50 protein-coding genes (1 of these 50 running past the window's edge) are annotated in these 56,609 nt (G+C 72.3%); 26 read left to right on the forward strand and 24 right to left on the reverse strand.

What is annotated here, in order from left to right; translation table 11 throughout:
- Positions 1-210: 210 nt before the first annotated feature.
- On the forward strand, positions 211-2,703 hold the full coding sequence (locus AB0L00_RS22540; protein WP_364437351.1) for a discoidin domain-containing protein: 2,493 nt from the start codon (positions 211-213) through the stop codon (positions 2,701-2,703).
- Positions 2,704-2,706: 3 nt separating this feature from the next.
- Here AB0L00_RS22540 and AB0L00_RS22545 read toward each other — a convergent pair whose 3' ends face one another.
- Positions 2,707-2,979 carry a winged helix-turn-helix domain-containing protein gene (locus tag AB0L00_RS22545; protein ID WP_364390883.1) on the reverse strand — a complete coding sequence of 91 codons (273 nt, stop codon included), beginning with the start codon at positions 2,977-2,979 and terminating at the stop codon, positions 2,707-2,709.
- A gap of 227 nt (positions 2,980-3,206) precedes the next feature.
- Between AB0L00_RS22545 and AB0L00_RS22550 the strand changes: the two genes are divergently transcribed.
- The 5 genes from AB0L00_RS22550 (at position 3,207) to AB0L00_RS22570 (ending at position 8,341) form a co-directional block, all read left to right on the forward strand.
- Positions 3,207-3,395: a hypothetical protein gene (locus tag AB0L00_RS22550; protein ID WP_364437354.1), complete on the forward strand. Its 189-nt coding sequence runs from the start codon at positions 3,207-3,209 to the stop codon at positions 3,393-3,395.
- Between the two features lie 211 nt (positions 3,396-3,606).
- Positions 3,607-5,496 (forward strand): Na+/H+ antiporter NhaA, encoded by a 1,890-nt coding sequence (gene nhaA / locus AB0L00_RS22555; protein WP_364437357.1) that lies wholly within the window; start codon positions 3,607-3,609, stop codon positions 5,494-5,496.
- A gap of 82 nt (positions 5,497-5,578) precedes the next feature.
- The gene (locus AB0L00_RS22560) at positions 5,579-5,845 is read left to right on the forward strand and encodes a hypothetical protein (protein WP_364390844.1); all 267 of its coding nucleotides are present in this window, start codon (positions 5,579-5,581) and stop codon (positions 5,843-5,845) included.
- Positions 5,846-5,948: 103 nt separating this feature from the next.
- Positions 5,949-6,755 (forward strand): TetR/AcrR family transcriptional regulator, encoded by an 807-nt coding sequence (locus AB0L00_RS22565; RefSeq protein ID WP_364437360.1) that lies wholly within the window; start codon positions 5,949-5,951, stop codon positions 6,753-6,755.
- Between the two features lie 122 nt (positions 6,756-6,877).
- Positions 6,878-8,341, forward strand: a complete 1,464-nt coding sequence (locus AB0L00_RS22570; RefSeq protein WP_364437363.1) for an AMP-binding protein — start codon at positions 6,878-6,880, stop codon at positions 8,339-8,341.
- Between the two features lie 38 nt (positions 8,342-8,379).
- Here AB0L00_RS22570 and AB0L00_RS22575 read toward each other — a convergent pair whose 3' ends face one another.
- The 7 genes from AB0L00_RS22575 to AB0L00_RS22605 all read right to left on the reverse strand — a co-directional run bounded on the left by AB0L00_RS22575 (position 8,380) and on the right by AB0L00_RS22605 (position 15,409).
- Positions 8,380-8,634 carry a hypothetical protein gene (locus AB0L00_RS22575; protein WP_364437366.1) on the reverse strand — a complete coding sequence of 85 codons (255 nt, stop codon included), beginning with the start codon at positions 8,632-8,634 and terminating at the stop codon, positions 8,380-8,382.
- Positions 8,635-8,730: 96 nt separating this feature from the next.
- On the reverse strand, positions 8,731-9,198 hold the full coding sequence (locus AB0L00_RS22580; protein WP_364437369.1) for a GNAT family N-acetyltransferase: 468 nt from the start codon (positions 9,196-9,198) through the stop codon (positions 8,731-8,733).
- A gap of 14 nt (positions 9,199-9,212) precedes the next feature.
- Positions 9,213-12,281, reverse strand: coding sequence for a hypothetical protein (locus AB0L00_RS22585; RefSeq protein WP_364437372.1), 3,069 nt, complete (start codon positions 12,279-12,281; stop codon positions 9,213-9,215).
- The gene (locus AB0L00_RS22590; RefSeq protein ID WP_364437375.1) at positions 12,278-12,919 is read right to left on the reverse strand and encodes a hypothetical protein; all 642 of its coding nucleotides are present in this window, start codon (positions 12,917-12,919) and stop codon (positions 12,278-12,280) included. Before AB0L00_RS22590 ends, AB0L00_RS22585 begins: the two co-directional genes overlap by 4 nt.
- A complete protein-coding gene (locus AB0L00_RS22595) occupies positions 12,912-13,463 on the reverse strand; it encodes a hypothetical protein (protein WP_364437378.1) in 552 nt (183 codons plus the stop codon). The genes AB0L00_RS22590 and AB0L00_RS22595 overlap by 8 nt, the downstream gene beginning before the upstream one ends.
- A complete protein-coding gene (locus tag AB0L00_RS22600) occupies positions 13,456-14,715 on the reverse strand; it encodes a hypothetical protein (protein WP_364437381.1) in 1,260 nt (419 codons plus the stop codon). The genes AB0L00_RS22595 and AB0L00_RS22600 overlap by 8 nt, the downstream gene beginning before the upstream one ends.
- Positions 14,716-14,794: 79 nt before the next feature.
- Positions 14,795-15,409 carry a class I SAM-dependent methyltransferase gene (locus AB0L00_RS22605; RefSeq protein WP_364437384.1) on the reverse strand — a complete coding sequence of 205 codons (615 nt, stop codon included), beginning with the start codon at positions 15,407-15,409 and terminating at the stop codon, positions 14,795-14,797.
- Positions 15,410-15,542: 133 nt separating this feature from the next.
- On the opposite strand from AB0L00_RS22605, the gene AB0L00_RS22610 reads away from it, so the two are divergent.
- Positions 15,543-16,004, forward strand: a complete 462-nt coding sequence (locus AB0L00_RS22610; RefSeq protein WP_364437387.1) for an SRPBCC family protein — start codon at positions 15,543-15,545, stop codon at positions 16,002-16,004.
- A gap of 204 nt (positions 16,005-16,208) precedes the next feature.
- Complete coding sequence (locus tag AB0L00_RS22615) at positions 16,209-19,751, forward strand: FG-GAP-like repeat-containing protein (RefSeq protein ID WP_364437390.1); 3,543 nt, start codon at positions 16,209-16,211, stop codon at positions 19,749-19,751.
- A 67-nt stretch (positions 19,752-19,818) separates the two neighbouring features.
- On the opposite strand, the gene AB0L00_RS22620 is transcribed toward AB0L00_RS22615, so the two are convergent.
- Complete coding sequence (locus tag AB0L00_RS22620) at positions 19,819-20,208, reverse strand: Lsr2 family protein (protein WP_364437393.1); 390 nt, start codon at positions 20,206-20,208, stop codon at positions 19,819-19,821.
- Between the two features lie 427 nt (positions 20,209-20,635).
- On the opposite strand from AB0L00_RS22620, the gene AB0L00_RS22625 reads away from it, so the two are divergent.
- Both AB0L00_RS22625 and AB0L00_RS22630 read left to right on the forward strand, forming a co-directional pair.
- A complete protein-coding gene (locus AB0L00_RS22625; RefSeq protein WP_364437396.1) occupies positions 20,636-21,670 on the forward strand; it encodes a PP2C family protein-serine/threonine phosphatase in 1,035 nt (344 codons plus the stop codon).
- A 44-nt stretch (positions 21,671-21,714) separates the two neighbouring features.
- Entirely contained in the window at positions 21,715-22,341 is a 627-nt protein-coding gene (locus AB0L00_RS22630; protein WP_364437399.1) for a hypothetical protein, read from the forward strand.
- Between the two features lie 37 nt (positions 22,342-22,378).
- On the opposite strand, the gene AB0L00_RS22635 is transcribed toward AB0L00_RS22630, so the two are convergent.
- Complete coding sequence (locus AB0L00_RS22635; protein ID WP_364437402.1) at positions 22,379-23,512, reverse strand: hypothetical protein; 1,134 nt, start codon at positions 23,510-23,512, stop codon at positions 22,379-22,381.
- A 264-nt stretch (positions 23,513-23,776) separates the two neighbouring features.
- Positions 23,777-24,112 (reverse strand): helix-turn-helix domain-containing protein, encoded by a 336-nt coding sequence (locus AB0L00_RS22640; protein ID WP_364437405.1) that lies wholly within the window; start codon positions 24,110-24,112, stop codon positions 23,777-23,779.
- Between AB0L00_RS22640 and AB0L00_RS22645 the strand changes: the two genes are divergently transcribed.
- Entirely contained in the window at positions 24,099-24,614 is a 516-nt protein-coding gene (locus AB0L00_RS22645; RefSeq protein ID WP_364437408.1) for an STAS domain-containing protein, read from the forward strand. The genes AB0L00_RS22640 and AB0L00_RS22645 overlap by 14 nt on opposite strands.
- 127 nt (positions 24,615-24,741) lie before the next feature.
- On the opposite strand, the gene AB0L00_RS22650 is transcribed toward AB0L00_RS22645, so the two are convergent.
- Both AB0L00_RS22650 and AB0L00_RS22655 read right to left on the reverse strand, forming a co-directional pair.
- The gene (locus AB0L00_RS22650) at positions 24,742-25,305 is read right to left on the reverse strand and encodes a dihydrofolate reductase family protein (protein ID WP_364437411.1); all 564 of its coding nucleotides are present in this window, start codon (positions 25,303-25,305) and stop codon (positions 24,742-24,744) included.
- A gap of 599 nt (positions 25,306-25,904) precedes the next feature.
- Positions 25,905-26,720 (reverse strand): helix-turn-helix transcriptional regulator, encoded by an 816-nt coding sequence (locus AB0L00_RS22655; protein WP_364437414.1) that lies wholly within the window; start codon positions 26,718-26,720, stop codon positions 25,905-25,907.
- A 134-nt stretch (positions 26,721-26,854) separates the two neighbouring features.
- Between AB0L00_RS22655 and AB0L00_RS22660 the strand changes: the two genes are divergently transcribed.
- Positions 26,855-27,280 (forward strand): ATP-binding protein, encoded by a 426-nt coding sequence (locus AB0L00_RS22660; RefSeq protein WP_364437417.1) that lies wholly within the window; start codon positions 26,855-26,857, stop codon positions 27,278-27,280.
- 104 nt (positions 27,281-27,384) lie between these two features.
- On the forward strand, positions 27,385-27,711 hold the full coding sequence (locus tag AB0L00_RS22665; RefSeq protein WP_364437420.1) for a putative quinol monooxygenase: 327 nt from the start codon (positions 27,385-27,387) through the stop codon (positions 27,709-27,711).
- Between the two features lie 94 nt (positions 27,712-27,805).
- On the opposite strand, the gene AB0L00_RS22670 is transcribed toward AB0L00_RS22665, so the two are convergent.
- A complete protein-coding gene (locus AB0L00_RS22670) occupies positions 27,806-28,591 on the reverse strand; it encodes an alpha/beta hydrolase (RefSeq protein WP_364437423.1) in 786 nt (261 codons plus the stop codon).
- Between the two features lie 135 nt (positions 28,592-28,726).
- A complete protein-coding gene (locus tag AB0L00_RS22675) occupies positions 28,727-29,074 on the reverse strand; it encodes a hypothetical protein (protein WP_364437426.1) in 348 nt (115 codons plus the stop codon).
- Positions 29,075-29,363: 289 nt separating this feature from the next.
- Here AB0L00_RS22675 and AB0L00_RS22680 point away from each other — a divergent pair, with 289 nt between their 5' ends.
- The 4 genes from AB0L00_RS22680 (at position 29,364) to AB0L00_RS22695 (ending at position 33,720) form a co-directional block, all read left to right on the forward strand.
- Complete coding sequence (locus tag AB0L00_RS22680; protein ID WP_364437429.1) at positions 29,364-29,963, forward strand: NAD(P)H-dependent oxidoreductase; 600 nt, start codon at positions 29,364-29,366, stop codon at positions 29,961-29,963.
- Positions 29,964-29,993: 30 nt separating this feature from the next.
- Positions 29,994-31,499: a DHA2 family efflux MFS transporter permease subunit gene (locus AB0L00_RS22685; protein WP_364437432.1), complete on the forward strand. Its 1,506-nt coding sequence runs from the start codon at positions 29,994-29,996 to the stop codon at positions 31,497-31,499.
- Entirely contained in the window at positions 31,496-32,311 is an 816-nt protein-coding gene (locus AB0L00_RS22690) for a patatin-like phospholipase family protein (protein ID WP_364437435.1), read from the forward strand. The genes AB0L00_RS22685 and AB0L00_RS22690 overlap by 4 nt, the downstream gene beginning before the upstream one ends.
- A gap of 209 nt (positions 32,312-32,520) precedes the next feature.
- Positions 32,521-33,720 carry a cytochrome P450 gene (locus AB0L00_RS22695; RefSeq protein WP_364437438.1) on the forward strand — a complete coding sequence of 400 codons (1,200 nt, stop codon included), beginning with the start codon at positions 32,521-32,523 and terminating at the stop codon, positions 33,718-33,720.
- A gap of 58 nt (positions 33,721-33,778) precedes the next feature.
- Here the strand turns inward: AB0L00_RS22695 and AB0L00_RS22700 are convergent, their stop codons facing one another.
- Complete coding sequence (locus tag AB0L00_RS22700; protein ID WP_364437441.1) at positions 33,779-38,011, reverse strand: HAMP domain-containing protein; 4,233 nt, start codon at positions 38,009-38,011, stop codon at positions 33,779-33,781.
- Between the two features lie 238 nt (positions 38,012-38,249).
- Between AB0L00_RS22700 and AB0L00_RS22705 the strand changes: the two genes are divergently transcribed.
- On the forward strand, positions 38,250-40,529 hold the full coding sequence (locus AB0L00_RS22705) for a SpoIIE family protein phosphatase (RefSeq protein ID WP_364437444.1): 2,280 nt from the start codon (positions 38,250-38,252) through the stop codon (positions 40,527-40,529).
- Here the strand turns inward: AB0L00_RS22705 and AB0L00_RS22710 are convergent.
- Positions 40,521-41,108 carry a MarR family transcriptional regulator gene (locus AB0L00_RS22710; RefSeq protein WP_364437447.1) on the reverse strand — a complete coding sequence of 196 codons (588 nt, stop codon included), beginning with the start codon at positions 41,106-41,108 and terminating at the stop codon, positions 40,521-40,523. The two genes, AB0L00_RS22705 and AB0L00_RS22710, sit on opposite strands and share 9 nt — an antisense overlap.
- A 42-nt stretch (positions 41,109-41,150) precedes the next feature.
- Here AB0L00_RS22710 and AB0L00_RS22715 point away from each other — a divergent pair, with 42 nt between their 5' ends.
- Positions 41,151-42,353, forward strand: coding sequence for a PP2C family protein-serine/threonine phosphatase (locus AB0L00_RS22715; RefSeq protein ID WP_364437450.1), 1,203 nt, complete (start codon positions 41,151-41,153; stop codon positions 42,351-42,353).
- Positions 42,354-42,392: 39 nt separating this feature from the next.
- Here AB0L00_RS22715 and AB0L00_RS22720 read toward each other — a convergent pair whose 3' ends face one another.
- From AB0L00_RS22720 to AB0L00_RS22735, 4 genes are all read right to left on the reverse strand, one after another.
- The gene (locus AB0L00_RS22720; RefSeq protein ID WP_364437453.1) at positions 42,393-44,321 is read right to left on the reverse strand and encodes a hypothetical protein; all 1,929 of its coding nucleotides are present in this window, start codon (positions 44,319-44,321) and stop codon (positions 42,393-42,395) included.
- An 89-nt stretch (positions 44,322-44,410) separates the two neighbouring features.
- Positions 44,411-45,016, reverse strand: coding sequence for a hypothetical protein (locus tag AB0L00_RS22725; RefSeq protein WP_364437456.1), 606 nt, complete (start codon positions 45,014-45,016; stop codon positions 44,411-44,413).
- Positions 45,017-45,256: 240 nt separating this feature from the next.
- Positions 45,257-46,387, reverse strand: coding sequence for a HAMP domain-containing sensor histidine kinase (locus AB0L00_RS22730; RefSeq protein WP_364437459.1), 1,131 nt, complete (start codon positions 46,385-46,387; stop codon positions 45,257-45,259).
- 309 nt (positions 46,388-46,696) lie between these two features.
- Positions 46,697-47,419: a response regulator transcription factor gene (locus tag AB0L00_RS22735; RefSeq protein WP_364437462.1), complete on the reverse strand. Its 723-nt coding sequence runs from the start codon at positions 47,417-47,419 to the stop codon at positions 46,697-46,699.
- Positions 47,420-47,661: 242 nt separating this feature from the next.
- Here AB0L00_RS22735 and AB0L00_RS22740 point away from each other — a divergent pair, with 242 nt between their 5' ends.
- Together AB0L00_RS22740 and AB0L00_RS22745 are read left to right on the forward strand one after the other, a co-directional pair.
- The gene (locus AB0L00_RS22740; protein WP_364437465.1) at positions 47,662-48,354 is read left to right on the forward strand and encodes an LppX_LprAFG lipoprotein; all 693 of its coding nucleotides are present in this window, start codon (positions 47,662-47,664) and stop codon (positions 48,352-48,354) included.
- Positions 48,351-49,913 carry an MFS transporter gene (locus AB0L00_RS22745; RefSeq protein WP_364437468.1) on the forward strand — a complete coding sequence of 521 codons (1,563 nt, stop codon included), beginning with the start codon at positions 48,351-48,353 and terminating at the stop codon, positions 49,911-49,913. The genes AB0L00_RS22740 and AB0L00_RS22745 overlap by 4 nt, the downstream gene beginning before the upstream one ends.
- A gap of 16 nt (positions 49,914-49,929) precedes the next feature.
- On the opposite strand, the gene AB0L00_RS22750 is transcribed toward AB0L00_RS22745, so the two are convergent.
- Positions 49,930-51,183: a phospholipase D-like domain-containing protein gene (locus AB0L00_RS22750; RefSeq protein ID WP_364437900.1), complete on the reverse strand. Its 1,254-nt coding sequence runs from the start codon at positions 51,181-51,183 to the stop codon at positions 49,930-49,932.
- Positions 51,184-51,454: 271 nt separating this feature from the next.
- On the opposite strand from AB0L00_RS22750, the gene AB0L00_RS22755 reads away from it, so the two are divergent.
- Entirely contained in the window at positions 51,455-52,024 is a 570-nt protein-coding gene (locus AB0L00_RS22755) for a dihydrofolate reductase family protein (RefSeq protein ID WP_364437471.1), read from the forward strand.
- A gap of 620 nt (positions 52,025-52,644) precedes the next feature.
- Here AB0L00_RS22755 and AB0L00_RS22760 read toward each other — a convergent pair.
- The gene (locus tag AB0L00_RS22760) at positions 52,645-52,983 is read right to left on the reverse strand and encodes a HEAT repeat domain-containing protein (RefSeq protein ID WP_364437473.1); all 339 of its coding nucleotides are present in this window, start codon (positions 52,981-52,983) and stop codon (positions 52,645-52,647) included.
- Between the two features lie 212 nt (positions 52,984-53,195).
- Here AB0L00_RS22760 and AB0L00_RS22765 point away from each other — a divergent pair, with 212 nt between their 5' ends.
- From AB0L00_RS22765 to AB0L00_RS22780, 4 genes are all read left to right on the forward strand, one after another.
- Positions 53,196-54,005, forward strand: a complete 810-nt coding sequence (locus AB0L00_RS22765; protein ID WP_364437903.1) for an NAD-dependent protein deacetylase — start codon at positions 53,196-53,198, stop codon at positions 54,003-54,005.
- A gap of 429 nt (positions 54,006-54,434) precedes the next feature.
- Positions 54,435-54,758 carry a hypothetical protein gene (locus AB0L00_RS22770; protein WP_364437476.1) on the forward strand — a complete coding sequence of 108 codons (324 nt, stop codon included), beginning with the start codon at positions 54,435-54,437 and terminating at the stop codon, positions 54,756-54,758.
- A gap of 16 nt (positions 54,759-54,774) precedes the next feature.
- Positions 54,775-55,272, forward strand: a complete 498-nt coding sequence (locus AB0L00_RS22775; RefSeq protein ID WP_364437478.1) for a hypothetical protein — start codon at positions 54,775-54,777, stop codon at positions 55,270-55,272.
- Positions 55,269-56,282, forward strand: a complete 1,014-nt coding sequence (locus AB0L00_RS22780) for a hypothetical protein (protein ID WP_364437481.1) — start codon at positions 55,269-55,271, stop codon at positions 56,280-56,282. Before AB0L00_RS22775 ends, AB0L00_RS22780 begins: the two co-directional genes overlap by 4 nt.
- On the opposite strand, the gene AB0L00_RS22785 is transcribed toward AB0L00_RS22780, so the two are convergent.
- On the reverse strand, positions 56,248-56,609 hold the 3' portion of the coding sequence (locus tag AB0L00_RS22785; protein WP_364437484.1) for a LysE family translocator. 262 nt of this gene lie beyond the right edge of the window; the window shows 362 of its 624 coding nt (coding positions 263-624); the start codon falls outside the window, past its right edge; it ends in the stop codon at positions 56,248-56,250. The genes AB0L00_RS22780 and AB0L00_RS22785 overlap by 35 nt on opposite strands.

The raw sequence follows: 56,609 nt of genomic DNA on the forward strand, positions 1-56,609 counted from the left end.
CCAGCGGTTCCCGGCTGACCCCGGCCGGTTCGGTGGTCACCGACTGGGTACGGGTCCGGCCACCGGCCATTCCACGTCTCGGGGATCCGCTCCCGCCGCTATCCGGTCAGGACCGCGGACAGGCGGTGTTGCCGGTAGCGGTCAGAACCGTTGACCGGGCGGTCGGTCCGTGAATCCGTGGTGCGGGAGCGACGTCCATGAGGAGACGACATGCGTGCGCACCGCTGGTGGATCTCCGTCCTTGTCGGAGCCTTCCTGGTCGCCGCCGCCGGGTGGGCGGGCCCGCCCGCCGGTGCGGCGCGGACGGGCCCCACGGCGACGGCACAGCGGATCCTCATCGACGCGGCGTCGGGCGGGCGCACGTTCGACGGCATCGGCGCGCTCAGCGCCGGAGCCTCCTCACGGCTGCTCATCGACTACCCCGAGCCCCAGCGCCGTCAGATCCTCGACTACCTGTTCAAGCCGGGATACGGAGCGGCCCTGCAGATCCTGAAGGTCGAGATCGGCGGGGACACCAACTCGACCGACGGGGCCGAGCCGAGTCACATGCGCGACCCCTCCGACCTGAACTGCGACCGCGGCTACGAGTGGTGGCTCATGGAGCAGGCCAAGGCCCGCAACCCGGGCATCCGGCTGTCCGCCCTGCAGTGGGGCGCGCCCGCCTGGACCGGCAGCGGGGAGGCGCGGCCCACCGTCTGGACGGACCGCGACATCGACTACCTGCTGTCCTGGCTCGGCTGCGCCCGCCGGCACGGCCTGCGCGTCGACTATCTCGGCGGGTGGAACGAGGCGTGGTTCGACACGGCCTGGTACCAGCGGCTGCACGCCGCGCTGACCGAGCACGGGTACGGCGACGTCAAGGTGGTCGCGGACGACAGCTTCAACTGGGACGTGATCGAACCGCTCACCCGGGACGCGGGATTCCGGTCCGCCGTGGACGTCGTCGGCCAGCACTACGTCTGCGGGTACCTCAGCGACTACCTGCGCTGCCCCAGTCCGCAGGCGGCCCGGGACCTCGGCAAGCCGCTGCAGGCCAGCGAGCAGGGGTCGCTGCCGTACGACTCCGGCGCCGCGCCGCTCGCCCGCGCCCTGAACCGGCCGTACATCGACGGCGCGATGACCTCGACGATCAACTGGTCGCTGATCGCCTCCTGGTACGACACGATGCCCTTCCAGGCGGCCGGGCTGATGGGCGCGAACGAACCGTGGTCCGGAGCGTACGTCGCCGGGGCCAGCGTCTGGGCGGTCGCGCACACGACGCAGTTCACCCGGCCGGGGTGGCGCTACGTCGACTCCGCGTCGGGTCATCTGGAGGGCGGCGGCAGCCACGTCGCGCTGCGCTCGCCCGACTCCCGTGACTACAGCGCCGTCCTGGAGACGATCGACGCGACCGCGCCACAGGACGTCGTGATCGACGTCGGGGGCGGACTGCCGGCGGGGCCGCTGCGCGTCTGGACGTCGGACCTGTCGTCGTCCGATTCGCGGCGCTGGTTCACCCCTGCGGGGAGCGTACGGCCCGGAGAGACGCTGACCCTCGAACCGGGCCGGGTCTACACCCTGACGACGACGAGGGGCCAGGGTAAAGGCCACGCGGTCTCCCCACCGCCCCGGCCCCTGCGGCTGCCCTATCGCGACGACTTCGACTCGTACGCGGTCGGGGCGACGCCGCGGTACCTGTCCGACCTGGACGGGGCGTTCGAGGTGGCGCCGTGCACGGGGCGGCCGGGCCGGTGCCTGCGGCAGGCGATCGGCGCTCAGCCCGTCTGGTGGAACGGCTGGCTGAAGCGGCCGGTGACGGTCATCGGGGACCTGAAGTCCTGGCGGGACTACACCGCACAGGTCGACGTACGACTCGACGAGGACGGCTGGACCGAACTCCTCGGACGCGTCGACGGTCAGTGGGGCGACGCCGTCTCCGGGGTCCACCTGCGGCTGTCGAGCGACGGGCGGTGGCAGTTGTACGACGAGAACCTGCAGGGGCAGGACTCGGCCCTGTGTGCGCCCAGCGATCCGTCCTGCGCCGGAGTGTCGGCGCCGAGGGCGCGTCCGGTGGAACGCCGGACCCTCGCGGCCGGCCGCGTCGGCGCCCCCGTCGAGGGCCGGCACCGGCTCGGCCTCCGGTTCGCCGGCGACCACATCACCGCCCTGCTCGACGGCGGGCCGATCGCCGAGGTGGACAGTCAGGTGCACGCCTCGGGGCAGGTCGGTCTCGCCGTCTCCCCCTGGCGGCACGCGGAGTTCGACGACCTGGCGGTCACGCCGGTCCGGCGGCCGGGGAACGTGCGCTACCTGCCCGCGCAGGAGCTCAGCGCGACCGGCACGAGCTTCCATCACGGGTACGAGCCGCGCGATGCCGTGGACGGCAGCGCGCAGTCGATGTGGCACAGCGAGTGGTCCCCGCGTTCGTCGCTGCCGCAGTCGATCACGGTGGACACCGGCCGGCCGCGTCCGCTGGCGAAGGTGACCTACCAGCCGCGCGAGGACGGCAACGGCAACGGCGTCATCACTCGGTACGAGCTCGCCACGAGCCTCGACGGCGTCACCTTCACCCCGGTCGCGAGCGGCTCATGGCCGTTGGACACGACGCGCAAGGAGATCGACCTGCCGGGCGGGCCGGCGCGGTACGTCCGGCTCACAGCGCTGGCGGCCGGTGGCGGATACGCGTCCGCCGCCGAGATCCAGGTCGCGGTCCGGACCGGGTAGCCCTCAGCCGGCGCCGTCGCCCTCCTCCTTCGGCTTGCGGATGTAGGTGCCCTTCGCCGGAAGGGTGATGACCAGCTGACGCTCCCGCAGGTCGCGGATGGCGCGCCGGGCGGTGCCGAGCGCCACGCCGTACTCCGCCGCCAGGTCACGCTCGCCGGGGAGCCGGGTGGCAGGCCGCAGCTCACCTCGCTTGATACGCCCCGCGATGTGGTCGGAGACCAGCTTGTAGCGGTATTCCGGGTCAGATCCGTCGAAAACCGGCTTCTCATCGCTCACGTCGATCACGCTAGAGCAGCCCCCAGCACCGCAAATGCGCAGGTAGCGGCATACCGCTATACACCGCGCTAGGTAGCTGCTACGTTACTCTCGGAGAGGACGGGCGCTCTCCTACGGGCCGCTTTCTTCGGTGGGTTCGCGGGCCGTGGATCGAGCGTCCGGAGGGCGGTGGCGCGCGGGGAGCTCATGGTCGCGCCACCGCCCAGGGGGATGAGAGACGGGGACCGATGAGCGATGACGACACCGACCGGGCCCGCCGGATCCAGGCGGCGCTGGACGACTTCTACGCCACCCTGGCCGGCGTCCCGGTCGTCGGCGTCGCGCACTGGTCCGAGCTCGAGCAGCTCACCGAGCTGATCCGGCGCCACCCCGACGCGGCCCGCCGGATCATCGACGACCTGCCCCGCGACCGCTGACGCCGCTCGGCGTCCCGGCCGGGGCCCCCGGCCGCCTGTGGCAGGTGTCTGCCGGAGCCTGGAAGCCCGCGAGGCGAAGATCCATCTCGCGGCACCGGGCCTGGGCGGGGCGGCGTCATGGCCGCCGGCGGGATCCGTCGCAGCCGCCGCGGCAGTGAGGACGGCGGAACGCCGTGCTCAACCCCCTCCTCACCTGCGTGAGAATTCGTGTATGACCGAATCACGGGAGGCGGCCCCGTTCTCCGGCCGGACCACGTGGGCGTGGAACCTCAAGACCCCGCTGCGGGAGTTCCTGCGGACCGAGACCGGCAGCGCGATGGTGCTGCTGGCCGCCACGCTCGTCGCGCTGCTCTGGGCGAACGTCGACCCGTCGTCGTACGAACGCCTCTGGCACGCGGCGCTGTCCGTCCACGTCGGCGGCTCGGGACTGTCGCTGGACCTGCGGACCTGGGTGAACAGCGGCCTGATGACGTTCTTCTTCTTCGTCGTCGGACTCGAGGCGCGCCGGGAGTTCGACATGGGCGAGTTGCGCGACCGCCGGCGGCTGGTGCTGCCGCTGGTCGCGGGGGTCGGCGGCATGATCGTCCCGATCGCCGTCTACCTGGCGGCGAACGGCGGCGGCCCGGCGGCGCATGGCTGGGGTGTCGCGATGTCGACCGACACGGCGTTCGCGCTCGGGATGCTCAGCCTGGCCGCGGCGAAACTGCCCGCGCGAATGCACGCCTTCCTGCTCACGGTCACGGTCGTCGACGACCTCGTCGCCCTGGCGGTCATCGGCGTGTTCTACAGCGAGGCCGTCAAGTTCTCCGCGCTCCTGGCGGCGATCGTGATCTTCGCCGTGATCCTCGCCGTCCGCGCGACGGGCGTGCGACGCGGACTCGTCTACCTGCTGCTGGGGGCGGTGGCGTGGGTGGCGATGCTCAAGTCCGGGGTCGAGCCCGTCGTCGTGGGCCTGGCGATGGGGCTGATCACGTACGCGTCGCCGGCCGCCCGGACGGACCTGGAGCGCGCGAGCGACCTGTTCCGGTCGTTCCGCGAGCAGCCCACAGCGGAGCTGGCGCGGACCGCGAGCACCGGGCTGGCCTCGGCCATCTCTCCGAACGAGCGTCTGCAGCTGATCTTCCACCCGTGGACGAGTTATCTGATCGTCCCGTTGTTCGCCCTGGCCAACGCGGGCATCACGATCAGCGGCGGCCTGCTGTCCCGCGCGTTCACCTCCCCCATCACCCTCGGCATCCTGATCGCCTATGTGATCGGCAAGCCGGTGGGCATCACCGGCTCCACCTGGCTGCTCACCCGGCTGACCCGCGGCCGGGTCCGGCCGCCCGTCGGCTGGGCCTCGGTGCTCGGCGGCGGGACCATCGCGGGCATCGGCTTCACGGTCTCCCTGCTGATCGCGACGCTCGCCTTCAGCGGCACCAGTCTGGAGGAGGCGAAACTCGGCATTCTCGCCTCCGCGCTGGTCGCGTCGATCCTGACGTGGGTACTGTTCCGCGTGACCGGCATGCTGCCGACGCGGCTCCGGCTGCGGGCCCTGATGGGCACGGCCGAGGGCATCGTCGACCTCGCGGTCCCGGTCGACCCCGACCGCGACCACATCCGCGGCCCCGTGAAGGACGCGCTGGTGACGGTGGTCGAGTACGGCGACTTCGAGTGCCCGTTCTGCGGCCAGGCCGAGCCGGTCGTCCGCCAGCTGCTCGCCGGGTACGGCGACGTGCGCTACGTCTGGCGGCATCTCCCGCTGCACGACGTGCATCCCAACGCGCAGTTCGCCGCCGAGGCGAGTGAGGCCGCGGCCGCGCAGGGCGCGTTCTGGGAGATGCACGACACCCTGATGGACCACCAGGGCGACCTGCGGATCGGTGACCTCATCCGCTACGCCGAGGAGCTGGGGCTGGACGTGCCCCGTTTCCGCCGGGACCTGCGCGAGCAGGCCGGCACCGCCCGGGTCGCCGAGGACGTGGAGTCGGCCGACCTCAGCGGCGTCTCCGGCACGCCCACCTTCTTCATCAACGGCCGCCGCCACCACGGCGCGTACGACATCGAGACGCTCACCGCGGCGGTGCGGGCGGCGAAGGCCCGGGCGATGATCAACGCCTGAACCGGACGGGACCGACATGTCGGCCGTACCCGGACGCGCGTAGAGCTCGCTATTCGAACACCAGTTCGAATAGAATGAGGGCATGAGACGGCGTGTGTACGACGAACCGGTCCAGGTAGAGGTCCTCGCCGATCGCCCCGCCCGCTTCATCTGGGACGGTTGCGGCTACGAAGTGATCACCTTCGTCAAGATGCTCGGGCTCCAGCGCCCCCGCGATGACGTCGACACCCAGCTGTGGCAGGTCCGGGCCCGCGCGGCCGGGAGCCGGACGCCGGCAACGTACGAGCTGCGCCGCGACCACGGCGCGTGGCAGCTGGCCGCGGTCTGGGAGCCCGGCGTCCGGTCCTGACCGCAGGCCGTGACCGGGCGGCCGGGGCAGGGCTCCGGCCGCCCGGTCACGGCGGCGATCGGCCGCGGGTCTCGCCGGAGCCGCTCCGTGCCGGACGTCCTCCGTGGCGGACGTCCTCCATGTCGGCGCGACCGCCGCGGCGCTCGCGTCGGCGGGCGCCGCTCTCGTGCTCGCCCGCGCGCCGGAGTACGGCCGCCCGCGTACGCTGGGGCCCGTACCGGAAGGGGGTGACGCGGTGGAACCGGCGACCGCCGGCGACGGCCCACCCGCCACCAAGCGCCTGCCCTGGGCCCAGCGACGCGATCAGTTGCTCGCAGCGGCGGAGCGGGTCATCGCCCGGGACGGCCCGCAGGTCTCGATGGACGCCGTCGCCGCCGAGGCCGGTGTTTCAAAACCGATCGTCTACCGCCACTTCGGCGACAAGAACGGCCTGGCCCACGCGGTCGGCGAACGGTTCGCCGTCGCGCTGCTGACGGAGTGGCACGCGACGCTGGCCGCCCACGCGGACCCGCGGGAACGCACCTACGCCGCCATCGAGGTGATCCTGCGCCGGATCGACGAGGCGCCCCAGACGTACCGGTTCCTGACCCGGGGCAGTGCGGAGGGCGCGCCGGCCCTCGGCGACGCGCTCGACGCCTTCCTGCGCATGATCGGGGACGACCTGGCGGACTTCATGGCGTCGGTGAACCAGGACAGGAGCCCCGAGCGGCGGGCGCTGCTGCTGACCTGGGGCCACGCGATGGTCGGGCTCGTGCGCAGCAGTGCCGACCTGTGGCTCGACCGGCGCCACGTCAGCCGGGAGGAGCTCGTCGCCCAGCTGACCGACCTCCTGTGGCGCGGTTTCGGGGACGCCGACTGGATGACCGGCAGACCATCCGATGCTCCCGGTGCGGATGCCCGAAACGCTTGACACGGCGGCACGAGGGGACCGTATGTTACGTGAAGTAACTTCACGCTTCCACTAACGTAGGGTCCAAGATCGTTCACCCGCCGTACGGGCACCGCCACGAACCGCAGAGGAAGAGAAGCCCCATGTCCGCAGTCACCGGAACCCCGCTCGGCGTCGCGTTGACGCGCCTCGCGGCGGCGGATCCCGAGACGCCGGCGCTGACCTGCGGCCCGGTCACCCTGTCCCGGCGGGAACTGGACGAACGCGCGAACCGTCTCGCGTGGGAACTGCGCGACCACGGCGTCCGCGTCGGCGACCGGGTCGCGATCGTCCTGCCGAACGGCGTCGACTGCGTCGTCGCGCTGGTGGCCGCCTGGAAGGCCGGCGGCACGCCCGTCCCGATCTCCGACCGGATGCCGGAGGCCGAGCGCGAGCCGGTCCTCGAACTGGCCCGGCCCAAGATCGTGATCGCCGCGAGCGGTCCCGGAACCCTTCCGCCGTCGGCCGGCGCGGGCCAGCCGGAGTCCGCTCCCCCGGGCATCGTCCCGCAACCATGGAAGATCCTCACCTCCGGTGGCAGCACCGGACGCCCGAAGCTGATCGCCACCGTGGAGGCCGGCGTCGCCGAGCGCGCGGGCCTGTTCGGCCTCGCGGCGCAGATGTCGGAGGGCGGGGCGGCGCTGGTCACGGCACCGCTGACGCACAACGGGCCGTTCATGTCGCTGACCGCGGCGCTGCTGTTCGGCAAGCACGTGGTCCTGATGGAGCGCTTCGACGCGGCGGAGGCGCTGCGGCTGGCCGAACTGCACCGCGCCGACTGGATGTACGCCGTGCCGACCATGATGCACCGGATCTGGCGACTCCCGGAGGCCGACCGGGCCGCCGCGGACCTGTCGGCACTGCGCGTGCTGTTCCACCTCGGCGCGCCGATCGCGCCGTGGCTCAAGCAGGCGTGGATCGACTGGCTCGGCCCGGAACGGATCTGGGAGCTGTACGCCGGGACCGAGGCCCAGGCCGTCACCCGCATCAACGGCACTGAATGGCTCGCCCACCGCGGCTCGGTCGGCCGCCCGCTGACCGGCGACATCGAGGTCCGCGACCAGCTCGGCCGGCCCCTCGGCCCGGGCCAGGTCGGCCAGGTGTGGATGCGCCCGGACGCCGGACCGACCTACACCTACATCGGCGCCACGGCCCGGTCCGACGGCCGCTGGGAGTGCCTGGGTGACCTCGGCTACATCGACGCCGACGGCTACCTCTACCTCACCGACCGCGATACCGACATGATCCTCGTCGGCGGGTCGAACGTGTACCCGGCCGAGGTGGAGGGCGCCCTGGAGGAGCATCCGGACGTGCGCACGGCCGCCGTCATCGGGCTGCCCGACGACGACCTCGGATCGGTGCCGCACGCCATCGTCCAGGCCGACCCGGGCGTCGACGAGACGGCGCTGCTGGCCCACCTGCGGGAGCGCCTCGCGGCCTACAAGCTCCCCCGCACCTTCGAGTTCGTCACCGACCCGCTGCGCGACGACGCCGGAAAGATCCGGCGCGCGGCCCTCCGTGCCGCCCGTGTCCCCGCCGAGCCCTGCGCCGCCGCCCAGACCCCCTGACCGGCCCCTCCTGAGCCGGGCCTCTGAGCCGGGCCCTCCTAAGCCAGCCCCTGACCGGGCCCCCTGAGCCGGTCACCCTGACCGGGCCCCTGCGCCGGGTGCCTTGTGGCAAGGACCCACGGGGCATCGGCCCGATCGGGGAGGACCCGTTCGAGTACGGCGAGGAGATCCGTGCCCAGCGCCGGTTCGACCCGCGCCGCCGCGTCCACCTTGGTCTTGTCTCGCGGTACGAGATGCGCCCGAACGCCGTCCGGCAGTCCCTTCACCGAGGGCAGGCGGCCACCGAGCTCCATCCGTCGTCTCCTTCGGGCAGTCGTTCCATGATCCCTGGCGGATGCTGCTCCTAGGGTGCAGCGTCCGCCAGGGATCAGTGCGGCCCCGCACCCGGCTCACCGCGCGCGGGTCGGCGACCAGTTCAGCGTGAGGTCGGGCAGTCCCTCCATGTTGGCGCTGCCGTCGCTGGTCGCGACGATGGTGAACCCGTGGTGTTCGTAGAAGGCGCGGGCTCCGGCGTTCTGCTGGAAGACGTGGAGCGACACGCCACCGGGACTGTTCCGCTTGACCTCCTCGAGGAGGCGCGTGCCGATGCCCTGACGCAGTGCGTCCGGACGGAGGTAGAGGTCCTGGAGCAGGTCTCGCTTGAGGGCTGCGTAACCGACGATCTCCCCGGCCCGGACCGCGACGAACGTTCGGCACTCTCTCAGGACGACGTCCCGGATCCATCGGGCCACCTGGTCATGGCTGCGCCTCGGCGGAGGCAGGTAGGGCATGGTCGCCGTCCGCGAGGCCATGTGCACGCCGGCGATCGACTCGGCGTCCTCCGGCTCCGCGAGCCGGATCACGGTGGTGCCGTCCATGGGATCCTCCTGGATCAGCCGGGGGTGCCGCGGGTGATCCAGTCGTGGGTGAGCTCGACGCGTTCGCCATTGTCGTCGAAGCCCCAGACGCGGGTCGGGTCGTTGAACGGCGACGTGACGGCGTGCCTGCTGAACCACAGGATCTCGCCCGTGTAGCTCGCCGCGTGCGGGAAGACGGCGTCCTGGCAGGTGCCGAACACCGTGACGCGCTGGGAGTTGGCGGCGCGCTGCAGCGCGGCGAGGATGTCGGAGCGGTTCTGGTCGCCGAGGCTGTTGCCGAGCTCGTCGAGGACGAGGACGCGGCCCTCGGCGTTCTCGTCGCTGAGCAGGGCCGCGAGCACGAGCTGGATCGCCTGGATCTTCTTCTGCGCGCTGTTCCCGGTCTCCTTGTACGGGATGGCCTCCCCGCCCAGGTCGCGGATCCAGGCCGGAGTGACGGCCCACCGGCGGGGCTGTTCGGGCTTGGCGGGCTCGCGGGCCTGGATGATGAGCCGCGCGCCGAAGCCACCGCGGGCGCGGTCGAGCCGGTCGTAGGTCGCGCTGACCGCTTCGAGGCGGCCCTTGACGACCTCCCGCACCAGCTTCTGCACCGTCTGCAGCTCCTCCTCGCGCTCCTCGCGCACGGTGTCGAGCTCGCCGAGCGCGAGCTGCCGCCGGCGGCGCTCGTCCTCGATCTGCACGCGGGTGCGCCGGTCGTGCTCGGCCATTCCGGTCAGCACGTCGTCGAGGGCCTCGGTGAGCGCCTGGAGGCGGCGCAGCCGGTCGGCGAGCGACTCGGTGGACAGCGAGTCGCGGAACCGGTCGATGAGGTCCTGGACGTCGGAGGGCGCCGGCGTCCGGGCGTACAGGGCGTGCACCGCCTCGCCCAGCGCGTCGCGGGCGTGGCCCAGCAGGGCGTCCGGGCCGGCCGTGCGGAGCTTCGGCTCCTGCGCGCCGAGGAGCTCCTCGGCGGCGGCTTGGTCGCCGCCCCACTGGTCGGTCCAGTACCGCAGGGGCAGGTCCGCTCGCCGGGTGGTGAGCTTGGCGAGGTCGCGTTCGGCGTCGGCGAGCTGCTGGCGCGCCTGGCTCACCCGCTGGGCGAGGAAGCGCCGCTGCTGCTCCAGCGTGTCCACCTTGGTCCGGGCCGCCATCCAGGCGTTGCGCGCCTCGTCCACCCGTCCCTTCAGGGCCGCACGACGGTGGCGCACGCCGGCGAGGCGGTCCTTCAGCTCGGCCAGCCGCTCGTCCAGCTCGGCGAGCTGTGCGGCCGCCGTGGCGTGCTTCAGGGCGTTCTCCAGGTGGGCCCGGCGGCTCTCGACGGCCGCGCGGGACGCGCGGGCGGACTCGGCACGCTCCTCCGCCTCCGCGAGCCGGGACCGGGCCTGCCGGATGCGGGCGTCCCGGCCCGCGATCGGCTCGGCGAAGCCGCCGATCACCGTGACGCCGGAGTCGCGGTCGTGGGCGCTCGCCGGGTCGGCGACCGCGTCGGCCCGCCGCTCCACGGCCGCGAGGAACCCCTGAACCGGGATCCGGCTGGTCACCCCGGCGGGCAGCGCCGCGTCGGGCGAGGTGTCGAGCGGACCGTCGGCGGTGACGAGCGTGGATCCCGGGAGGGGCCGCAGCGCGGCCACGGCGGCGTCGTGGTCGTCCGGAGCGACCACGACGGCGTGCCGGTACGGCCACAGGCGCGGCTCCCACGCGGCGCGGGCGCCGTCCTCGAGCGTCACCGCGTCGAGGAGGCCCGCGGCGGGCAGTCCGGCCGCGTCGAGCCGCGCGAGGCTCGCGGCGGTGTCCGGGTCGTGCCCGGCCTGGATCCGCTCCAGCGCCGTACGCGCCTCCTTGACGTCCGCGGCCGCCTGGCGCAGGACCCAGCCGGCCTCTTCCAGCTCGGGGGCCGACGCGTCGAGGTCCGCGCGCAGCGTCTCCGCCGGGGTGCCGTCCCACAGCTCGGCGAGCCGGGCGAGCGCCGGCCGGGACCGGTCGAGGCGCTCCAGCTCTCCCTCGTACCGGCCCTCCTCGCCGATCAGCGCGCTCAGGTCCTCGTGAAGGGACTGGTGGACGCCGTCGAGCTCGGCGACGCGCTGTTGCAGCTCCTCCGGGACGGCGAGCTCGTCCAGCTCCTCCTGCGCCAGCCGGAGCGCGTCGCGGCGTTCGTCCGCCCGTCCGCCGAGCTCGTCGAGCTGCGCGGCCATGGCGGCGTCGTCGGCGTGGACGTCGAGGTAGCGCCGGGCGGCGTGCAGCCGCCGCAGCGCGGTGACGCGGGCGACGTGCTCCCGCGCGCGGTCGCGGTCGGCGACGGCCGCCAGGTCGCTCTCCTCGTCAAGGCGGCGCTGCTCGTCGCGGCTGCGCTCCTCGGCGTACCGGGACTCGATCTCGACCCGCTTGGCGCGCGCGTCGCTCTCCTTGTCGACCAGGTCGGTCAGCCCGGCCAGCGCGATGAGGGAGTCGCCGATCTCCTCGGGCTTGAGGTGGGACAGCTCCTCCGACACCAGCGACGGCGCCTCCGGGCGGGTGCCGTCGGTGTGCAGGTAGGACATGCAGCGCGGCGACGAGCCGTACAGCACGTCGCCGATCCGCGTCACGGGCACCCGGTTGCGCAGCGAGGCCCACGTGCGGTGCGCGGTCTCCAGGCGCTCGGCGTCGTCCGCGCCGCGGGCGAGGACCAGGCCGTCGCTCCAGCGCACCTCGGCGTACGGGCTGCCGCCGGACTGCAGGCGGATCCACACCGACAGCGCCGACCGCTCGTCGGCGTCGCGCTCGCCGAACACCCCGACGATGTAGCCGACCGTCGCGGGCGCGTGCTCCTTGGCGGACAGGCCGACCGGTTCGGGGCGGAACAGCAGCCGCGCGGCGTACTTCCCGCTCTCGTGCAGCCGCCACTGCGGGTCGGCGAGGATCAGGGTGATGGCGGACAGGAACGTGGTCTTGCCCGAGCCGTTGCTGTCCACCGGGCCGCGCCCGGCGATGGTGATGAACTGCCCCGGGATGATCGGGATCGGATGCGACGTCAGCGTGCCGATCTCCACGGTCTGCAGCGCGATCAGGTCGCGCCGCCCGACCACGCCGCCGAGACCCGCCGCCTCGATGTCGATGGCGCTCGTCACCGTTTCTCCCCTTCGATGGCATGCGTACGGGCCTGGGCCCGCCGGCGGCGGATGGCGTCGGCGAGCGCGCCGTCCGGGTCCGCCAGCAGGATGAGGTTCTCCTCGATGAGGTTGGACGTCTGCGGGGTCAGCCGCAGGAACTGCGGGCCCGGCCGGATCGGCGCGCTGTCGCCGGGCTGCAGCAGCCCCCGGTCGCGCAGCCGCTGCAGCGACTGCCGGATCTGCTCACGCGAGCGGATCCGCGAGTTCACCAGCGTCTCGAAGCTCACGCGACGAGCCTGGTACGCCCGCGCGGTGCGCGGCAGCTCGCCCTGAGCCTTCGGGATGACGAACCCGTGCAGCAGGACGAGGGCGAGGACGGCCGCGTCGATGGGCTCCAGGGCGCCGACGCCCTCGTCGGCCAGCCGCCGCGCGACGCCGTCGTCGTACCCGGACACGAAGCCCTCGCGCTGTTCGATGAGGACCCGGCCGGCCGCGGCCAGCATCGCCTCGACGTACGGCCGCAGGTCGGGCGCCAGCCCGCGGTACAGGGCCATGGGCACCGGCTGGTCCGCCTCCTCGACCGCCGCCACCGCGCGCCGCACGGCGAGCCGGAGCTCGTGCGGCAGCGTCTCCAGGGCCGGGACGCCCTCACTCATCGGCGGCCTCCTCCGGCTCCGGCATCGCCTCGTAGACGCGGCGGAGCGCGGCCACCTCGTCGTCGTGCAGCGTCGCGACGCGGGCGCCGAACCGGACACCGGTGTCGTCCTGGTCCACCCAGCCCGTGCGCCCCAGCCAGGCCAGGGAGCGTTTGGGCGCGTTGTCGAAGATGGGGATCGCCTCGTCCGCCGCCGGGCGGGCGTTGACCCTGGCGAGCAGCGCGAAGACGCGCTCGGGCGGCACCGCGCGCCCCGGATGGGGGTGCAGGTGCGGGTCCTCCCAGCACAGCCGCACGCAGGCGGCGAAGGTCAGCTGCAGGGCGGTCGGCGGCGTGGTCCACAGCGCGTGGTCGGACTGCTCGGCCAGGTCGATGTCGGCCGGCCAGGTCAGCAGCGCGACCTGACCGCCGGAGCCGGCGGCCAGGACGACCTCGCGGCCGGCCGCGCGGGCCGCCGTGGACACGGCCGCCGACGTCTCGGCCGGCGTGCCGCCCAGCGCGCGCAGCCGGGCCAGCGCCAGCGCGGAGGGCGCCGGGTCAGCCATCGTGGTCGCCTCCGGTCGCGGCGGGCTCCGGCTCGACCGCGCGTACGCCCAACTCGCTGACGTACGTCGTCGGCGTGTCGGGCGCGACGTGCAGCCGGTCGCCCAGCACCGGCTCGAACGGCAGGTCGGGATCGGTGGCGGAGACGAGGACGTCGGCGATGACACGCGCGGCCTGCCGCCACGGCGTGCCCCGCAGCCGCTCGGTGAGGTCGACTGCGTCCTCCGGGCCGAGGTGCGCCTCGATCGCCGCCCGGCGGGCCGCCTGGTAGTCGCGGAGACGCTCGGCCGCCTCCTCGACCGGGTCGCCCTCGGGCAGCGGGTCCTCCCGGCGGGGCCGGCGCTGCCGCGGGCGCGGGCGCGGCTGGTGCGTCTCTATCGTCCGGAGGATCTCGTGCGGCGACAGGTTGAGCCGGGGCGGGTCGAACACGACGCCGTCGAAGACCGCGGCGAGGGCCTCCGGGCTGCCGGTGATCGCGGCGGTGAGGTACGCCTCGGCGTCGAGGAGGGTGAAGTCGCGGCGCTGCGCGGCCTGGTCGAGGAGCCGGGCCATGTACTCCTGCACCGCGTTGACGTACTGCAGGGCGGCCTCGGCCATGCGCTCGGCGGACCGGCGGTGCTCACCGAAGTCGCGGTTGACCCGCTCGACGATGCGCTCGGCCTGGGTGAACAGCCGCTTGGCGTCGCCGTGGTGCCGCTGCTCGGCGATCAGCTCCTCCAGCGGGCGGTGCCGGACGAGACGGCGCAGGTGCCCGGACCGGATCGTGAACTCCCGGCGCGCCTGCACGAGCGCATCGGCCACCTCCCGGCTGGTCGCGCTCCCCCGCTCCAGCTCGCGGTAGGTGACGTCGAGCAGTGTGACCAGCTCCTGCAGGCCGCCGCTGGCCTCGAGCCGGCCGAACACCAGGAGCGCGGCCGAGGAGGCGGGGTTGAGGACGTAGCGCCATTCGTAGTCGCGCTGGGTGAACGGCTCGACCAGCTCCATCTTCAGGAACAGCTCGAAGTAGCGGTCGAACTGCGCCCGGCCGCAGATGTGGGCGCAGGACTGGGCCAGCTCGGCGCGGGTGAGGCCGCCGTACGCCTCGTGGTCGCCGAACGCCGCGTGGATCGCGCGCGCGACCTCGAGCTGGTCGAGGTCCTCGGTCACCGCCGCGCGGTCGCCGGCGACCGGCGCGGCGAACGCCTTCAGCCGCCGGTGGAACGCCTCGCGCACGGCGATCACATCGTCGTGCTCGAAGCGCATCTGCCCGCTCATCGTCACCCCCTGTGGTCCGAGCCACGACCCTAGCCCCGTCGGCGGACACTCGCAGACGGAGACGGCCGCGGCGCGGCGGTCAGGGCTTGCGCCAGCGCACCGAGTACCGCCAGTACAGGTGCCGCCGGAAGCGCGCGCCGGGCAGCAGCCGCCGGGCCTCCCCGCGTACCTCGCCCCAGCTCATCTCCGGGGCGGCCATCGGCATGCCCGCCGGATCCGTCTTGCCGTGCACGCGGTCGATGACCACGATGGCGGGGAGGACCGCGAGGTCGAACGCCCAGTCCTGGGGCGTCCGGTTGCGGGCGAGCCCGACGATCACGAGCGTCCCGCCGGGCCGCAGCAGGTCCGCCATCCTGGTCACGGCGCTCGTGAAGTCCATGTGGTGGATGGCGGCCACCGAGCAGACCAGGTCGTACGCGCCTTCGGGGAACGGGTGCCGGAGGAAGTCGGCCGCCACGAACTCCATGGCGCCGGGCGCGCTCCGGTCCGCGCGTGCCCGTGCCTGTTCGATCATCTCCGCGGACCGGTCGACCCCGGTGACCCGGCCCGCCCGGGTCGCGAGCCGGCGGGCGAGCAGGCCCTCACCGCATCCGACGTCCAGCGCCGCGTCGCACGGGTCGGGCATCGCGTCGAGCACCAGCCGGTGGTAGTGCGTGTTGTGGTTCCAGTACGCGTGCTCCTCGGTGCGGGTCATCGATCAATGATCTCGGATCGGCGGATCGAGCGGGCCGTCCGGATGACACGCCCTGTTTACGTGCTCCTTCACCGGGTAGCGGAGGCACCTGGCCGAAAACAACGACCGAAAACGACTGCGAAGGAGACGAACGATGAGCAGTGTCATGGAGAGCATCGACGTCCACGTCCCGGTCCATACGGCGTACAACCAGTGGACCCAGTTCGAGGACTTCCCGCAGTTCATGGAGGGCGTGGAGGAGATCCACCAGATCAACGACACGCTCACGCACTGGAAGGTGAAGGTCGCGGGCGCCAGCCGCGAGTACGACGCGCAGATCACCGAGCAGCGTCCCGACGAGCGCATCGCGTGGACGTCGACCGAGGATCCCAAGAACGCCGGTGTGGTGACCTTCCACCGGCTCGACGACGACCACACCCGGGTCGCCCTTCAGTTGGAGGTCGAGCCCGAGGGGATCATGGAGAACGTCGCCGACAAGATGGGGCTGGTCAAGCACCGGGCGAAGAACGACCTCAAGCGGTTCAAGGAGTTCATCGAGGAGCGCGGCACCGAGACCGGCTCCTGGCGCGGCAACGTGGATCGCCCCGACCAGTGAGTCCCGCCTCCGGGCCGTCGCCGGACGGGCCGGAGCCGCGACCTCCCCGTTCAGAGCCGGGCCCGCTGTCCAGCGGGCCCGGCCTTCGCATGTGATCATGAACTAACGCGAGAAAAACTCATGTCCTCTTCCGGTCAGAGGGCTACTCAGCACCCGGCGGTTGGCGGACAGTGATCCACGCGGTCAACCGATCGAGGTGGTCCCATGAGGCGTCTCCCGGGCGTCGTGTGCGCCGTCGTCCCCGCCCTGCTGCTCATGCTGGCCCGGCCCGCGGCGGCGGATCCGTTCCCGGCCGGACCGCCGAACGATCCGGGCTACGCTCCGGTGGAGAACGGCGCGCCGCTGAGCTGCCTGACCACCGCCGCGCCGGGCGGGGAGCAGCACAACCTGTACTCCTTCATCCCTAAGTGCACGCCCGCCGCCAAGGACCCGGAGGGCGCCGCCGGGATGTCGGTGGACGCGGCCTGGCGGGACTACACGACCGGTTCGCCGGACACGGTCATCGCCTACGTCGAGGCGGGGATCAACTGGCACAACGGGGACGTCGCCGACCTCGCGAACAAGGTCTACCTCAACACCGGTGAGCTGCCGAAACCCGCCGGCTCCGACACCTACGACCGGGACGGAGACGGCGCGGTCACCGCCGCCGACTACGCCGCCGACCCCCGCGTGCACGACACGAACGGCAACGGCGTCATCGACCCGGAGGACCTCATCGTCGCGTTCTCCGACGGCAAGGACGACGACGGCGACGGGTTCACCGACGACATCTCCGGCTGGGACTTCTACGACGACCAGAACGACCCGGCCACGCCCGACTCCACGTACGGCCACGCCAACGACCAGCAGCGGGTCGCGGCCGCGCGGACCGACAACGGCAAGCTGGGCGCCGGCATCTGTCCCAAGTGCCGCCTGCTGCCGATCCGCGCCGGCGACGAGGCCCTGGACCGTACGGACGACCTCGCCGCCGCGTGGTTGTACGCGGGCCGGGCCGGCGCGAAGGTCATCGTCAGCACGACCGCGGACCTCGGGTACTCCTCCGCGATGCGCCGCGCCGTGGACAAGCTCTGGAACGACGGCGTGGTCATGGTCGAGTCCAGCAACGACTTCGACTCGACGGACCACCAGGGCGGCATGTTCTGGCCGCACGTCGTCCCCGGCAACGGTCTGGTCGCCAACGCGGCGGGCGCGTCGGGCGCCCTGGCCAACGCCCTGACCTCGACCTACCGCGAACGCTCGAACCTCACGTCGTTCGGCGCCAAGGCGATGTTCTCGGTCGCGACGCTCGGCGGCTCGACGTCCGAGTCGACGCCGACCACCGGCGGCCTGTTCGGCCTGCTGCTCTCCTACGGCGCGCAGGCCGCGAAGGAGAAGAAGATCGACCGGCCGCTGACCAACGCCGAGGCCGTCCAGGTCCTGCGCGCGACCGCGAGCGACGTCGACGACGCGAGCCTGGGCTGGGCCGGCCGGCCGGGCTGGGACCGGCAGTACGGCTACGGCCGCCCGAACGCCGCCAAGGCCCTCGCCGCGGTCGCCAAGGGCGACATCCCGCCCGCGACCTGGATCGAGAGCCCGGACTGGTACTCCCTGTACGACCCGGCGACGACCTCCTCCGTGCCGGTCACCGGGCACGTGGACGCGTCCCGGGCCAAGAGCTTCCACTACCGGCTGGAGTTCGCGCCGGGGATCGAACCGGCCGACTCGGCGTTCATCACGGCCGGCGACGGCCAGGGCACCGGAACGTACGACGGCAAGGTGGGCACGCTCGACCTGACGAAGCTCCCGCAGTCGTTCTGGTCCAAGGCGTACTCGATGCCCGACGACAAGGAGCTGTCGTCGACCGAGCAGTACACCGTCACCCTGCGGCTACGCGTCTGGGACGACGCGGGCCGGATGGGCGAGGAACGCCGTGCCATCGCGGTCCACCACGACGACACGCTCCGCGCCGGGTTCCCGCAGCACTTCGGGATCGGCGGGGAGAGCCAGCCCGCCCTCGCCGACCTGCAGGCCACCGGTCACCAGGCCATCGTGTTCGGCGACGCCGACGGCCGGGTGCACGCCATCGACGGGGTGAGCGGCACGGAACTGCCCGGCTGGCCCGCCACCACGAACGCCGGCCAGACCCGCGTCCCGGGCTTCGACCCGGGCCACGAGCCGATCATCGCTCCGGTCGCCGTCGGCGACCTGTTCCACGACGGGCGGCAGGAGGTCGTGGTCACCAGCACGACCGGCCGGACGTACGTGTTCGACGCCCAGGGCAGGCTCCTGCCCGGCTGGCCGAAGACCCTGGACACGGGCGTGACCAAGCCCGCGATCCCCCGGCCGGCGCTGGCCTACACCCGGCTTCCCCACCAGGGCGCGACGGCCTGTCCGGTCCTCGTCGACCTGGACGGCAAGCCCGGCCTGGAGATCGTTCAGGCCGGATGGGACGGACGGCTGCACGCCTGGCACGCGGACGGATCGGACGTCCCCGGCTGGCCGGTGACCGTGGCGGACCCGCCGAAACCGGCGTCCGGGCTGACCGCGATCGACGACGCGAAGCTCGACGCCACCCCCGCCGTGGCCGACCTCGACGGCGACCACCAGCCGGAGATCGTGGTGCGCTCGCAGCACTCCGAGAGCCACGGCGCGGGCATCCAGGCGCTCGGCGCGAACTACGTGTACGCGTACCACGCCGACGGCTCGCCGGTGAAGGGCTGGCCGGTGCGGGTGCCGTCGATCATCACGTTCTACGGCAGCGCGCAGGAGTTCATCACCGAGGCGGCGAACAGCCCCGCGGTCGCGGACGTGGACGGCGACGGCAAGGACGAGGTCGCCACGGGCCCGTCCTTCTCCGCGACGTTCCTCATCGGCGGCGACGGCGCGATCCGGGGCGCGTACGGGCCGCTCAACAACCCGGCGTCCGCGCTGCTCGGCCACGATGCGGCCGCGGTGCGCGCGCTGCTGACCGGCTCGTCCCCCACCCCGGCGGTGGACCTGCCCGCGTCGTTCACGACGAGCGGGGCGTTCGGGCGGTTCGGCGACGCCGGACGGCTCGGCTACGCCGAGTCCGGGTCGGGCGCCGTGTCGCTGATCGCGGCGCTGCTGTACCCCGGCAGCGGCACCGCCATCGCCAACTACGAACGCGGTTACGACGCCGCGACGACCCTGCCGGTGTCGGGGTACCCGCACGCGCGGGCCGGGCTGGACTTCCTCGGCGCGCCGCTGATCGCGGACGTCACCGGGGACGGCAAGGCGGAGGTCGTCGACGGCGGGGACACCTCGACGGTGCACGCGTTCACGCCGTCCGGCCAGGCCGCCGGCTTCCCGAAGTTCACCGGCGGGTGGACGCTGTTCTCCCCGTCCGCCGGTGACCTGGACGGCGACGGCCGCACGGACCTGGTGACGACCACACGCGAGGGCTATCTGTTCGCCTGGAAGACCGACGGCAAGCCGGACGCCGAGTCGTGGACCTACCACCACGACGAGTGGCGCACCGGGCGGTACGGGACGGACACCCGCCCGCCCGGCGCGCCGCAGGACCTGCGGCGCGACGGCACGACCGTGAGCTTCGTCGCGCCGGGCGACGACGGGAACGCCGGCCGCGCCGCGACCTACCGCGTCAGCGCCGACGGCCGGGTGTCGACCGCCACGGCGACCGTCGGCGCCGGCGGCCGGCAGAGCCTCACGGTCCCGGCGGGCGCGCGGAAGGTGGTGGTCCAGGCGGTCGACGACGCCGGCAACCTCGGCCCGGCGGCGGTCCTCTGAGGGATGACTCGCGGGAGGTGGCCCTCGAGAAGCGCCGGCGGTCCCGGGACGGGCCGCCGGCGCTGCCTCACTCCTCCGAGCCGGTTTCCGAGCCGGCGTCCGGCCTGGCGTCCGGGTGGGCCTCGATGAACTTCTCGTAGACCTCGTCGGCGATCTTTCCGCGCTCGCTCACCTCGACGCCCTCGGCGACGGCCCACTCGCGGACGTCGCTGTTGGAGTAGCCGCGCAGGCGCGGCGCCGTGTCCGCGGCGCTCTTGCGGGCCCGGCCCGCCTGGCGGACCTTGGCCGCCTTCTCGATATACGGCGCCAGCTCTCCGAGGAGCTCTTCGAGACGCTTGAAGTTCTCATCGCCGAGATCGATGGTGTACGTTACGCCAGAAACCTCGAAATCCCGCTTGGCGACGTCTTCACCGTCATGCCCATCCAAATCATCCACCATTACGACTTTCGTCGCCACGAGGTATTCCTCTCTCAGCTTACTTTGTCGGGGCTTAGGATAATACGAGCGTACGACAGTCGGTGACGCACACCGCGACGACGCCGGCCCCGAGGGCCATCAGCCCTGGTCGGCCGGGCTCCCCGACAGCGAGTCGTGAAGTGCCCCGAAATTCGCGCAATGCGCACGTTATTCACCGAACGGCTTTTGTCGATTCTTACCCTTCGAGCCGTTATCCGATAATATCGCAGGCAACAGCCGGCCGCGAAGTCGTCCATCCGGTGAACGACATATCCGTCGCCACGGCCGCCTGTGCCGGAAAGTGCCGGAGCCGACCGCTCGACGGCGCTATTCTCCCCACGAATGGAACTCGATCGGCTGGGGGTGCACCATAAGCGAGACACCGCGCTCGAGACCCGGACCGCTGCTGCAGAGCCTGCCGTTCGGCATGCTCGCGCTCGTCGCCCTGGTCGACTTCTGGGCCAGCCCGGACATCATATTCCGGCCCATGCTCGTCCTCGGCCCCGCTTTCGCGAGCCTGTGGTGCGGGATCCGGCGGACCGCGCTGGTGGGCCTGACCGCCTTAACGCTGTCCGTCCTCCTCAGCTACCACCACCACACTCTCGGCCGGAGACAGAACACCCTCACGCTCCTGACCATGGCCGGTGTCGCGGCGGCGAGCGTGGGGGCCAGCGCCGACCGGAAGAAACGCGAGCGCATCCTCGCCGACGTCCGGTCCGTGGCCGAGGTGGCGCAGCGCGTGCTGCTCCGCCCGGTGCCCCGGCGCGTCGGCTCCATGCACATCGCCGTCGGCTACACCTCCGCCACGGCGGAGGCCAGCATCGGCGGCGACCTGTACGAGGTCACCCTCACCCCGTCCGGGGTCCGGGTCATCGTCGGGGACGTCCAGGGCAAGGGCCTGGACGCGGTCGAGACGGCGGCGGACGTTCTCGGCGCGTTCCGGGAGGCCGCGTACGACGAGCCCGACCTGACCGGTGTGGCGACGCGCATCGAGGCCGCGCTGCGCCGGCGCCTGGGCGCCGAGCCCGCCGGACGGCCGCCCGCGGCGGGCTCCGGCGAGAAGTTCGTCACGGCCGTCCTGGCCGAGTTCGGCGACGGTGAGGTCGTCACGCTGCTCAACTACGGTCACCCCTCGCCGTTCGTCCTGCGCGGCGGCGGCGACGGCGGCTTCGCCGATCCCGACGACGTCTCTCCGCCGTTCGGCCTGTCCGATCTCGTCGCCGCGGCGCCGCGCCCGTACACCATCAAGTTCGCGCCCGCGGACCAGATGCTGCTGTACACCGACGGGGTCATCGAGGCCCGCGACGCCGAGGGCCGCTTCTACCCGCTGGCCGAACGCGCGCACGTGCTCACGGCCGACGATCCCGAGCAAGCGCTCGGCGACCTGCGCGCCGACGTCCTCCGGCACGTCGGCGGCCGCATCGCCGACGACGCGGCGATGCTCCTCATCCGGCGCAGGTGAGCCGAGGCCCGACCGCCGGCGCACTCGTGGGAGGCTGGGCGGCTATGACGGCGACCGGGTCCCGAGCGACCACCCCCACCGCCCCCCTCCTCGCGGAGCCCGCCGCGCTGCTGGCCGACGTACGGATGCGGGGCGTCGAGGTCACCATGGCCTATGTTCCCGACGAGGCCGAGCGGCGACGCCGGGCGGCCGCCGGGCTGACCGGCGTGACCCGCGTCGACCTGCTGGACGTCCTGCTGGGGCTCCCGGCCGGAGCGACCGTCCCCTGGCCCGCGCTGTCGGCCAAGGAGCGCCGGGCCGTCCGCGAGCTCCCGCCCGGATGCGCCGAGCTCACGCCGACCGGCGTCGTACGGCTCCTGCGACGGCCCCTGCGGCCCGAGCTCGCCATCGTGCGGGCGGCGTCCTGGCGGGCGGGCCTCGACCGCGCCGGCCGGTTCGGCGCGTACTGCGCACGGCTGGTCGTCCTGCCGGGCGTGCCCGCGGACCTCGGCCAGGCGCGCGCGGAGGCCGACTACTGGGGGGTCGGGCTGGCCCTCGGCACGGAGGTCGTCGTGCCGCCCGAGCGCTTCGGAAGCCGGGCGCACACGCCCGCCGGATGGGCGTTCGCCGAGGAGCTCCACCTGCGGACCCTGCCCGTTCCAACGAGGGCGGATCGGCCCGCCGGCAGGTGAACGCGATGCCCCCGGGACGACCGCCCGGTGTCGGGCGTCACGGCACCCGGGAATTCCGGCGGGCGGGCAGCGGGGTGTCCTCACCGGCCCAGATCCACAGCGAATCCGGCGGCACGAACACCGGCTCTCGCGCCCGTACGGACGTGTTGTAGCGGGCGTGCGCGGCGATCGCGTCCCGGCACAGCCGTCGCCAGTACCGCCGGCGGCCCTCCAGCGAATCGGGGTAGAGGAGGTTGCGCGCCCACTCGGTCCAGACCGCCACGCCGTGCAGCCGCGCGTCCTTCCAGTCCTCCTGCCGGAGGAAGCCGGCGACGCTCCGGCCGCCGCAGCGGACGCAACGGCACGGCGGCGCCGGCCGGTCGCCGAACCGGTCGGCGAGCACGCCGCCCCGCACGTAGGAGAGAAGGTCGGGCACCAGGACGCTCGGCGACCGGTCGTCGCCGTTCGCCGATCCGTACGCCACCGCCTCGCCCGGCGGGACGACGTGCCGCAGCGCGCCGCTGGTCCCGATCGAGGCGGCCAGGCAGCCCTGCGCCAGCGCGTCGAGTCCCGCCAGGTCCGTACGGAAGAGGGCGACGTCCGGCACCTCGGCGACGAGGCGGCGCAGGCCGAACGCGCCGTCCATCACCCGCTGCGGCGGGTTGCGGCGGCCGCCCAGCATCACGGCCTTCGGGATGGACGCCTGAGCGAGAACGCCGATCGTCTTGTCGATCAGGCCGGTCGCCAGCCATCCGACGTCCATGGGAAGCGACAGGATGACGTCGTCGCGGCCCAGACCGACCGCACCCTCGATCGCCGCCTCGACGGCGCCGAAGTCCCCCGCCCGCAGGTACCGCGTCGGGGTGAGCGCCGCGTCGGCGCCCGCGTCGATCTGCCCCTGAACGCGCTCCTCCAGGGTCAGCTCCACCAGTTGGTCGCCGCTCTCGTCGAAGGGGCGTTCGCGGGTGGCCACCTTCCCCTCCGCCGCCGCGACGTCGAACAGGATCGGACCGTCGAACGCCTGCTCCTCCCGGCATCGCCGGGCCGCTCGTACGGGGTTGGCGCCGGTCAGGACCAGACCGCCCTCGGTGCCCATCAGCGCCGCGAGGTCGGAAGCGTCCGACGGGCGGGCATGCGCGAAGACCCGGTCGGCCAGCACCGCCACGGCGCCACCGCGGGGTCGCTTCCCCACGCTCATCGACTCGCCGGACGCTCGAACTCCCCGGGCCGGCGGGACCGGACGACGCATCGTACGGAATCACCTCAGGAAGTGAAGGCGGAACTCCACTTCCGACGGTGCGCGAGGAAAACCGTCCAGTCAATGCCCAGGTCGGCCCGGCTTCGGTAAAGCCACCGCCGCGCGGGCCCCAAGCCGGTGGGCGGAGTCCGGTCGGTTCCCGTGATCCCGAGGGCATCTCCGGCCCGCGGCGGCCGGTCCGATCGACGCGGACGGGGTCTACTCCGGGTCCCGGCTCTCCTCCCGGTGGGTGAACAGGGAGAGCAGTCCCTCGATGCGGTGGTCGGCCTCGGCCGGATGGCGGAAGCGGCGGCTCGGATCGACCGTGTAGTGGTTCCGCCGGCCGACGCGGGTCCGGGTGAGGTAACCCGCCGCCTCGAGGTCGGTCACGATCGTCTGCGCGGCCCGCTCGGTGATGCCCGCGATGGCCGCCATGTCCCGCAGCCTCGCCTGCGGGTTCCGGGCGATCTCGAGGAGTACGCGAGCGTGGTTCGTCAGAAAGGTCCAGTGCCGAACGGGTACTCCACCCTCGGGCGTGCCCATGGTGCTGCTCATCCGATCTGCGCGTAGGCCGGCCATCGCGCTGCTGTGGCACCCAAATTATGAAGTTCGTTTCCGGTATCAGTTGACGTGGTTCTGTCCTCCAGGCATGCTCGAGGCATGTGGATCGGAAGGCGGCCCGAACGAGCGCACCCTCGTGATGTTAGTGGCCGCCATGGCAGAACGTAGCGGACACGCGGCTGAAACGATATCGCCGGATACGGGTCTCGTACTGTACGAGGACCGGCAGCTCCGCATCATCCAGGTGACACCGCCCGACAAGGTGCTGCTCAGCGGCGACATCGACGTCACCAACAGCCCGGCCCTCGCCACCGCCCTCGCCGATGTCGCGGCGCGGTGGGGTCAGGTGACGGTCGACACCGAAGGCCTCCGCTTCATCGACGTCTCCGGCTGGCGCATCCTCGTCGGCCCCCATCCCCGCGGCGGAAGCCGGCCCCGCCTGCTCAACATCGCGCCCTGTGTGCGCCGCCTGAACCAACACATGCACACCCTCTGACCCAACACCCCACCGACCTTCTCCGGGCCGTGGCGCGGACTCTGGCGACCGGCTATTTCGCGGCGAGGCGGTTGGTATCCGCAAAAGGTGGCCGGCCCGAAGCACGGGCCGATCCGAGGTCGGGTACTCAGCGCCTGGTCTCGTACCTGGTCATGAGTACGCCGTCGGGGAACGTCCGGGTCTCCATCAAAGTCAGGTTCACCCAGTTGTCCAGGGCCGTAAAGAACGGCGTGCCGCTGCCCACCAAGACCGGTGCGGTGACCAGCACGTACTCGTCGATCAGCCCGGCCCGTATGGCCGCTGCGGCAAGTGTGGCGCCGCCGATGTCCATGGGGCCACCGTCCTCAGCCTTGAGCCGGGTGATCTCGGTCACCGCGTCGCCGGTGACCAGGCGGGTGTTCCAGTCGACCGTGCTGGTCGTCGAGGAGAACACCACCTTCGGCATGTCCCGCCAGCGGCGGGCGAACTGGATCTCCGCCGGTGTGGCGCCAGGCTGCTGGTCGGCGGTCGGCCAGTGGGAGCTCATCGTCTCCCACAATTTGCGCCCGTACAGCGCCAGGCCGGTCGCCTCCACCCGGTCGGACCACCACTGGAACAGCTCGTCGCTCGGTACGCTCCAACCGAGGTCGTCGCCGGGCGCGGCGATGTAGCCGTCCAGGCTCAGGTTCATGCCAAAGGCCAATTTCCGCATGGCGTCAGCCTCCTGTGGGTCGGTACTCGGCGTACAGACCCACACGGCGCGGAAAAATCATCGGTCAGGCCACACCGAGGGCCGGTTCGAGGGCGAGCTCATCCGCAGTGGCTGCAGGGGCCGCATCGGCTCGGACTGATCAAGACGACGTCGTCGCCGCCGAACGGGTTCGGCGTCGTGCCGCGCGGGTCGGTCGTGCCGGTCGACGGCGAGGCACTGCTGTTCTTCGTCCGCTGACGGCAGACCCGCCGGACGACCGACTTCAACCTGTCGGTCCTGCTGCTGGCCGACGGGGTCTTTCGCGTATCTGCGCCGGCCTCACAGCGGAAGCCGTGCAGAAGGCTCGGCGACCGCGGTTACGAAGTAGGGCGAACGGGATGGACGGCCCCTTGCTCCTCGACAATGACCGAGCATTCCGAACGCCCGCAGCAGCGGCGTTCCCGTCTAGGCGTCCAGCACGTGGCACCGGGGGCACCCACCTCATGGTTCAGGACGCCGGCAACCCCGTCATCTGCCCGCCCGGCCGTCCACCACCGTGACTTCGACGCAGTACTTATCGTCCACACCGTCGCTGTAGGAACTCTTCCGCCAATCGCTGATCATGAAAACCTCTCCAGATACTGCTCGATGAGCGCCCGAGAGCCATCTTCCGAAGCGGCTTTTGCGCCGATTCTGTCGAATTTTACGGCGAGCTGCTTCACCTCGGCTGGATCTTCGATCAGGCGCCCACCGTTCTGGGCGCCCGAATAGGCGACATCCCGAGTGTCCAGACTGATGATCCGGATAGGTCCGTCGAATCCCTGGTGGGCTCCGGCCGAGGTCGGGATGATGCGGATGATCAGGTTGGGGCGGTCGGCCAGCTCTCGCAGGTGGCGGAGTTGCTCCCGGATGACGTCCGGGCCGCCCACAGGGCACGCCAGCACGCTCTCGTCCATCAGGATCCAGATGAACGGTGGATCCGGTCGATCCAGAACAGCCCGCTTGCGGGCGATTCGTTCGGCCAGCTCCGCCTCGACGTCCGTGGCGCTTCCCACCTGGAGAAGAGCGCGGGTGTAGTCGTCGGTCTGCAGGACGCCCGGGATCGCCTGGCCGTGGTAGATCTTGATCATTTCGGCGGTCGCCTCGTAGCGGACGTACGTGCGACCCCAGTCGGGGCCGTGGGACGTCTGGGCGTACCAGAGGAGCAGTTCGAAGAGGCGGCCGGTCCCCCACGTGCCGTCGATGGCCTTGGCCTGGCGGTCATCGATCTTGCGACGGCCCGCCTCGATGTTGGAAACAGTCGACCGCGCGGCGTTGATGACCGTGCCCATCTGGGTGAGCGAGAGACCATGCCGCTCGCGCTCGTAACGCAGCTCGTACGCGAGGAAATGCCAGAGGGACAGTTTCGGGTCCAGCGGTTCGCGCACGATCGGCATGGCGCCCCCTTGTTTCCTATCGTTACGGACACGCCCGACTGTAGGTCGAAAGGGCCATTCTTGGCAGAAGAATTTAGAATCTCAGCGAGATCAGAGAAACGGCGGCGGCCATGACCGAAGATATCCGGATATGCATGCCCGCGTCTGCGGCGGCTCCCGGCTTCACGCGTACGCTCTTGGAGCGGCGCCTCAAGAAATGGGGCTACTCCCACATTACGGACGACGCCACTCTGGTGGCCACGGAGATGGTGACGAACGCCATGAAGGCCACCCCGGGCCAGGCGATCCGCTTCCTGTGCCGTTGGGAGCACGGCGGGATCTACCTCGCGGTCTGGGACTCCAGCCCCGAGCGCCCCACACCGGCCCGCGACGTCGAGTGCGCGCTACAGGACCTCGACGTGTCCGAGGACGGATTCGACCAGAACGGCGGCCGAGGACTGCACATCATCGACGCGCTCGCCATCGAGTGGGGGTACCGCCCCGACCCCGTCGCCCGCGAGACCGGCCGCACCGGCGGCAAGTGGGTGTGGGCCCGGCTCACCGCCACTCCCCCGGGATGAGGCACCGCACCCCGTCACTCTGTGCTCGGCGAGCTGTGCCGCAGGGTCTCCCCATCCCATGCTCTGATTCTCGGGGAGGATGCCGCCGAGCCCGAGGAGTCGTGATGATCTTCATCACCGCCAAGTTCCGCGTACGGCCCGACGATGCCGACCGCTGGCCGGACATCGTGCGCGACTTCACCACGGCCACCCGCGCCGAGCCGGGCTGCCTGTGGTTCGACTGGTCCCGCAGCCTGGCCGACCCGACGGAGTACGTCCTGGTGGAGGCCTTCCGCGACGACGAGGCGGGGGCCGCGCACGTACGGTCCGATCACTTTAAGGCCGCACAGCAGGCTCTACCGCCGCATCTCGTCGAGACGCCGCGGATCGTCAACATGAAGGTGCCCCAGGACGACTGGTCCACTCTGGGAGAGATGGCCGTGCCGGAGTGACGGCCCAGAGCGTACGCGTCCGAACCAGAGGAACGCTTTCGCCGAACGACGGCACATATCCCCTGCCCCTCGGCCGTTTCGACGGCGAGTGACGCTACCCAGCGACCGGGCCGGCAGGATCATCAGGCGCGGAGGTCGCCGTCAGACGTTCCCGCGAGCGCGCGAGCAGGGCGCGCAGTTCGGCGGCCACCGTGTCCGGGTCCTCGTGGACCGGGGTGTGTCCGGTGTCCAGCAGGCGCAGCCGTGCGCCGGGGATGGCATCGGCCAGCTCCCGCGCCTGGTCCGGTGTTCTGGTCGGATCATGCAGGCCGTGCAGCACGGTGACCGGGCAGTCGATCCTCGCCAACCCCGGAGTCAGGTCCATCTCCCGCTGACTGCGCAGGGCCTCCAGCGCGGCCTCGGCGGGCACCGCGGCCGCGTAGTCGAGCAGTTCGTCACGGACGGCCGGATCGAGTGGCGTGGCGAATGACCGGTCCAGCACCTGGGCGTGCAGCCGCGGACCCCAGTCCCTGGCGAGCGAGGCCAGGATGGCGTCCACATCGCCATGGCCGCGCATGTGCGCGCCGGTGTCCACCAGCAGCAGGCCGGCCACCAGCCCGGCGTGGTCGGCCACCAGCCGCAGCGCGATGGCGCCGCCGGTGGAATGCCCCAGGACGATCACCGATCTGTCGTGCCGCCGTGTGATGTGCGCGGCGAGCCGGTCGGCGATCGTGCCGAGGTCCCAGGGACCGGAGTCGGTCATCCAGGACACCGCGTCGAACTCGACCTGCCCGGCCAGTCGTTGCGCCAACGGCCGGAACACCGTCGGCGCGCACAACGTGCCGGGGATGGCCAGCACAATCGGCCGTCGTACGGGCCGCTCGTCGTCTCGGGTCGGCATGTCCCCTCCCCACGCCGCCTCTACCGACACCACCGCGAGGTGAGCGGAAGGGGCGACGCCGACCTACCGAAGCCACCGCAGGGATGGCCCCTTCCGGCCGGAGCCGTGGCAGCACGTCGAGTCCACATGCGACCTCTATGAATTGCTATAAAGTCTGGCTCGACAGAATTTAACCAGCCCCTGGTCGAAGAGGAGCAGTTGCTGCCCCTCCTTCCGCCGGTTCAGCATCGCCAGACGCCCGAACCGGTAGCCGAAGACCACCGCGAAAATCGTCCCGAGGACCACGAGGATGATGAGGTCGGCGGCCAGGCCGATCAACGCCAGCACCGCCCCCACCGCCGCCACCGCGCCGCCCACCTGCAGCCGGGTCCTTGACATCAGCACCGCCGGATAGGTCGCCCGGTGACCGCCGAGACGCTCCCACCGGACAGCCTCGCCGATCCTCGCGGAGACGTCTTGTGCTTCCATCGCCCGCTCCACCATTCCGCCCATCGGTAAGCCACGCGGTCAACGTCGGAACACAATATTGTCTATACGTCTAATTGCGGCGAACAAATCTGAGATCAGGGGCTGAGCAGGCGGCGCGGACCCGAGTCCTGTTCGGCGAGCACGTCGCCCGGATCGGCGAGCGTGTACTGCTCGAAGGACCGGCAGCCGCAGTCGACGCAGCACAGCGTGGCTTGACTTAAACCTTTGTTCAGGTCCGAGGGTTATCCCTGCGGCCGTTCCACCGGTGGCCGCCCCATCACCGTCGAACGAACAGGGGTTCCCCATGTCCGAGATCACCGAGCGGTTCAGAGTCGCCGTCATCGTCGGCAGCGTGCGCGAGGGACGGTTCGGCACGACCGTCGCCGACTGGTTCGCCGACCGGGCCCGGCGGCGTACGGACGTCGACGTCGACGTCATCGACCTCGCCGAGGTCGGCCTGCCGCTGGTGTTCCCCGCGTTCGGAACGGCACCGGCGCCCGACACGACCCGTGCGCTGAAGACGGTGACGCCCCGGCTCGCCGCGGCGGACGCGTTCGTCGTCGTCACGCCGGAGTACAACCACAGTTTCCCGGCCTCGCTCAAGAACCTCATCGACTGGCACAGCGCCGAATGGCACGCCAAGCCCGTCGGCTTCGTGTCGTACGGCGGGCTGTCCGGCGGGCTGCGCGCGGTCGAGCACCTGCGGCCGGTCTTCGCCGAGCTGCACGCCGTGACCGTACGGGACACGGTGAGCTTCCACGGCGCCCGGGAGCGTTTCGACGCGGAGGGGCGGCCGGTCGATCCCGACGGCTGCGACGCGGCCGCCGAGACCCTGCTCGACCAGCTCCTGTGGTGGGCCCACGCGCTGCGCGACGCGCGGGCCGCCCGTCCGTACGCCGCCTGACGCCGAGCCCGTGAGGAACAGGAGGTCCCGATGACGACCGCGTCCACACCGCACCGGCGTACCCGCCCGGAAGTCCGGCCACCGCACGGCGGCCCCGACCCCACCGCGATCGCCCTGGTCATCGTGCTGGGGTCGATCATGACGGTCATCGACGTGACGATCGTCAACGTCGCCCTCGGCCGGCTCTCCCAGGACTTCCACGCTCCGGTGGCGACCATCCAGTGGGTGGCGACCGGATACACCCTCGCCCTGGCCTCGGTGATCCCCGCCACGGCGTGGGCCGTCGGCCGGTTCGGCGCCAAACGCGCCTACCTGGCGTCGATCGGGCTGTTCACCCTCGGGTCGGCGCTGGCCGGGCTCGCCTGGGACACCGGCTCACTGATCGGCTTCCGCGTGTTGCAGGGCCTCGGCGGCGGGATGATCACACCGCTGGCGATGACGATCATCATCCGGGCCGCCGACCCCGCGCGCATGGGACGGACGATGAGCGTGCTGGGCATTCCGGTCCTGATCGGGCCGCTGGCCGGGCCGATCCTCGGCGGCTGGCTGGTCGACAGCGCCTCGTGGCGGTGGATCTTCTTCATCAACGTCCCGATCGGGGCGCTGGTGCTGCTGCTGGCCGGCCGGATCTTCCCGGCCGACGCCCCGGAGCCCGGGCACCGCCTCGACGTGCCCGGCCTGCTGATGCTGTCGCCCGGGCTGGCCATGGCGATCTACGGGCTGGCCACCGGCGGCGAGCACGGCGACTTCGGCACCGCCGGAGTACTCGTCCCCACCTTGGCGGGCGCCGCACTGGTGGCCGGTTTCGTCGTCCGCGGCCTGACGGCCCGGCATCCACTGATCGACCTGCGGCTGTTCCGCCGGCGGTCGTTCGCGACGGCCACCGGAACCCTGGCCTTCTTCACCTGCGCCTACTTCGGGTCGATGCTGCTGCTGCCGCTGTACTACCAGGTCGTACGCGGACAGAGCGCGACCACGTCCGGGCTGCTCGGCGTCCCGCAGGCCCTGACCACTGGTGTCGCCATGCAGATCGCCGGCCGGTTGATCGACAAGGTGTCCCCGCGACGGCTGGTCTCCGTCGGGGTCGCGGTGGCGAGTACGGGGTTCCTCGCCTTCATCGCCCAGGTCCACGCCGACACGCCGTACTGGCACCTGATCCTGCCGCTCGTCGTGACCGGCGCCGGGGTCGGAACGACGATCATGCCGGCGATGACGGCGGCGACCCGGAACGTCGCGAGCGAGCAGGTTCCCGGCGCCAGTACCGCGCTGAACATCACCCAGCAGGTGTCCGCCGCCCTCGGAACCGCCCTGATCTCGATCGTCCTCGCCGGGGCGATGCGCGATCGACTGCCCGGCACCGCCGACGGGGGCATCGGGGCGGTCCGCGCGCTCCCGGCTCCGGCCGGACACGCGATCTCCCCTAGGCTGGCCGACGCCTTCCAGCACACCTACGTCTGGGCCGTGGTCCTGATGGCGCTGGCCCTGCTGCCCGCGCTGCTGCTGCCGCGCTACCACTCGAAAGGACGGAATTCATGACCACGGCACTGGTGCTGGGGCCCGGCGGCGTCGTCGGTACGGCCTGGACCGCGGGCCTGGCGGTCGGGCTGCGCCGGGCCGGCGTCGACCTGGCCGGGGCCGACCTGATCGTCGGCACCTCGGCGGGCGCGATCGTCGGCGCGATGCTCACGACCGGCCAGGACCTCGAGCGGTTCGGCTCCCTGCCGGGCACCGCCGGTCCCGAGGCACCGACCCCGGCGGCGCGTCCGACGCGGTTGAACGAGGTGTTCGCCGTGCTCGGTGATCGGAGTCTGGAGCCGGCGGAGGCCCTGCGACGTGTCGGCCGGATCGCCCTCGCCGCCGAGACGGGCGATGAGGAGGCGCGCCGGTCCCGGATGGCCGCCCTGACCGGCGCCGACTGGCCGGAACACCGGCTGCTGATCACGACGGTCGACGTCGAGTCCGGTGAACGGCGCGTCTGGAGCCGTGACGACGCCGTACCCCTGGCGTCCGCCGTGGCGGCCAGTTCCGCCATGCCGGGCGTCTACCCGCCGGTCACCCTCGACGGCCGGCGGTACATGGACGGCGCGCTGGCCGGTGGCGGCCACGCCGACCTCACCGCCGGCGCCGGGACCGTCGTCCTCATCGAGCCGCTGGCCCACCTGTTTCCGCAGGACGCGGGGGCCGGAACGCCCGCCCTGCGGATCGTCCCCGACGGTGCGGCGATCGAGGCGTTCGGACCCGACCTGCACGACCACGCGGCCTCACCGGCGTCGTACGGCGCGGGAGTCCGGCAGGCGGCCGACGTTGCCGTGGCGATCCAGAACGTCTGGCACGCGAACCGGCTCTAGCGCGTATCTCGGCACGGGCCCGGTGCAAAACAGAGCGGTGATCTATGTAATGCACATATATCCCGACATAGGCTGGTAGGTGTCGCTCGGCCTGCCGTCCGGGTCGTCCAGGGCCGCGGGCGGCCGGCGCCGGACCTACCGGCCGTACACCGACCGGCGCACCTCCGGTGTCGTATCCGCGGGCCGGGCCTGAGCGGAGGAGGTGCCCCTTGTCCGTTTCAACCCCGCAGCCGCTGCCGACCCGCCGTGAACGCCCGTTCGACCCGCCCGATGAGTACCGCCTGCTGCGGGAGGAGGATCCGGTCAGCAGACTCTCCTTCCCGGACGGGAAGGTCGGCTGGCTGCTCACCCGGCACGAGGACGTCCGGGCGCTGCTCTCGGACCAGCGGTTCAGCTCGGACCGGCTGCGAGCCTCGTCGCCGGTCCGGGCGTTCCCCATCCGTCCCGGCGAACCCGCCTTCCGCGCCGGGTCCTTCATCGGCATGGACGCCCCCGAGCACACCCGCTACCGCCGGATCCTCACCCGCTGGTTCACCACCCGGCGGATGCGCGAGCTGACCCCGCGGATCGAGCAGATCGTCGCCGGGCACCTCGACGCCATGGAGCGCACCGGGCCGCCGGCCGACCTGGTCCCCGCCTTCGCGCTGCCGATCCCCTCGCTCGTCATCTGCGAACTGCTCGGCGTCCCGTACGAGGACCGGGCGGCCTTCCAGAGCTGGACCGGCACGCTGCTCAGGATCGACGCGGACAAAGAGGTGATCTACGAAGCGCGCGACGCGATCTGGGACTACATCCGCGATCTCGTCGACCGCAAACGGCGTGAGCCCGACGACGCCCTGCTCAGCAGCCTCGTCCACGATCCGGACGACTCGCTCACCGCCGAAGAGCTGACCGGCGTCGGCCTGCTGCTGCTCGTGGCCGGGCACGAGACGACGGCCAACATGCTGGCCCTGGGGACCTTCACCCTGCTGACGCGGCCGGAGCAGCTGCGGACGCTGCGCGAGCGGCCGGAGCTGATCGACGGCGCCGTCGAGGAGCTGCTGCGCTACCTCAGCATCGTCCAGTACGGGCTCGTGCGGGTCGCCCGCGAGGACCTGGTGATCGCAGGGCATCGGGTCCGCGCGGGCGAGACGGTGGTCGCCGCGCTGTCCGCCGCGAACCGCGACCCGGAGCACTACCCCGACCCCGACCGGCTCGACATCACCCGGCCGCCGTCGCAACATGTCGCGTTCGGCCACGGCTTCCACCAGTGCCTGGGCCAGCAGCTGGCCCGTGCCGAGATGAAGGTCGCCTACCCGGCGCTCTTCACCCGCTTCCCCGATCTTCGCCTGGCCGTGCCGCCCGAGGAGGTCCCGCTACGGGACGACATGGTCATCTACGGGGTCTACCGCCTGCCGCTCACCTGGTGATCCCCGGCGCGCCCGGGTGCCGTCCGCACCCGGGCGCGTCCCCTCGGCCGGCGGGTGGTCAGGCGTGCAGCCACCGCTTCATGCAGGCGAGGAGCTCCTCGGTGTCGACCGGCTTGGCGACGTGGTCGGTCGCGCCCGCGGACAGGCTCTTCTCCCGGTCCCCGTGCATCGCGCGGGCGGTGACGGCGATGATCGGCAGGTCCGCGAACCGGGGCATGTCGCGGATCGCGGCCGTCGTGGCGTACCCGTCCATCTCCGGCATCATGATGTCCATCAGCACGAGCTCGATGTCGTCGTGTTCGCGCAGCACCTCGATGCCCTTCTTGCCGTTGGGCGCGTGGATCACCGACATGCCGTACAGCTCCAGCGCGCTGGAGATCGCGAACACGTTCCGGACGTCGTCGTCGATGATGAGCACCCGGCGGCCGCTCAGCTCCGCGTAGCCGAGGATCCCGGTGTCGTCGCCGTCCCGACCGGCTCCGGCGGGGCCTGTCATGAAGGGCAGCGCGTCGACGAGCCGCCCGCCCGACAGGTACAGGGTGACGCGCTCGCGCAGCTCGTCGAGGGAGGACAGCAGCTCGAACGGGTGGGAGCGGGCCCGGTCGGCGGCCAGCCGCTCCTGGGCGGCGCTCAACCGTCGGCCGGGGTGGCCCAGGACCGGCAGGGCGGCGAGTCCCGGCTGCCGGTCCAGCCGTTCGAAGAAGGCCGGCGCCGTGGGCAGGCCGGCGTCGAGGAGGACACAGGCGTGCGGGGCCGCGAGCAGGGCGTCGACCGCCTCGTCGACGTCGGCCGCGCCGGTGATCTCGACGTTCCCGTGCGTGTCGGCGAGGTCGGCCGCCGCGCTGCGCGCGAGCGCGGTGAGCAGGCCGCCACTCTGTTCCAGGACCAGCAGCCGGCGCGTCTCGGGAACGACCGGCGCGGTGGCCGCCGGGAGGCCGGAGACGGCGGGACCGCCGTCTCCGGCGGTGTACTCGCCCGGTCGCGGCGCCACCGACGGCAGGTACAGCGTGAAGGTGGTGCCGTTGCCGACACGGCTCTTCGCGTGGATCTCACCGCCGAGCAGCCCCGCGACCTCCCGGGAGATCGACAGGCCGAGCCCGGTGCCGCCGTACCGGCGGCTCGTCGTGCCGTCGCCCTGCTGGAAGGCGCCGAAGATCGCCTCCAGGTTCTCCTCCGCGATGCCGATCCCCGTGTCGATCACCTCGAAGGCGACGACCGGTTCGCCGGGCTCGGCCACCGGCAGGGTGACGTCGTCGGCGAGCCGGATCCGTAGCTGGACGCCGCCGCGCTCGGTGAACTTCACGGCGTTGGACAGCAGGTTGCGCAGGATCTGGCGCAGTCGCTGCTCGTCGGTGCAGATCTCGGCCGGTGCCTCATCCGCGATCTCGACCCGGAAGTCCAGCCCCTTCTCCGTCGTGAGGGGCCGGAAGGTGCTCTCGATGTCCTCCAGCAGCCGGGTGACGGCGATGCTCTCGGAGTGGAGGTCCATCTTGCCGGCCTCGACCTTGGACAGGTCGAGGATGTCGTTGATCAACTGCAGCAGGTCGGTGCCGGCCGAGTGGATGATGTTGGCGAACTCCACCTGCTTGGACGTGAGGTTCCGGCCGGGGTTCTGGGCGAGGATGCGGGCCAGGATCAGCAGGCTGTTCAGCGGCGTGCGCAGCTCGTGCGACATGTTCGCCAGGAACTCGGACTTGTACTTGGACGCCAGCGCGAGCTGCCGGGCACGCTCCTCGATCTCCTGCCGGGCCTGCTCGATCTCGAAGTTCTTGATCTCGATGTCGTGGTTCTGCCGGGCCAGCAGCGCGGCCTTCTCCTCGAGCTCGGCGTTTGAGCGCTGCAGCTCCTCCTGCTGGGCCTGCAGCTCCTCCGAGCGGGACCGCAGCTCCGCGGCGAGCCGCTGCGACTCCTCCAGCAGCGCGTCCGTACGGGAGTTGGCGATGATCGTGTTGAGGTTCACGCCGATGGTCTCGGCGAACTGCCGGAGGAAGTCGCGGTGCACCTGCGAGAAGCCGGTCAGTGAGGCCAGCTCGATGACGCCGAGGACCTGCCCCTCGAACACGATCGGCAGCACGATCAGGTCCGCGGGCGCGGACTCACCGAGGCTGGAGGAGACCTTCACGTACCCCGGCGGCGCCTTGTCGACCGTGATGGTCTTTTTCGTACGGGCCGCCTGCCCGACGAGGGACTCCCCCAGCTTGAACTCGCGGTCGGCGGAGGCGCCAGCCTCATGGGCGTAGCCGGCGATCAGGCGCAGTGCGGTGTCCTCGCCACCGGCGTCGGTGAGGTAGAAGGTGCCGTACTGGGCGGTGACGAGCGGCGTGATCTCGTCCATGATCAGCTCCGCCACCGTCACGAGGTCGCGGTGGCCCTGCATCTGCCCGGCGATGCCGGCCAGGTTGGTCTTCAGCCAGTCCTGTTCCTGGTTCTCCCGCGTCGAGTCGCGCAGCGACTGCACCATCGCGTTGATGTTGTCCTTGAGCTCGGCGACCTCGCCCTGGGCCTCCACCGAGATCGACCGGGTCAGGTCGCCGGTCGCCACGGCGCTGGTGACCTCGGCGATCGCGCGGACCTGCCGGGTGAGGTTGCCGGCCAGCTCGTTGACGTTCTCGGTCAGGCGCTTCCACGTGCCGGACACGCCCTCGACCTCGGCCTGGCCGCCGAGGCGGCCCTCGCTGCCGACCTCACGGGCGACCCGGGTGACCTCGGCGGCGAACGAGGAGAGCTGGTCGACCATCGTGTTGATCGTGGTCTTCAACTCGAGGATCTCGCCGCGCGCGTCGACGTCGATCTTCTTGGACAGGTCGCCGCGGGCGACGGCCGTCGTGACCTGCGCGATGTTGCGGACCTGGCCGGTGAGGTTGTTCGCCATCGAGTTGACGTTGTCGGTGAGGTCCTTCCACGTCCCGGCGACGTTGGGGACGTTCGCCTGGCCGCCGAGCTGGCCCTCCGTCCCGACCTCGCGGGCCACGCGCGTGACCTCGTCCGCGAACGCGCCGAGCGTGTCGACCATCGTGTTGATCGTCTGGGCGAGCGCGGCGACCTCGCCCTGGGCCTCGACGGTGATCTTCTGCGACAGGTCGCCCTTCGCGACCGCCGTGGCCACCTGCGCGATCGACCGGACCTGCGCGGTCAGGTTCGAGGCCATGACGTTGACGTTGTCGGTGAGGTCCTTCCAGGTGCCGGAGACGCCGCGGACGATGGCCTGGCCGCCGAGGTTGCCCTGGGTGCCGACGTCACGCGCGACGCGGGTGACCTCGTCCGCGAACCCGGAGAGCTGGTCGACCATCGTGTTGATGGTCTCCTTCAGCTCCAGGATCTCGCCGCGCGCGTCGACGCGGATCTTCTGCGACAGGTCGCCCCGCGCGACCGCCGTCGTCACCTCGGCGATCGACCGCACCTGGTCGGTGAGGTTCGCCGCCATGACGTTCACCGACTCGGTCAGCGCCTTCCAGGTGCCCGAGACGCCCTTGACGTCGGCCTGGCCGCCGAGGCGGCCCTCGGTGCCCACCTCGCGGGCCACCCGCGTCACCTCGTCGGCGAACGAGGACAGCTGGTCCACCATCGTGTTGATCGTGTTCTTCAGCTCGAGGATCTCGCCGCGCGCGTCGACCGTGATCTTCTGCGACAGGTCACCCTTCGCGACCGCCGTGGCCACCTGCGCGATCGACCGAACCTGCGCGGTGAGATTGCCGGCCATGAAGTTCACCGAGTCGGTCAGATCGCGCCACGTGCCGCCGACGCCCGGCACCTGCGCCTGGCCGCCCAGCCGGCCCTCGGTGCCCACCTCGCGGGCCACCCGCGTCACCTCGTCGGCGAACGAGGACAGCTCGTCGACCATCGTGTTGATCGTGGTCTTGAGCTCCCGGATCTCACCGCGGGCATCGACGGTGATCTTCTGGGAGAGGTCGCCGCGGGCGACCGCGGTCGCCACCTGGGCGATGTCGCGGACCTGACCGGTCAGGTTGCCGGCCATGGCGTTGACCGAGTCGGTGAGGTGCCGCCAGTTCCCGGAGGCGCCCGGCACCTGGGCCTGGCCGCCGAGCTTGCCCTCCGTGCCGACCTCGCGAACGACGCGGGTGACCTCGGAGGTGAACTGGGACAGCTGATCGGCCATGCCGTTGAAGACGCCGGCGATCTCGTCCATCAGCCCGTCGCCCGTCTGGGGCAGGCGGGTGGCGAAGTCGCCGTCGCGGACGGCGGTCAGCCCGGCGAGAAGCTGGCGCAGGGCCGCCTCGTCCGCACCGTCGGGCTCGCGAAGCGCCGATCTCCCGGCGTCCCGTTGAGACATGCTCCCACTCCGATCGTCCGCCCAAGTGCGCGACGCAAGTGATTTTCTATTGGACCGCCATCTACTTGCCTCATAGCAACCATACTGGCAGTGTTACCGTCGGACGCCTCCGGTCTGCGCCGATGTGACGTGTGCGCTGGGGGTCGTCCGCTCCCTTCCGGACGACGAGATAAGGGCTTGAGCTGACCGCATCCCGCAGGCGTCGCGTGACGCCCAACGTACACGCGGCGGAGCCGGCATGACGGTTCCGCCGGATGACGTCATCCGGCTGACGGCCCTTCTCGCCGAGCAGCGCCGGCTCCTCGACGAGACGCGCGACCGGACCGCGGCCCGCGCGCTCACGGACGTCGCCACGGGCATCCTCGTCGACCGGCTGGGCTGCTCCCCCACCGAGGCGCTCGGGCACCTGGCGCGCCTCGCGGCCGGCACCGGCACGTCCCTCGTCGACCTGGCGGCGGACCTGGTGAACCTCGCCGCGGACGACCCGCTGGCCGAGGCGGCCCGGCGGGGCGCCGCCGAGGGCCGGCCCACGGCGAGCCCCCGGCTGGCCGAGGTCGCCGTCGTCCACGCCGAGGACGGTGACGGAATGGCGGCGGCGCTCCTCGACGAGACCCTCTCACTGTCCGGCGCCGTCGCCGCCGCGCTGTGGGCGCTGCGCCCCGACGGCGCGCTCGAACTCGCAGGCGCGGTCGGGCTCGACCCGCTCGAGCGCGGGCACTGGCGGCGCATCCCACCGCAGCTGGACAGCCTGCAGCAACGCGTCGTACGCGGCGACGCACCGATCTGGTGGCCCGGCGGGGCCGGCCGGCGGCGCGGGGTTCCCCCGCTGACGGGTGCCGGGCAGGACGGGGCGCGGGCCGTTCTCCCCCTGTCCGCCGACGGCGGCCGCGTCGGCGTGCTGGAGATCCGCTGGGCGGCCGGGCTGCCCGGTTTCAGCCCGGCCGTACGCTCCGAGCTCACCGCGCTCGCCGAGGTGTGCGCGCGGACGCTCGACACCCGGCCCGGGTCGGCCGACGACGACCGGGCGCTCGACGCCGGCGCCGTGCTCACCGCCCTGAGCGATTCGTTCCTGCTGCTGAGCCCCGTCCGTGACCCCTCCGGTCGGGTCGTCGACCTGCGCATCGATCGGCTCGGCCGCAACACGCCCCGGGTGACCGGATACTCCGCCCGGAGCCTCCTCGGACAGCGCCTGTCGCACGTCTCCCCGCAGACGGCGCTGCCCGGCGGACCGATCGACGTCGGCATCGACGTCCTGGCGACCGGCCGACCTGCCGAGGCCGAGTGGTCGATCCCCGGTGCCGCCGGCGAGCCGGTCCACCGGGCCCGCGTCGCGCGGATCTTCGACCGGCTCGTCCTCACCTGGGCGGACGGCGGGCGGATCGGCGCCGCCGGCGCCCTCCTCGAACAGGTGCAGCGGCTCGGCCGGATCGGCGCCTGGCAGCACGACCTCGTGAGCGGGCAGATCATGTGGACCGAGCAGACCTTCGCGCTGTTCGGGCTGCCGCCCTCCGCCCCGGCCATCGGGCTGGACGATCTGTCCCACCACGTCACCCCGCAGGATCAGGCGACCGTACGGCGATTCCGCGACCAGTTGCTGCTGCTGCACCGGCCGTCCTTCGCGACGTTCCGGCTCCTCCGGTCCGACGAGTCCGTACGCCAGATCCGCGCCTTCGCCGAGCCGGTCACCGACCCGGCCGGGACGGTCGTCGCGATCCGGGGCGCGTACCAGGACGTGTCGGCCCACTACCACTCCGAGGTCGCCCTCGCGGCGACCCAGGACCGGCTCGCCGACACCGAACAGCGCGCCGAGGACCAGGAGCGCCTGGCGCTGCACCTGCAAGAGGCGATCCTGCCGCCGACCGTCCAGCCGGTCAGCGCCGCCGGCCTCGACGTCGCCGTCCGCTACCGGCCCGCCGGTGGCGGGCATCTCGTGGGCGGCGACTGGTACGACGCCGTGGTGCTGCCGGGCAAGAAGGTGCTGCTCGCCGTCGGCGACATCGCCGGCCACGGGCTCGACGCGGTGACGGGGATGGTCGCCCTGCGCAACGGCCTTCGCGGCCTGGCGATCACCGGTGCTGGCCCGGCCGAGCTCCTCGCGATGTTGAACAACGTCGCCTACCACCTGACCGGAGGGACGTTCGCCACCGCGATCTGCGCCCTGTACGACCCCACCGAGCGCTCACTGCGGTGGGCTCGGGCGGGTCACCTGCCACCCGTCCTCGTCCGGGACGGCAGCGCCGGGCTGCTGCCGCTGCCCGCCGGCTTCCTCCTCGGCCTCACCCCGGACGCCGTCTACGAAGAGGCCACGACCACCCTCGAACTCGGCGACGCGCTCCTGCTGTTCACCGACGGCCTCGTCGAACGCCGGGACATGCCGCTCGACGAGGCCCTCCAGGCGCTCATCCGCCTCGCCGGCCGGCCGGTCGGCGACGCGGAGAGCTTCAGCGACCATCTGCTCGGCGGCACCAGCGCGAACACCAATGACGACACCTGCCTGGTCACGATCCACCTACGGTGACCCGGACGACCGGCGGCGGACGCCGGCCTGGTGGCCATGGCGGCCCACCCGGCGGGTCGGCGTCGGGGCGGAATGCGGGAAGCGCCGGCGTGCGCGGTCGAATAAACCGAGCGCCGTGGAGATCGAACCGTCCGCGGACGGCTCGCCGGCCGCGGCGTGGAAACCCGCCATGCCTTCGATCAGCGCCTCACGGGCGGCGGCCGGCATCTCGCGCAGGACGCGGGCGAACTCGGCCTGCCGGCGCTCGCGGAGCTGGGCGAAGACGGCATTGCCGTTCCGGCTCAGGGAGACGGCCACGGAGCGGCGATCGGCCGGATCGATGTCCCGGGAGATCAGTCCCGCGGCCTCCAGCCGGTCGCACAACCGGCTCGCCGACGACAGCAGCGTGCCCAGCTCCGCCGCGAGCGCACTGATCGTCATCTCGTGGTTGCGGTCGATGATGGCGAGGGCGCGCAACTGCGTCGCCGAGACGCCGAAGCCGGCGATCTCCTGGGCCCGGTCCCACGCGTTGACCAGCGCCGCCGCATACGCTTCGACGATGGCGGCCTGCCGGTCGATGGGCTGGTGCGCACTGGCCATGTTCACACTTTCGCATACTCCGTGACGGAAAGGCGGATCGCCATGTCGTACGAACAGTCAGGCCGCGGAGGCCTGGGGGACGGTAACGCCCTCCGCGAGGCCGAACGCCGGATCTGGCTGGCGGCCCCGCACGAGCTCGCCGACGTCGCCGAGGAGACCGTACGCAAGCTGTGCGACACCGACGCCGCGGAGATCTACCTGACCGACTACCGGATGGCCTACCTGCAGCCGGTCGCCTCCGGGCAGGCGCCGATCGCGCTGGCCGGCAGCCCCAGCGGCCGGGCCCTCGCCACCGGTGAACCCGTGCTCGAGCCGCCCGCCACGGCCTCTCCCGGCACCCGGCGGCTCCTGCATCTCCCGCTGACCGTCCTCGGCAACCGGCTCGGCATCCTGCGCATCACGCTGCCCGACATCCCGTCCGCCGAGCAGCGGACCGAACTCCTCGACCTGGCCGCGACGCTGAGCCGGGCGCTGGAGATCGCCGACCGCGCCACCGACCGCTACCGGCAGGCCCGCCGCAGGGAACGTCTGACCCTCGCCGCGGAGATGCAGTGGGAGCTGCTGCCCGGCCGCGTCGGCTCGGCCCCGGAGTACGAGTTCGCCGGTCAGCTCGAGCCCGCCTACGCGGTGGCCGGCGACAACTTCGACTGGAGCGCCGCCCGCGACACCCTCCTCATCTCGGTGACCAACGGGATGGGTGAGGGGACCGCCTCCGCACTCCTGACCCAGCTCGCGGTGGGTGCGATGCGCAACGCCCGCCGCTCGGGCGGTGACCTCCTCGAGCAGTGCGGGCTGGCCGACGAGACGATCTTCCGTCACTACGGCGGCCGGCAGCACGTCGCCACCCTGCTGCTCAGCATCGACCTGGCGACCGGTGTGGTCACCGCCGTGGACGCCGGCTCACCCGTGGTCTACCGGATCCGGGGCGGAACCGTCGAGCGGGTGCCGCTCGACCGGCAGCTGCCGCTCGGGATGTTCGGCGACACCCCGTACACCGAGGAGCGGTTCACCGTGCGGCACGGCGACCGTCTCGTCATCGTCAGCGACGGTATGCACGCCGCGCACCTGCCCGGTGCCCGCGCGGGCTATGAGGAGGAGTTCCTCATGCGCGACCTCGCCGAGTCGCGGCTCCAGCCTCCGGCGGACCTGGTCCGCACGCTGCTGCAGCGGTTCGTGGAGCGCCACCAGGGCACCCAGCTCGCCGACGACGCCGTCGTGGTCTGCCTCGACTGGAAGGGCCGTTGACGAGCCCCCGGCCTCGTACGCGATCGCGCGGGCGGGCGGTCAGCCCTGCGGGCCCGGACCGTGGTGGCGCGGTCCGCCGCCCTTGCCACCGTTCCCCGGCCCGGCACCGCCGTTCCCGCCCTGGCCGGCGTCTCCGGCGAAGGTGACGCCCGTCACGACGCCGCCCTTCGTCGTCAGTTTCGCCACCGGGTTGGTCAGGCCGAAGTTCTGGCAGGCCAGGTTGCCGAACGACTGCTGCAGCCGCATGCCCAGGAAGGTGAACAGGCTGTCGGCCGCGTCCGGCATCGGGCTGGCCTGGCCCGCCAGCAGGCGCATGTCCTTCCGCAGCCGCGCGGCCTGGACGGTGTCCATGCCGCGGCAGTACGCCGCGGGCGACTGCCCGGCGGGCAGCGGGGGCTGGTCGACCCCGGCCCGGTACAGGTTCGTCTTGGCCGTGCTCATCCGGTCGTTCACCAGGGTCATCGGGTTGTTCAGCGGGACCAGCGCGCTCGGCGTCGCCTGGTGGGCGGCGGCCTGCAGTTCGTCCAGCGCCAGGGACGTCACCACGGTACCGGGGTTGGCGAGGTCGGGCGCCGTCCACGGCGTGCAGCCGAGGGCCGGGTCGACGAAGACGTCCAGCAGCGCGTTGTCACTCGGGTTCGCGAGCGTCTGGGCGCCGGCCAGCCCGCCCTTGTTCGCCGCGGTGTTCTGCGCGATCCGTCCGTCGGCCGTCGCGAGGTAGGTCGTCTGGACGTTGTCGCTCTGGTCCTGGTCGACGAGCGCGAAGTCACGCGTCGACATGCAGGGCATGCCGTCCTTGGCCGTGCCCAGCGCCGGCACGGTCAATCTCCGGGCCCGGATCGCGGCGTTGGCGGCCCGGAAGAACGCCGGGGCGTTGCAGTGGGCGAACTGGCCGAAGACCGAGCCGCCCAGGCCGTTCACGCACCTGCCCCGCTGCAGGCCGCCTCCCGTGCCACGCAGGGTGAGGGCGTCGCCGTTGAAGCCGAACCAGATGCCCACGACGGCGCCCGCCGGGAGGGCGGGTGTCACCGGCGCGGCGGCGGGCCGCGTGCCCCGGTCCACCACCAGCGGGCTGTAAACCGACAGCTTCCCGGTCGCCGGGTCGATGATGGTCGCCTGCACGAACGCCGACTGGTTGACGTTCGCCTCGTTACACGGGCCCATCCCCGCGTTCGTGGCGGTCAGTTGGTACGGCGTGGCCAGGCCACGGGCGCTCAACGGGTCGGCGGGGACGATCAGCGTGCAGTTGGGGTCGGGATCGGCCGCTGGCGCGCCTGCGCCGCCCGTCGGAGTCGGGCTCGGGCAGGAACTCGGCGTGGTGCTCGGCCGCCTACGCGAGGCCGGTTCGGCGCTCCCGGACGCCGCGCTCCCGCTCGGGGCCGGTCCGGCCGTGCCCGCCGAACCGTCGGCGCTCGGCAGGGGGGTTCCCGCCGACGGCCGCGCGCTCGCGTCCGGGGCGGCGCTGTCGGCGGACGGCCGTCCGGCGGCGTCCGGCATCGCGGTGCCGGACGACGGCGCCGCGGCCGGTGCGACGGCGGCCGGCGCGAGCCGGGTCGCGGCCCGGGCCGCCGGGGAGGGAGCGGCGGTCCCCGGGTCCGCGCTCGACGCACCGGTGGACGGTGCGCTGCCGGGGGCCGCCGTCCCTGCCCCGGCGGAGGGGCCCGCCGCCGCGCCGCCGGGCGGGGGAACGGTCGGCGAGGCGGCGGGCGTGGCCCCGACCTTGACCTCCTCGGCGCCCTTGCGCGGGAGCCTGCGGCGGCCGGGGCCGGTCCTGGGTGGTCGGTGGGTCGGTGTGGCGCTCGCGCTCGGACAGTTGGGCGCGCCGCCGAACGCCGTGAGCCCCATCTTCGCGGTGAGGGCCACGGCCGAACCGGCGGCGAGGACCAGCGCGACCGCGAGCGGGATGAACAGGCGGAACCGCCGCGAGCGGTTCGGGTCCTTCCAGTTCGACCTTTCCAGGTACGACATTCGGTGTCCTCTCGAGAGACCGGCGAGGCTCGGGGCGTGGTCCGCGGGGATCGCTCGTGACCGTGGTCAGGGCACGCGGGGGCGACGTGTCACCATTTGGTGGAGACCCGGCTCCTCAGGCCGCCGACGACGGGAGCCTGCGAGCCGGTCGCCGCCGGTACGGGAGTCGTGGTGGGCGGCGTGGGCGGTGCCGACGGGGGCGGGGCCGGGGGTGTCACCTTCCGGAGGAAGCGCGACCCCACCACGCCGATCCGGCCGTTGTCGGCGACGACCACCACCGCGCGCGGCGGGACGACGAGGCGGACCGCCTGATGCCCCACGACGGCGACGACCGTGGTCGGGCGGCGCACGGAGACGGCCGCGCCGCGCACCCGCCGGTCGGCCGCGCGAAGGGCGCCCACGACGCGCCACCGGCTCCCGACCTTGCGCAGGACCGCGACGGAACGGCCCGCCCGCGCGTTCCGGACCGTGTATCGGGACGTCAGCGCCACGGTCGCGGGTCTGGTGCGCCGCCGGGCGGTGCCGGAGAGCCGGGCGGTGGTCTGCCCGGTGTCGTGGGAGGCGGGGTAAGCGCGGTCCTGGCCGGCATCCCGGGCCGCCGTGATGGACGGGCCGGTCCCGATCGCGGCGATCGCCACGCCCGCCGTGGCCAGCCCGGCCAGGCTCAGGCCGGTGACCTTCGTCTTTCTCTGCACGGGGTCGCTCCTTGCTCCGTCGTCCGCGGCCCCGTACGGGGACCGCCTGGCGGGACTGCCGTGCGACGTCGCGCCCCGCCTGATCCGCGATCGCGCGCCGGTAGTGCCGCTGAGGAATGTAGGGAGCGGCCAGGGCCCGCAGGGCTCATCGGCGGCCGTGTTCGAATCTCGTAATATTTCGCGGCCGACCGCACCGGCGGCGTCGCTCGCGCCGTGACCTGCGGCGACGCGCCGTACATGTCACGCTCCGTACGGGACCGCGGACAGCGGGAGCCGCACCTCGAACCGGCAGCCGTGGTCGGTGTTGCGCACCTCGACCGCGCCGGAGTGCGCCTCGACGATGCCGCGTACGATCGCCAGGCCCAGGCCCGCCCCGGAGTCGGGTTCGGGCGTACGGGCGGCGGTGCCGCGCCAGGCGACGTCGAAGACACGGCCCAGGTCGTCGGGCGGGATGCCGCCGCACGCGTCGGACACCGCCAGAACCGCGTGCTGGTGACGCCGGCCGGCCTCGACGAGCACCGAACCGGCCGAGGGCGTGTGCCGGATCGCGTTGACCACCAGATTGGTCAGCGCCCGCGAGAGTTCCCGCACGTCCGCCCGTACGACGACCGGGTCGCCGACCTCGGCGCCCAGCAGGACGCCCTGCGCACGGGCGAGCGGATTGGTCCCGGCGACCGCCTGGTCGACCAGGTCGGCCAGGGTGACCCACTCCGGAGAGAGGGCGAGCGCCCCGGCGTGGATGCGGGACAGCATGAACAGGTCGTCGACCATGCCGGACAGACGGTCGACGGCGAGCCGCATCTGCGTGTGGTAGCGGGCCGGCTCGGGGGCCACGCCGTCCTCCAGCGCCTCGACCATGGCCCGCAGCCCGGCGAGCGGCGTCCGCAGGTCGTGGGAGACCCAGGCGACGAGTTCCCGGCGGGAACGTTCGAGGCCGCGCTCCCGCTCCCGTGCCTGGGCGAGCCGCGCGCTGGTGAGGCTGAGCTCCCGGCTCAACTCGCCCATCTCCGCCGTCGACAGGCTCCCGTCGGCCCCGGGCGCGGCCCCGTGCCCCAGAGCCCGCACGGCGCGGCGCAGCGTACGGCTGTCGGCGACCATGGCGCGCGCCAGCAGCAGGGCCATCGCCGAGGTGACGATCCCGGAGGCGACGCAGACGGTCAGGAGGACGCCGAAATCCTCCGGAGAGATGAACATCTCCTGCGCGGCGACGACGGTACCCGTCACCATGGCCAGCACGCTGGACACCGCCAGCGCGAACAGCGCGAGCCGCAGGGACCGGCCGCGCAGCGCCCGCATCACCGCCAGGCCGACGAGCCCGACCGCCGCGGCGGAGCCACCGCCGATCACGATGACGCAGACGTCGTCACTCACGCGCCCTCCTTCTGATTCACTCGCTCCGCTCGGCCATGCGCCCTCCTTCGTCGGAGGAGAGACCGGAGGCGCTGTGCTCATTGATTCACTCGCTCCGCTCGGCCATGCGCCCTCCTTCGTCGGAGGAGGGACCGGAGGCGCTGTGCTCATTGATTCACTCGCTCCGCTCGCTCATGCGCCCTCCTTCGTCGGAGGAGAGACCGGAGGCGCTGTGCTCATTGACTCACTCGCTCCGCTCGGCCATGCGCCCTCCTTCGTCGGAGGAGGGACCGGAGGCGCTGTGCTCATTGATTCACTCGCTCCGCTCGCTCATGTGCCCTCCTCCGTCGGAGGGTCGAAGCGGTAGCCGACGCCCCAGACCGTGACGATGAGCCGGGGCCGGTGCGGGTCGTCCTCGACCTTCTCGCGGAGCCGCCGGACGTGCACCGTGACGGTCGACTCGTCGCCGAACTCCCAGCCCCAGACGTGCTGAAGCAGTTCGGTCCTCGTGAAGACCTGCCCGGGACGGTCGGCGAAGAAGGCGAGCAGGTCGAACTCCCGGCTCGTCAGCGCCAGCGGCTCGTCCGCCTTGACGGCGCGGCGGCCCGCGACGTCGAGCGTGAGGTCGCCGATGGTCCGGGTCGCGGGGGCGGGCGGCGCTTCGGGCGTCTCCGCCGGGGGCGGGTACGCGCGGCGCAGTACCGACCGGGCGCGCAGCACGAGCTCCCGAGGGCTGAACGGCTTGGTCACGTAGTCGTCGGCGCCGAGTTCCAGCCCCCGTACCCGGTCGCCCTCCGTCCCGCGCGCGGTCAGCATGATCACCGGGACCGGGCCGAGTTCGCGGATCCGGCGGTACACCTCGAAGCCGTCCAGTCCGGGCAGCATCAGGTCCAGCACCACCAGATCCGGGAGGTGCGCCTCGGCCGACGCCACCGCCGACGGGCCGTCGGCCGCGCGGCGGACCCGCAGGCCGGCGCGGGTCAGATACGCGGTGACCACCTCGGCCACCATCGGATCGTCGTCGACGACCAACACCTCGGCGGGGTTGTCCACGGTCCGGAGTGTAAGGACGAGCTATCCGGATAGCGGGCGTTTCGCCCGATTCGGTGGTGGACGCGGGCCGGCGGCACCGCCCCTCCCGCCGGCGCGACGCCCCGTGCCGGGGACCGGGCATCCCCCGCGTCGGCGAGAGGACGCGGGCCGGGGGCGCGACGCACCGTCCATCGGCGGGACGACGCGGCCCGAGAGCGCCCATGCGCCCACGTCGGGGCCATCGGGATCGATATGTTTCCCGTATGTCATCACTCCGGGCGAAGCTCGCCTGCCTCGTCGCGCTCACGTCCGCCCTGGCCACCGGATGCGGCGGTGACGGCGGATCCGGGAAGAACCCGCCCGGCGGGACGCTGCTCCAGCAGGCGGCCACCGCGACGCGGGCGGTGACCAGCCTGGCCTTCGCACTGCGCACCTCGGGCCATCCCGATCTCAAGGTCGACAGCGCGGACGCGAAGCTGCTGCGCAACGGCGACGCCCAGGGGTCGGCCAAGACCACCCAGCTGGGCCTGTCGATCCAGCTGGACTTCGTCGTCCTCGGCAAGACCGCCTATCTGCGCGGCCTGACCGGAGGATGGCAACAGCAGCCGCTGTCCCGGGTGGCGGGGATCTACGACCCGTCCGCCGTGCTCGACCCGAACCGCGGGCTCGTGCCATTGCTGTCCACCGCGAAGAACGCCAGCACGAAGGGCCGGCAGAAGGTCGCCGGGCAGGACTGCTACCAGGTCGACGCGACGCTCGCGAAGGAACCGCTGTCGCGGCTCGTCCCCGGCATCACGGCCGACACGCCCGCGGAGCTGTCCATCTCCAAGGCCGACCACCGCGTGCTGAAGGCCGACGTGAAGGTGCCCGCGAAGAGCGGCGACAAGCCCGGCACGGCCACGGTCACCTTCACCGACTTCAACAAGCCCTTCTCGATCACCGCCCCGGCCAAGTGAACCTGAGGCGGCCGGGCGGATCCCGGCGGATCGCCCTCGGCGTCGGCGGCGTGGTCGTCCTGCTCGCCGCCATCGACGCGTACGTCGTCGTGACCGTCCTGGTGACGATGGTCGGCGACCTCGGCGTTCCGGTGAACCACATCGAGCACGCGAGTCTGGTCGTCACGGCCTTCCTGCTCGGTTATGTGGCGGGCATGCCGCTGCTCGGCATGCTGTCCGACCGGTTCGGCCGTCAGGTCATGGTGCAGGCGTGCCTGGCGGGATTCGCCGCGGGCTCGGCCGTGACGGCGCTGGCCGGCTCCCTGCCCGTCCTGATCGCCGGGCGTGGGATCCAGGGCCTCGCCGGCGGGGCCCTGCTGCCGATCACGATGGCGCTGGCGGGCGACCTGTGGGACGAGCGGCGCCGGTCCACCGTGCTCGGCGCGGTCGGCGCGCTGCAGGAACTGGGCAGCGTCCTCGGCCCGCTGTACGGGGCCGGGGTGGCCGCGCTGGTCGGCTGGCGCGGCATCTTCTGGATCAACATCCCGATCACGCTGCTCGCCATGGCGGCGGTCTGGTGGGCCGTGCCACGGGGACGCCCGTCCACATCGACGCGCGTCGACGTGATCGGGGGCCTGCTGCTGGCCGGCGGGCTGGGTCTGCTCGTCGCCGGCCTGTACAACCCGGACCCGCAGCGGTCGGCGCTGCCCTCGTGGGGAGTGCCGTGCGTCATCGCCGGAGTCGTCGTGATCGCCGCGTTCGCGGGCTGGGAGGCGCGGGCCCGGACCCGGCTGCTCGACCTGCGCGGCGCCCGGCGCGGCGGGCTGTTCGCCGTCCTCGGCGTCAGCCTGCTGTCGGGAGCGGCCCTGATGATCACGCTCGTCGACGTCCAACTGATCGCGCAGACGCTGTTCGGCCGGAACTCGACCGGCGGTGCCTTCCTGCTCGCCCGCTTCCTCGTCCCGCTGGCGGTGACCGCGTTGGCCGGCGGGCTGCTCGCCCGGCGGTGCCCCGAACGCTGGATCGTCGCCGGCGGCATGCTCGTGGCCGCCGGCGGCTACGCCCGGATCGCCGCCTGGCCGGTACGGGCCGAGGGTCTCCGTTACGACCTGGGGCTGTTCGCCGTCTCCCGGGTCGGCGTGGACCTCGCCGTCGCCGGACTGGGTCTGGGCCTGGTGATCGCGCCGCTGTCGTCGGTGGCGCTGCGGGCCGTCCCGGCCGTACGGCACGGCGTCGTGTCGGCCGCCGTCGTGGTCGCCCGGATGATGGGCATGCTGCTCGGCGTTGCGGGCCTGAGCGCCTGGGGTTTCTTCCGTTTCCACGCGCTGACCGCGCACCTCGTCACACCGCTGCCGATCGGCGTGTCGTCGGCGGAGTTCGCCCACCGCATGGCCGCCTACCTGGCCGCGGTGAAGGCCGCCCTGCACACCGAGTACGCCGACGTCTTCTGGGCGACCGCCGGGGTGTGCGTCCTCGCGGCCGTCCTCGGCCTGGCGGTCGGCGGCACCGCCCCGGACGCCGTGAACGAGCCCGTCGAGGACCCGTCCGTCCCGGTCTCCGCCGACCCGCCGTCCGCCTGACCGCGCGGTCCCCGGGTCACTCGGTCGCGACGGGCGTGCTGTCGCCGCCCTGGTCGTACACCGCCTCCGGCACGGAGTTCACGTCGGTGGCCTTCACCGGGTGGGCGTGGTCGAAGACCCCGGTGAAGTTGGCGGCGTACCGGTCCTCCATCGCGCCGTCCGCGATGGTGATCATCGCCTCGTCGTGCGCGTGGAAGCCGACCTCGGTGTAGTTGGGGCTGCCGGTGAAGACGACCTTCTGCCGGGTCCCCTGGTAGCCGCCGTCGATCAGCAGGTACTTCGAGTGCGCGTAGACGTTGGCGTTCTCCGACAGGTAGCGGATCTCGGGGTTGCCGTTACGGCCGCCCGGTTTCGTCAGCCGGCGGGCGACCCGCCGGCCGATCTGGTCGAAGACCACCTGCACGCGGCAACCCTCGTCGTCGAGCTTCCAGAGCTTCGCGGCGATCGGCTTCCACGTGAAGTGGCCCACGCTCAGCCGCACGCGCGTGCCGCCGGCGCAGGACACCTTGTCGAGGGCGTCGCTGATCGGATCGCCCTTCGCCCACGGGAAGAAGTCGAGCCGGTACGCCCCGGCCTGCACGGTGCGGTGGTAGTCCCCGGTCGCGTGCTGGGCGGCGAGGTCCTGGAAGTAGCGCAGGTAGGCGGCGTGCACCGCGGTGTCCTGGATGGTGAGCGCGTCGTTCCACTGGGTGTCGCGAGCGCCGTCCGTGGCGTTGGCCGAGGTCTGCACCACGACGTCCTTGGCACCCAGCGTCGAGGAGAAGAGGAAGAACTTGTTGTGGTTGAAACTGGGGCCGATGCAACCGCGGTCCCGGCGACAGGTGACGACCCAAGACCGCTTCTTGGTGTTCGTCCCAAGGCCGGCATGCAGCTTCTTGTACGCGGCGTAGGCCGTCGACTCGTGATCGAGCACGACCTGGACGTGGACCTTGCGCCGGCTGGCCGCGACCAGTTGCCGGGCGGTGTCCAGGCTCGCGAAGTGGTACATCGCGATGGCGATCGTCTCCCCGGCCGGCGTCCCGGCGATCAGCCGGGCGACCTGGTCGGCGATCGCGTCCCGCTTGGCGGAGCCGGCCTGGGGCGAGTTGAAGGTGGGTCCCGGCCGGACGACCGAGGCACCCTTCCCGTCCCCGCCGGGCTGCCCGGCGACCGGCCCGGGAGTCGCCCTTGGAGTCCGGCCGGAGGCCGCCCGCGCGGCGAGCCCGGGCGGCACCACCCCGGCCGCCAGTCCGCACACGGTGAGCACCGCCACCCTCGCCGTCCACCGCATCGTCACGAGTACTCCTGTTCTGGGGACCCGGGCGAAGAAACCGCAGGTCAGCGCCCAAGTGCCGGGAATCGTACAGGAACGGACATCCGGCAATCGAGGTCCAGAACAGGACAAAAAGGTAAAAATTGTCGGCGATACTCCCGGGCCGGGAAGATCTTTCAGGAACTCGGCAAAAGTACTTCTCCGCCGTGATGTCGAGAACCCCTCGGCGGCTCCGACTCTCCCGTGACGGCGCCCGCCGGAGACGCCACGACGAACCGAGGAGCTCGCCATGCGAAAGATCGTTTACTGGGTCCACGTTTCGATCGACGGGCACGTCGCGGGGCCGGGCGGAGCGTTCGACTGGCCGACGGTGGGTCCGGAACTGTTCGGCTACTCGAACGCGATGAACGAGCAGGTCGACACCCTCCTGTACGGGCGCGTGGTCTGGGAGGGCATGGCCTCCTACTGGCCGACGGCGGACGCCGACCCCACCACCGCCGACGACCACGCCCGGACGTTCGCGCCCTACTGGCGCCGAACCCCGAAGGTCGTGATGTCCCGCACCCTGGACAAGGCCGACCATGGCGCCCGCGTCATCGGGAAGAACCTCCCCGAGGAGGTCGCGGAACTGAAGCGGCAGCCGGGCCGGGACATCCTGCTGACCGGCGGTTCGGAGGCCGCCGCGTCACTGACCGAACTCGGCCTGCTCGACGACGTTCGCGTCGTCGTCCACCCCGTCGTCCTCGGCGGCGGCCCGCGGCTGCTCCCGGGCCTGAAGGACCGCCTCAACCTGACACTCGTCGACTCGCGCACCTTCGACGGCGCATCCGTCCTCCTGCACTACGAGCGCCGGCACTGACGTCCTGACCGGCCGGTCCTCCGCGCTGATCACTGGCGGATGCCGCCACCTATCGACAGCATCCGCCAAGGATCACGGCCGACCACTTCCCGCGCACTCGGGGCCGGGCGCAAGGCTCGGCGAAAACTCGCTCTGCCGGTTGGTTCGTCCTGATAGAAGACCGGCTTCCGGTGGCTTCACCGAGCCTTACGTCCGGTGGCCTTCGCCGCTGGGCTCGCGGCGAAGGCGGGCATCTCCGTCGCCGGGTGATCGACCGCTCTCGCGGTGACGTGGGTAACAGGGTTCTGCCCTTGCTCTCGGCGGGCGGTGGGCGCACGCTCGGGGCATGAGACGCGGATGTTCATGCGGTCACGGCTCCAGCTGCTCCTGCTCCAAGGGATGCTCCTGCGGCTGCAACGGCTGACCCGTCGTTCGGCCGACTGACGGCCCTCGGCCGTGCGCCCGCGTCAGGGGGCCACGGCCGGCAGGGCCGTGTCACGCCGGGTCTGCTGCCATGCGGCGTTCGGGCAGGCGGTGGTCTGGCACGGACAGTCCAAGTGGTCGTTCGGTTCGCCCAGACCACGCCTGCTCCACGAGAGCCGGTTGCCGCGCAGCCTGAACGCGCGCGGTGGCGTGCGCCGTCAGGCGATCCAGCCGTTGACGCGTGCGCGGTGGAGGGCCTGACGGGCCGGGGCGCCGTCGAGCATCTCCAGGCCCCTGATGGCCCAGAACCGCAGCGACTCGTCGTCGTTGTCGAGCTGGTCGGCCAGGAACGCCAGCGCGTCGGGTGACCGGGCCTCGGCGACGAGTTCGAGCAGCAGGCAGCGCAGGTCGTCGTCCCGCTCCTGGCCGAACGCGACGACGATGTCGTCGACGTACGCGTCCGCGTGCTCGCGCAGGAAGTCGAAGCCCTGCGCGCGGAGCGCCGGCTCCGGGCTCCGCATCGACTCCAGGGCCCGTTCAACACGCTGGTTCGCCATCAGGTCATCCTCGGCACCGGGTGGTCATGACGGACCGCATCGTAGAGGCATCCTCTGACGATCACCCGCCTCCCCCGGCGTTCCGGGCAGGGATGGTCATCGAGCATCATGGAAGGGTGACTGGGGCGGAGAACGAGGGCGGTCGGTCCGTCGGCGGACACGGTGGGACGGTGCTCCTCGGAGCGGATCCGACGTTCGACACCGCCTTCGCGATGCTGGTCGACCTGGTCGCCGACGGTGACGTCGTGGTCCTCAGCGGAGCCGGCCTGTCCACCGAGTCCGGGATCCCCGACTACCGGGGAGAGACCGGGCGCCGCCGGCGGGCCGAGCCGATGACGTACCAGACCTTCGTCGGCAGCGAGGCGGCCCGCCGCCGCTACTGGGCGCGCAGCCACCTCGGGTGGCGGCACGTCGCGCGGGCCGCGCCCAACCCCGGCCATCGGGCAGTGGCCGAGCTGCAGCGTCGTGGTCTGGTCGTCGGCGTCATCACCCAGAACGTCGACGGCCTGCACCAGGCCGGCGGCGCCCGTGACGTCATCGAACTGCACGGCAGCCTCGACCGCGTCCTCTGCCTCGGATGCGGTCGGCGCACCCCGCGCGAGGCGCTGGACGACCGCCTGCACGCGGCCAACCCCGGCTGGGACGGCGAGGCCACCGTGATCAACCCGGACGGCGACGCCGCCCTCGACGACGACCGGATCGACTCGTTCACCACGGTCGACTGCCTGGACTGCGGTGGCGTGCTGAAGCCGGACGTCATCTTCTTCGGCGAGAACGTCCCGCGCCCGCGCGTCGACGACTGCTACGCCCTGACCGAACACGCGGGCACCCTGCTCGTTCTCGGGTCCTCGCTGACGGTGATGTCCGGATACCGGTTCGTCCGCCGGGCGGCGGAGCGGTCGATACCGGTCGCGATCGTCAACCGCGGCGTCACCCGGGGCGACGCCGAGGCGCTGCTGACCCTGGACGCCCCCCTGGGCGCGACCCTCACCGCGCTCCTCCGCGAGCTGGGTCCGCGCTGAGGCCTTGTCCGCTCCCGTTCGCCGAACGTAGACGAACTACGCCATATGGTGATGGTGCGGGATGTCACCCAGCGAGACCGTTGCGTCATGGAATGGCGCTTAATCGGGATGGCGGTCGGCTGCCTGCTGCTGGCCGGGTGCGGTGGGACGTCCCGGAAGCCCGTCGCCGCGACGAGTCCGCCTCCCGTGGTCGGCTCATCCACGGCGGCTCCCTAGGACTCCGCGGATCCCGCGAGCCCGTCGGCGGGGGACTCGTCCCCCGCCGCCTCCCCCGGGCCGAGTGACGACGGCTCCGGGGACGCCTCCTCACCCGCCGGCTCCTCGCCCGTCGGGTCCGCGGACCTCGCGGGGACGTACCGGGTCGCGCGGGTCACCGCGTTCGCGCAGTACCAGGGGAACCCGGCCTGGATCCCGTCCGAACGTTCCCGGGTGGCCGACGCCGTCTGGGAGTTCGGCCGGGACGGAACGTTCGCGTTCACCACCTCGGACGTCCGCACCGACCTGTTCCCGCTGCACGGCACCTACCAGGTGAACGGCTCGACGCTCGCGTTCTCCGCGCACGGCGCGGCCGCCAACGCCGGAGGCAGCGCCCACGCCGAGCTGGTCGGGACGATGGACCTGTCGGCGGATCCCCGCGTCGTCCGGTTCAGGCTCATCACCGGCGCCGGGTACGGCGCGGTGGTGGACGACCAGCGCTTCAGCTCGGCGAGGGGCGCGGCGTACGGCGGCACGGTCGCCGTCGCCACCGGGTGACGGAGGAGAATCGCACGTGGACACCGTCGCGGAATGGGCGGAGCGCATCGCCCGGAGGGTCGCCCCGGACGAGATCGACTTCGCCGCCGATGTGGGCGAGGCCTACGCGGCCGGAGACGGCGCCCGGCGGGCCCTCTTCGACCGGCCGGGCACGGAGCCGGGCGGGTTCGGGCCGGGGAGCGCCGCCGGTGAGCTGCCCGTCGTCCTCGCGGCTCTGGCGGACACCGGACGATTCATCGTTCACGCGCTGAGCACCCAGGACGTCGGGAATCTCGTCGCCGTCGCGAGCCTGCTGGTCTCACTGCGCGGGGCCCGGCGGCCGCCCGCCGATGCCCCGGATGACGCGCGCACGGCGCTGACCCGGGCGTACGTCGAGCTGCGCGACCGGCTCCGGGCCGTCGGCCTCCCGCCCGACCGGGCCGAGCACCTGGCCCGCGAGATCCTCGAGGAGATGGTCACCGACGCCGTGGGCGCCGAGGACTTCCTCCGTCGCCTGGACGGCGGACGGCGTTGACCCGACGGGGCGTCGACACCGCGACACCCCCGTGGATCTGGCTGTTCCTCATCGGGTACCTCGCCATCGGCGTCCCCGACTCGATCGGTGCGTGGCATCGGCAGCTCGCCGACTACAGCGGTCACGGGTCGGTGTCCCCCGCGCTCACCTCCCTCGCCTCCTTCACCCTCCTGAAGATCTTCGCCGCGGTGGAGTTGCTTCCGGTCGCCTTCCTCACCGCCGGGGTGGCGGGCGTCGCGCTGCCCGCCGTGCGCGCACGCTGGGTGGAACGGAGGTCCGGCCTCGTCCCCGACGACCGGCCGGTCATGGCCGAGATGCGACGTTTCGTCCAGGCGTACGCGCCGGGCGTGGAGCTACGGGCCACCCTCCGGCCGGGACGGCTCGCCCGTGTCTACCCGGTCGGGCTCCGGCGCGCCCGGATCGCGGTGTTCCAGCCGATGGCCGCCCTGTGGCGCCGGGACCGCGCGGCCGCCCAGGCCGTGCTCCTGCACGAGATCGCACACGTACGGCAAAGGGACCACCTGATCGTCGGACTCGGCAGCCCCTTCCCCTGGCTGGTGCGCGTCTGGGCGCCGGCGTTCCTCCTCGCCGAGATCCTGCCCGCGACCATCTTCTTCACGCTGCGGCCGAACCTCGTTCGCCGCGCTGGTCGTCAAGCTCGCCGTCACGATCGTCGCCGCGACGCCCGCATTCCTCATGATCGGGAACTCCGTGCCGGACACGGCGCTGGAATTGACGCGGGGCATCCGCGCCTTCCTCGTCGACGGCCGTCCGCTCTTGGTCGTCGCCCTGGCGCTCCTGGCGACGTGGCCGCTGCTCGCCCCTCGATGGACGCGCGGCTGGTCGCCCGGCACACCGCCCGGATGTCCGGCCCGCTACCCGCTGTACCTCGTCGGCGCGATCGCACCGGCGCTGCTCCTGATGGCCTCACTCGTCCCCCGGCCCTGAGGACGGGCGGCATCGGCGACGGCGTCGTCATCGCCGCTGGCCGGGACCGGCGAACACGGTGAGCGCGCCGAGCCCGAGGTAGACGGCGCCGGTCACGTACCGCTGCCTGCGCTGGAAGGCCCGGCTGCCGCGCAGCCGGTGCCCGACCGATCCGGCCACGACGGCGTACGCGATGTCGGACACGAGTCCGATGAGGGCCGTCGTGCATCCCATGACGACGATCTGCGCCGGCACCGCCCCTATCCGCTCGTCCACGAACTGCGGCAGGAAGGCCAGAAAGAACAGGATCACCTTCGGGTTCAGGAGATTGACCAGCACTCCGTCGAGGTAGACACGGCGGAGCGGCCGTGGTTCCAGCACCGGCCCGTCGTGGTCTCCGCTCCGCAAGG

The organism is Actinoallomurus sp. NPDC052308, assembly GCF_040679195.1.
GTDB lineage: Bacteria > Actinomycetota > Actinomycetes > Streptosporangiales > Streptosporangiaceae > Actinoallomurus > Actinoallomurus liliacearum.

What these genes read in the sequence shown, in the direction of transcription:
- AB0L00_RS22540 (WP_364437351.1), top strand. Translation starts at nt 211, where the DNA reads ATGCGTGCGCACCGCTGGTGGATCTCCGTCCTTGTCGGAGCCTTCCTG.
- AB0L00_RS22550 (WP_364437354.1), top strand. Translation starts at nt 3,207, where the DNA reads ATGAGCGATGACGACACCGACCGGGCCCGCCGGATCCAGGCGGCGCTG.
- nhaA (WP_364437357.1), top strand. Translation starts at nt 3,607, where the DNA reads ATGACCGAATCACGGGAGGCGGCCCCGTTCTCCGGCCGGACCACGTGG.
- AB0L00_RS22560 (WP_364390844.1), top strand. Translation starts at nt 5,579, where the DNA reads ATGAGACGGCGTGTGTACGACGAACCGGTCCAGGTAGAGGTCCTCGCC.
- AB0L00_RS22570 (WP_364437363.1), top strand. Translation starts at nt 6,878, where the DNA reads ATGTCCGCAGTCACCGGAACCCCGCTCGGCGTCGCGTTGACGCGCCTC.
- AB0L00_RS22575 (WP_364437366.1), bottom strand. Translation starts at nt 8,634, where the DNA reads ATGGAGCTCGGTGGCCGCCTGCCCTCGGTGAAGGGACTGCCGGACGGC.
- AB0L00_RS22580 (WP_364437369.1), bottom strand. Translation starts at nt 9,198, where the DNA reads ATGGACGGCACCACCGTGATCCGGCTCGCGGAGCCGGAGGACGCCGAG.
- AB0L00_RS22590 (WP_364437375.1), bottom strand. Translation starts at nt 12,919, where the DNA reads ATGAGTGAGGGCGTCCCGGCCCTGGAGACGCTGCCGCACGAGCTCCGG.
- AB0L00_RS22595 (WP_364437378.1), bottom strand. Translation starts at nt 13,463, where the DNA reads ATGGCTGACCCGGCGCCCTCCGCGCTGGCGCTGGCCCGGCTGCGCGCG.
- AB0L00_RS22600 (WP_364437381.1), bottom strand. Translation starts at nt 14,715, where the DNA reads ATGAGCGGGCAGATGCGCTTCGAGCACGACGATGTGATCGCCGTGCGC.
- AB0L00_RS22605 (WP_364437384.1), bottom strand. Translation starts at nt 15,409, where the DNA reads ATGACCCGCACCGAGGAGCACGCGTACTGGAACCACAACACGCACTAC.
- AB0L00_RS22610 (WP_364437387.1), top strand. Translation starts at nt 15,543, where the DNA reads ATGAGCAGTGTCATGGAGAGCATCGACGTCCACGTCCCGGTCCATACG.
- AB0L00_RS22615 (WP_364437390.1), top strand. Translation starts at nt 16,209, where the DNA reads ATGAGGCGTCTCCCGGGCGTCGTGTGCGCCGTCGTCCCCGCCCTGCTG.
- AB0L00_RS22625 (WP_364437396.1), top strand. Translation starts at nt 20,636, where the DNA reads ATGCTCGCGCTCGTCGCCCTGGTCGACTTCTGGGCCAGCCCGGACATC.
- AB0L00_RS22630 (WP_364437399.1), top strand. Translation starts at nt 21,715, where the DNA reads ATGACGGCGACCGGGTCCCGAGCGACCACCCCCACCGCCCCCCTCCTC.
- AB0L00_RS22645 (WP_364437408.1), top strand. Translation starts at nt 24,099, where the DNA reads ATGGTGCTGCTCATCCGATCTGCGCGTAGGCCGGCCATCGCGCTGCTG.
- AB0L00_RS22640 (WP_364437405.1), bottom strand. Translation starts at nt 24,112, where the DNA reads ATGAGCAGCACCATGGGCACGCCCGAGGGTGGAGTACCCGTTCGGCAC.
- AB0L00_RS22650 (WP_364437411.1), bottom strand. Translation starts at nt 25,305, where the DNA reads ATGCGGAAATTGGCCTTTGGCATGAACCTGAGCCTGGACGGCTACATC.
- AB0L00_RS22655 (WP_364437414.1), bottom strand. Translation starts at nt 26,720, where the DNA reads ATGCCGATCGTGCGCGAACCGCTGGACCCGAAACTGTCCCTCTGGCAT.
- AB0L00_RS22660 (WP_364437417.1), top strand. Translation starts at nt 26,855, where the DNA reads ATGCCCGCGTCTGCGGCGGCTCCCGGCTTCACGCGTACGCTCTTGGAG.
- AB0L00_RS22665 (WP_364437420.1), top strand. Translation starts at nt 27,385, where the DNA reads ATGATCTTCATCACCGCCAAGTTCCGCGTACGGCCCGACGATGCCGAC.
- AB0L00_RS22670 (WP_364437423.1), bottom strand. Translation starts at nt 28,591, where the DNA reads ATGCCGACCCGAGACGACGAGCGGCCCGTACGACGGCCGATTGTGCTG.
- AB0L00_RS22675 (WP_364437426.1), bottom strand. Translation starts at nt 29,074, where the DNA reads ATGGTGGAGCGGGCGATGGAAGCACAAGACGTCTCCGCGAGGATCGGC.
- AB0L00_RS22680 (WP_364437429.1), top strand. Translation starts at nt 29,364, where the DNA reads ATGTCCGAGATCACCGAGCGGTTCAGAGTCGCCGTCATCGTCGGCAGC.
- AB0L00_RS22685 (WP_364437432.1), top strand. Translation starts at nt 29,994, where the DNA reads ATGACGACCGCGTCCACACCGCACCGGCGTACCCGCCCGGAAGTCCGG.
- AB0L00_RS22690 (WP_364437435.1), top strand. Translation starts at nt 31,496, where the DNA reads ATGACCACGGCACTGGTGCTGGGGCCCGGCGGCGTCGTCGGTACGGCC.
- AB0L00_RS22700 (WP_364437441.1), bottom strand. Translation starts at nt 38,011, where the DNA reads ATGTCTCAACGGGACGCCGGGAGATCGGCGCTTCGCGAGCCCGACGGT.
- AB0L00_RS22705 (WP_364437444.1), top strand. Translation starts at nt 38,250, where the DNA reads ATGACGGTTCCGCCGGATGACGTCATCCGGCTGACGGCCCTTCTCGCC.
- AB0L00_RS22710 (WP_364437447.1), bottom strand. Translation starts at nt 41,108, where the DNA reads ATGGCCAGTGCGCACCAGCCCATCGACCGGCAGGCCGCCATCGTCGAA.
- AB0L00_RS22715 (WP_364437450.1), top strand. Translation starts at nt 41,151, where the DNA reads ATGTCGTACGAACAGTCAGGCCGCGGAGGCCTGGGGGACGGTAACGCC.
- AB0L00_RS22720 (WP_364437453.1), bottom strand. Translation starts at nt 44,321, where the DNA reads ATGTCGTACCTGGAAAGGTCGAACTGGAAGGACCCGAACCGCTCGCGG.
- AB0L00_RS22740 (WP_364437465.1), top strand. Translation starts at nt 47,662, where the DNA reads ATGTCATCACTCCGGGCGAAGCTCGCCTGCCTCGTCGCGCTCACGTCC.
- AB0L00_RS22750 (WP_364437900.1), bottom strand. Translation starts at nt 51,183, where the DNA reads ATGCGGTGGACGGCGAGGGTGGCGGTGCTCACCGTGTGCGGACTGGCG.
- AB0L00_RS22755 (WP_364437471.1), top strand. Translation starts at nt 51,455, where the DNA reads ATGCGAAAGATCGTTTACTGGGTCCACGTTTCGATCGACGGGCACGTC.
- AB0L00_RS22760 (WP_364437473.1), bottom strand. Translation starts at nt 52,983, where the DNA reads ATGGCGAACCAGCGTGTTGAACGGGCCCTGGAGTCGATGCGGAGCCCG.
- AB0L00_RS22765 (WP_364437903.1), top strand. Translation starts at nt 53,196, where the DNA reads ATGCTGGTCGACCTGGTCGCCGACGGTGACGTCGTGGTCCTCAGCGGA.